38 protein-coding genes and 1 pseudogene (1 of these 39 only partly in view) are annotated in these 41,138 nt (G+C 69.9%); 21 read left to right on the forward strand and 18 right to left on the reverse strand.

The window, feature by feature from the left end; genetic code table 11:
* Together ACX80N_RS16205 and ACX80N_RS16210 are read left to right on the forward strand one after the other, a co-directional pair.
* A protein-coding gene (locus ACX80N_RS16205) for a hypothetical protein (RefSeq protein ID WP_105031324.1) crosses the window boundary here: on the forward strand, nucleotides 1-17 show its 3' end. The gene continues 760 nt to the left of window position 1, outside the view; the window shows 17 of its 777 coding nt (coding positions 761-777); its start codon lies off the left edge, out of view; its stop codon occupies nucleotides 15-17.
* A 12-nt stretch (nucleotides 18-29) separates the two neighbouring features.
* Complete coding sequence (locus ACX80N_RS16210) at nucleotides 30-704, forward strand: class F sortase (protein ID WP_459340185.1); 675 nt, start codon at nucleotides 30-32, stop codon at nucleotides 702-704.
* A 2-nt stretch (nucleotides 705-706) separates the two neighbouring features.
* Here ACX80N_RS16210 and ACX80N_RS16215 read toward each other — a convergent pair whose 3' ends face one another.
* Genes ACX80N_RS16215 through glyA form a run of 6 tightly spaced genes read right to left on the reverse strand, consistent with a single transcriptional unit; the run spans nucleotide 707 to nucleotide 5,736 of the window.
* Nucleotides 707-1,540, reverse strand: coding sequence for an ABC transporter permease (locus ACX80N_RS16215; protein ID WP_459340186.1), 834 nt, complete (start codon nucleotides 1,538-1,540; stop codon nucleotides 707-709).
* A complete protein-coding gene (locus tag ACX80N_RS16220) occupies nucleotides 1,537-2,412 on the reverse strand; it encodes an ABC transporter permease (RefSeq protein ID WP_459340187.1) in 876 nt (291 codons plus the stop codon). Before ACX80N_RS16220 ends, ACX80N_RS16215 begins: the two co-directional genes overlap by 4 nt.
* Nucleotides 2,405-3,346, reverse strand: coding sequence for an ABC transporter ATP-binding protein (locus tag ACX80N_RS16225; protein WP_459340188.1), 942 nt, complete (start codon nucleotides 3,344-3,346; stop codon nucleotides 2,405-2,407). The genes ACX80N_RS16220 and ACX80N_RS16225 overlap by 8 nt, the downstream gene beginning before the upstream one ends.
* A gap of 29 nt (nucleotides 3,347-3,375) precedes the next feature.
* Nucleotides 3,376-4,269 carry a bifunctional methylenetetrahydrofolate dehydrogenase/methenyltetrahydrofolate cyclohydrolase gene (locus tag ACX80N_RS16230; RefSeq protein WP_459340189.1) on the reverse strand — a complete coding sequence of 298 codons (894 nt, stop codon included), beginning with the start codon at nucleotides 4,267-4,269 and terminating at the stop codon, nucleotides 3,376-3,378.
* The gene (locus ACX80N_RS16235) at nucleotides 4,244-4,435 is read right to left on the reverse strand and encodes a hypothetical protein (RefSeq protein WP_105031320.1); all 192 of its coding nucleotides are present in this window, start codon (nucleotides 4,433-4,435) and stop codon (nucleotides 4,244-4,246) included. The genes ACX80N_RS16230 and ACX80N_RS16235 overlap by 26 nt, the downstream gene beginning before the upstream one ends.
* Nucleotides 4,429-5,736: a serine hydroxymethyltransferase gene (gene glyA / locus ACX80N_RS16240; protein ID WP_459340190.1), complete on the reverse strand. Its 1,308-nt coding sequence runs from the start codon at nucleotides 5,734-5,736 to the stop codon at nucleotides 4,429-4,431. The genes ACX80N_RS16235 and glyA overlap by 7 nt, the downstream gene beginning before the upstream one ends.
* 334 nt (nucleotides 5,737-6,070) lie before the next feature.
* On the opposite strand from glyA, the gene ACX80N_RS16245 reads away from it, so the two are divergent.
* The 7 genes from ACX80N_RS16245 to ACX80N_RS16275 all read left to right on the forward strand — a co-directional run bounded on the left by ACX80N_RS16245 (nucleotide 6,071) and on the right by ACX80N_RS16275 (nucleotide 14,769).
* Entirely contained in the window at nucleotides 6,071-7,207 is a 1,137-nt protein-coding gene (locus ACX80N_RS16245) for an FAD-dependent oxidoreductase (protein WP_459340191.1), read from the forward strand.
* On the forward strand, nucleotides 7,208-8,068 hold the full coding sequence (purU, locus tag ACX80N_RS16250) for a formyltetrahydrofolate deformylase (protein ID WP_105031318.1): 861 nt from the start codon (nucleotides 7,208-7,210) through the stop codon (nucleotides 8,066-8,068).
* Nucleotides 8,069-8,150: 82 nt separating this feature from the next.
* Nucleotides 8,151-9,374, forward strand: coding sequence for an ROK family transcriptional regulator (locus ACX80N_RS16255; RefSeq protein WP_459340192.1), 1,224 nt, complete (start codon nucleotides 8,151-8,153; stop codon nucleotides 9,372-9,374).
* 125 nt (nucleotides 9,375-9,499) lie between these two features.
* Nucleotides 9,500-11,038, forward strand: coding sequence for a multiple monosaccharide ABC transporter ATP-binding protein (gene mmsA / locus ACX80N_RS16260; RefSeq protein ID WP_105031316.1), 1,539 nt, complete (start codon nucleotides 9,500-9,502; stop codon nucleotides 11,036-11,038).
* A 24-nt stretch (nucleotides 11,039-11,062) separates the two neighbouring features.
* Nucleotides 11,063-12,364 (forward strand): multiple monosaccharide ABC transporter permease, encoded by a 1,302-nt coding sequence (gene mmsB, locus ACX80N_RS16265; protein ID WP_105031315.1) that lies wholly within the window; start codon nucleotides 11,063-11,065, stop codon nucleotides 12,362-12,364.
* Between the two features lie 74 nt (nucleotides 12,365-12,438).
* The gene (locus tag ACX80N_RS16270) at nucleotides 12,439-13,536 is read left to right on the forward strand and encodes a substrate-binding domain-containing protein (RefSeq protein WP_105031624.1); all 1,098 of its coding nucleotides are present in this window, start codon (nucleotides 12,439-12,441) and stop codon (nucleotides 13,534-13,536) included.
* 153 nt (nucleotides 13,537-13,689) lie between these two features.
* Complete coding sequence (locus ACX80N_RS16275) at nucleotides 13,690-14,769, forward strand: Gfo/Idh/MocA family protein (RefSeq protein ID WP_459340193.1); 1,080 nt, start codon at nucleotides 13,690-13,692, stop codon at nucleotides 14,767-14,769.
* Nucleotides 14,770-14,850: 81 nt separating this feature from the next.
* On the opposite strand, the gene ACX80N_RS16280 is transcribed toward ACX80N_RS16275, so the two are convergent.
* From ACX80N_RS16280 to purH, 4 genes are all read right to left on the reverse strand, one after another.
* Nucleotides 14,851-17,403 carry a chaplin family protein gene (locus tag ACX80N_RS16280; RefSeq protein WP_459340194.1) on the reverse strand — a complete coding sequence of 851 codons (2,553 nt, stop codon included), beginning with the start codon at nucleotides 17,401-17,403 and terminating at the stop codon, nucleotides 14,851-14,853.
* Between the two features lie 87 nt (nucleotides 17,404-17,490).
* Nucleotides 17,491-18,579 (reverse strand): hypothetical protein, encoded by a 1,089-nt coding sequence (locus ACX80N_RS16285; protein WP_459340195.1) that lies wholly within the window; start codon nucleotides 18,577-18,579, stop codon nucleotides 17,491-17,493.
* Between the two features lie 164 nt (nucleotides 18,580-18,743).
* Nucleotides 18,744-20,966 carry an NADP-dependent isocitrate dehydrogenase gene (locus ACX80N_RS16290; RefSeq protein WP_459340196.1) on the reverse strand — a complete coding sequence of 741 codons (2,223 nt, stop codon included), beginning with the start codon at nucleotides 20,964-20,966 and terminating at the stop codon, nucleotides 18,744-18,746.
* Between the two features lie 186 nt (nucleotides 20,967-21,152).
* Nucleotides 21,153-22,751 carry a bifunctional phosphoribosylaminoimidazolecarboxamide formyltransferase/IMP cyclohydrolase gene (gene purH / locus ACX80N_RS16295; protein WP_459340197.1) on the reverse strand — a complete coding sequence of 533 codons (1,599 nt, stop codon included), beginning with the start codon at nucleotides 22,749-22,751 and terminating at the stop codon, nucleotides 21,153-21,155.
* Nucleotides 22,752-22,919: 168 nt separating this feature from the next.
* Here purH and ACX80N_RS16300 point away from each other — a divergent pair, with 168 nt between their 5' ends.
* Complete coding sequence (locus ACX80N_RS16300; protein ID WP_459340198.1) at nucleotides 22,920-24,272, forward strand: MFS transporter; 1,353 nt, start codon at nucleotides 22,920-22,922, stop codon at nucleotides 24,270-24,272.
* Between the two features lie 128 nt (nucleotides 24,273-24,400).
* On the opposite strand, the gene corA is transcribed toward ACX80N_RS16300, so the two are convergent.
* On the reverse strand, nucleotides 24,401-25,465 hold the full coding sequence (gene corA / locus ACX80N_RS16305) for a magnesium/cobalt transporter CorA (protein ID WP_420808210.1): 1,065 nt from the start codon (nucleotides 25,463-25,465) through the stop codon (nucleotides 24,401-24,403).
* Complete coding sequence (purN, locus tag ACX80N_RS16310; RefSeq protein ID WP_459340199.1) at nucleotides 25,419-26,027, reverse strand: phosphoribosylglycinamide formyltransferase; 609 nt, start codon at nucleotides 26,025-26,027, stop codon at nucleotides 25,419-25,421. The genes corA and purN overlap by 47 nt, the downstream gene beginning before the upstream one ends.
* Before the next feature lie 55 nt (nucleotides 26,028-26,082).
* Between purN and ACX80N_RS16315 the strand changes: the two genes are divergently transcribed.
* Nucleotides 26,083-26,520 (forward strand): hypothetical protein, encoded by a 438-nt coding sequence (locus ACX80N_RS16315; RefSeq protein WP_459340200.1) that lies wholly within the window; start codon nucleotides 26,083-26,085, stop codon nucleotides 26,518-26,520.
* A gap of 17 nt (nucleotides 26,521-26,537) precedes the next feature.
* Here the strand turns inward: ACX80N_RS16315 and ACX80N_RS16320 are convergent, their stop codons facing one another.
* Nucleotides 26,538-27,785, reverse strand: coding sequence for a cell division protein PerM (locus tag ACX80N_RS16320; RefSeq protein ID WP_459340201.1), 1,248 nt, complete (start codon nucleotides 27,783-27,785; stop codon nucleotides 26,538-26,540).
* Between the two features lie 80 nt (nucleotides 27,786-27,865).
* Nucleotides 27,866-28,618 carry a sulfite exporter TauE/SafE family protein gene (locus ACX80N_RS16325; RefSeq protein ID WP_105031035.1) on the reverse strand — a complete coding sequence of 251 codons (753 nt, stop codon included), beginning with the start codon at nucleotides 28,616-28,618 and terminating at the stop codon, nucleotides 27,866-27,868.
* A gap of 87 nt (nucleotides 28,619-28,705) precedes the next feature.
* On the opposite strand from ACX80N_RS16325, the gene ACX80N_RS16330 reads away from it, so the two are divergent.
* The 5 genes from ACX80N_RS16330 (at nucleotide 28,706) to ACX80N_RS16350 (ending at nucleotide 34,042) form a co-directional block, all read left to right on the forward strand.
* Nucleotides 28,706-29,341, forward strand: a complete 636-nt coding sequence (locus ACX80N_RS16330; protein ID WP_459340202.1) for a DUF1684 domain-containing protein — start codon at nucleotides 28,706-28,708, stop codon at nucleotides 29,339-29,341.
* Nucleotides 29,342-29,442: 101 nt separating this feature from the next.
* Nucleotides 29,443-30,225 carry a potassium channel family protein gene (locus tag ACX80N_RS16335; protein ID WP_105031037.1) on the forward strand — a complete coding sequence of 261 codons (783 nt, stop codon included), beginning with the start codon at nucleotides 29,443-29,445 and terminating at the stop codon, nucleotides 30,223-30,225.
* Nucleotides 30,226-30,313: 88 nt separating this feature from the next.
* On the forward strand, nucleotides 30,314-31,486 hold the full coding sequence (locus ACX80N_RS16340) for a glycosyltransferase family 4 protein (RefSeq protein WP_459340203.1): 1,173 nt from the start codon (nucleotides 30,314-30,316) through the stop codon (nucleotides 31,484-31,486).
* Between the two features lie 297 nt (nucleotides 31,487-31,783).
* Nucleotides 31,784-33,199, forward strand: a complete 1,416-nt coding sequence (locus ACX80N_RS16345; protein WP_459340216.1) for a stealth family protein — start codon at nucleotides 31,784-31,786, stop codon at nucleotides 33,197-33,199.
* Between the two features lie 42 nt (nucleotides 33,200-33,241).
* The gene (locus ACX80N_RS16350) at nucleotides 33,242-34,042 is read left to right on the forward strand and encodes an MSMEG_6728 family protein (RefSeq protein ID WP_459340204.1); all 801 of its coding nucleotides are present in this window, start codon (nucleotides 33,242-33,244) and stop codon (nucleotides 34,040-34,042) included.
* 21 nt (nucleotides 34,043-34,063) lie between these two features.
* Here the strand turns inward: ACX80N_RS16350 and ACX80N_RS16355 are convergent, their stop codons facing one another.
* Nucleotides 34,064-34,930: a phosphodiesterase gene (locus tag ACX80N_RS16355; protein WP_459340205.1), complete on the reverse strand. Its 867-nt coding sequence runs from the start codon at nucleotides 34,928-34,930 to the stop codon at nucleotides 34,064-34,066.
* A gap of 247 nt (nucleotides 34,931-35,177) precedes the next feature.
* Between ACX80N_RS16355 and ACX80N_RS16360 the strand changes: the two genes are divergently transcribed.
* Both ACX80N_RS16360 and ACX80N_RS16365 read left to right on the forward strand, forming a co-directional pair.
* Nucleotides 35,178-35,588: a DoxX family membrane protein gene (locus ACX80N_RS16360; protein ID WP_105031041.1), complete on the forward strand. Its 411-nt coding sequence runs from the start codon at nucleotides 35,178-35,180 to the stop codon at nucleotides 35,586-35,588.
* A gap of 20 nt (nucleotides 35,589-35,608) precedes the next feature.
* Nucleotides 35,609-36,334, forward strand: coding sequence for an SOS response-associated peptidase (locus tag ACX80N_RS16365; protein ID WP_459340206.1), 726 nt, complete (start codon nucleotides 35,609-35,611; stop codon nucleotides 36,332-36,334).
* A 46-nt stretch (nucleotides 36,335-36,380) separates the two neighbouring features.
* On the opposite strand, the gene ACX80N_RS16370 is transcribed toward ACX80N_RS16365, so the two are convergent.
* A complete protein-coding gene (locus ACX80N_RS16370; RefSeq protein WP_459340207.1) occupies nucleotides 36,381-37,121 on the reverse strand; it encodes an alpha/beta fold hydrolase in 741 nt (246 codons plus the stop codon).
* A 73-nt stretch (nucleotides 37,122-37,194) separates the two neighbouring features.
* On the opposite strand from ACX80N_RS16370, the gene ACX80N_RS16375 reads away from it, so the two are divergent.
* The 3 genes from ACX80N_RS16375 to ACX80N_RS16385 all read left to right on the forward strand — a co-directional run bounded on the left by ACX80N_RS16375 (nucleotide 37,195) and on the right by ACX80N_RS16385 (nucleotide 40,264).
* Complete coding sequence (locus tag ACX80N_RS16375) at nucleotides 37,195-37,893, forward strand: helix-turn-helix transcriptional regulator (RefSeq protein WP_459340208.1); 699 nt, start codon at nucleotides 37,195-37,197, stop codon at nucleotides 37,891-37,893.
* 320 nt (nucleotides 37,894-38,213) lie between these two features.
* Entirely contained in the window at nucleotides 38,214-38,957 is a 744-nt protein-coding gene (locus tag ACX80N_RS16380; RefSeq protein WP_459340209.1) for an MBL fold metallo-hydrolase, read from the forward strand.
* A 50-nt stretch (nucleotides 38,958-39,007) separates the two neighbouring features.
* Nucleotides 39,008-40,264, forward strand: coding sequence for a phospholipase D-like domain-containing protein (locus ACX80N_RS16385; protein ID WP_459340210.1), 1,257 nt, complete (start codon nucleotides 39,008-39,010; stop codon nucleotides 40,262-40,264).
* Here ACX80N_RS16385 and ACX80N_RS16390 read toward each other — a convergent pair.
* Together ACX80N_RS16390 and ACX80N_RS16395 are read right to left on the reverse strand one after the other, a co-directional pair.
* Nucleotides 40,236-40,934 (reverse strand): GntR family transcriptional regulator, encoded by a 699-nt coding sequence (locus tag ACX80N_RS16390; RefSeq protein WP_459340211.1) that lies wholly within the window; start codon nucleotides 40,932-40,934, stop codon nucleotides 40,236-40,238. The two genes, ACX80N_RS16385 and ACX80N_RS16390, sit on opposite strands and share 29 nt — an antisense overlap.
* Nucleotides 40,934-41,138 (reverse strand): annotated as a pseudogene (locus ACX80N_RS16395) (transferase); the annotation flags it as partial. The gene ACX80N_RS16390 and the pseudogene ACX80N_RS16395, both read right to left, overlap by 1 nt.

Genomic DNA, 41,138 nt, shown 5'->3' on the forward strand with positions numbered 1-41,138 from the left:
CAGCAGCGAACGCCTAGTCCTGGTCCCTCGTGACCAGTAAGGCGATCGGCCACCGCTGGGGCTTCACGGCCCCGGCGGTGGCCGCTCTTCTCCTCATCGCCGGGTGCGGTACCGACGCTCCCGGACCAGCTCCGGCATCCCCGGCGGCCAGTAGCCCGGCGAGCACGCCCACGCCGTCCACCGCTTCCCCGGCCCCCGCCGCTCCTCCGGCCCCCGCCGTTTCCCCGGCTGTCGACGCACCCGCGGTGCTTCCAGCCTCCGCGCCGGTGACGCTGGAGATCCCGTCGATCGATGTCCGCACGGACCTGCTGAGCCTCGGCCTGCGCGAGAACCGGAGCCTCAAGGTCCCGCCGGACGGCCCGGGCGCCCCCGCGAGCTGGTACAACCAGTCCCCCACCCCCGGTGACCGCGGCCCCGCGGTGATGCTCGGGCATGTGAACGCCACCGACGGCGGCAAGGGCGTCTTCGCCGACCTCCGTGCCCTGAGGACCGGTGACCGCATCAACGTGATCCGGGAGGACGGGACCACGGCTGTCTTCGAGTTCCAGCGCGGCGAGGCCTACGAGAAGGACGAGTTCCCCACCCTCACGGTGTACGGCAACACGCCGGGCTCGGAGCTGCGCCTCATCACCTGCGACGGCTACAACCCGGACACGGGCGAGTTCGACGACAACTATGTGGTCTACGCGACCCTGGTGGTCTGACGCTACTTCAGGAACAGCGTGCGCAGGCGCAGCGTGGTCAGGAGCATGCCGACCGCGATCATCACGAGGAAGTAGCAGAGGTGGACGATCGTGGCGGGCGTGAACGACGCGACGCTGATCTGGCGCAGCAACTCCACCCCGTGCCACAGGGGCAGTGCCTGGATGAACCACTGGATGCCCTGCGGGTACACGCTGAGCGGGTAGAAGGTGGCCGAGAACAGGAACATCGGCAGCATCACGAAGTTGATCCACTCCATCTGCTGGAACGTCCTCATGAAGCTCGTGATGCCCATCCCGAAGGACGCGAACCCGAAGGCGATCAGCACCGACGCCGGGATGACCAGCAGTGCCACGGGTGTGGTGATCAGCCCCATGAGGGCCATGACCGCGGTGAACCCGGTGGCATACATGGCACCGCGCAGCAGGGCCAGGAAGATCTCCCCGATCGCCACGTCCAAGGGGCCGAGGGAGGTGTACAGCATCCCCTGGTAGAGCTTGGCGAAATTCATCTTGAAGAAGACGTTCCATGTGCTGTCGTACACGGCGCCGTTCATCGCCGAGACGGCGAGCAGCGCGGGCGCGATGTAGGCCGCGTAGCTGATCTCCTGCCCGCCCGGCCCCTCGACCGTGCCCACGAGCGCGCCCAGCCCCACGCCCATGGACACGAGGTAGAGCACCGGCTCGAAGAAGCCCGACACCATGATCAGCCAGTTGCTGCTGCGCGTGGCGAGGAGGCCGCGCGCGATCACGGCCCTGGCGTTGCGCGAGTACAGCGCGGCCAGGGGCCGCGTGGACCCCGAGAGCGCGTAGTCCCGTGCGGTGAGCTGCGTACTCACTTGCCGAGCCTCCTGGTGTAGACGGAGCGCGCCAGGCGCAGGCCGACGACGGCCAGCACCAGCAGGTACAGCACGTGGACGGCGGCGAGCCAGGCGTGCAGGTCCTGGCCGTAGGTGAGGGCGCGGCCGAGTTCGGTCCCGTGCCACAGGGGTGAGATCCAGCCGATCCAGCGGAGGAACACCGGGAGGGTGTCCAGCGGGAAGAAGGTCCCGGAGAAGAGGAACAGCGGCGTCACCAGGAAGCGCATCACGAGGGCGAACTGCCCCCTGTCCTCCTCGATGCTCGCCGCGTAGGCCAACAGCGGCAGACCGAACGCCAGCCCGCTGAGCACCGCGACGGGCACGGCCGCGATGCCCGTGGCCGACGGCGAAGCACCGAAGAGCGCGACGATCAGGAAGTACACGAGGGTCGTGGCCGTCAGACGGACCGTGACCGCCAGGACATGGCCGTTGACGATCTGCCCCGGGGTCAGGGGCGAGGCATGGGGGCCATAGTAGACCCTCCTCCACTTGAACCCGTCCATCACGGGGTAGGTGAACTCGGTGGCGGCCGTCATCATGGTCGCCGAGGCCAGCAGGGCCGGGGCGATGAACGCGAGGTAGCTGACGCCCCCGAACGCTTCGCCGGCGTTCCGGTCCACGAGCGTGGCGAGGCCCACGCCCATGGCGAAGAGGTACATCACCGGGGTCCCGACGCTGGAGGCGAGCAGGGTCCAGCGGTAGCTGGTCATCGAGCGCAGGACGTGTTCGGCGTAGTACCAGGAGCCGAACGCCCGCGCACGGCGCGCCGACACCTCCGGCTTGTGGGCGTGCAGGCGGTACGGCGCGAGGACGGCGGCCTCCTGCGAGCCGTCGGTGGTGCGCTCAGTCAACGAGGCTCCTCCCGGTCAGGCGCAGGAAGACGTCCTCGAGCGAGGACCGGCGCACGAGGGACGTGAGTGGCCGCAGCCCGCGCGCGATCACCTGCTCGAGCGCCGCCTCGCCGTCGTGCGCGTAGATGAGCACGCGGTCCGGCAGCGGCTCGAGCCGCTCGCCGATCCCCTGCAGCTCCGCGGCGACGGTGGTGTTGCGCTCGGACCCGAACCGCAGCTCGAGGACCTCGCGCGTGGAGTGCTCGCGGATGAGCTGCGCCGGCGACCCCTGGGCCATGATCCGGCCCTTGTCGACCACGACGAGCCGGTCGCACAGCTGCTCCGCCTCGTCCATGTAGTGCGTGGTGAGGATCAGGGTCACGCCGGACTCCTTGAGCCGGAACAGGCGGTCCCACAGGATGTGCCGTGCCTGCGGGTCCAGGCCCGTGGTCGGTTCGTCCAGCAGGAGGATCTTCGGCTCGTTGATGAGCGAGCGGGCGATGGTCAGGCGCCGCTTCATGCCACCGGAGAGGGCGTCGACCTTCGCGCCGGCCTTGTCCGTGAGCTGCGCGAACTCCAGCAGCTCGTCGGCCTTCGGCCTGAGGTAGCTCAGGGGGAGCCCGAAGTAGCGTCCGTACACGATCAGGTTGTCGCGCACGCGCAGTTCCTCGTCGAGGTTGTCCTGCTGGGGCACGACGCCGAGGTGCGCGCGCACCTCGGGCCCGTGCTCCTGCGGGTCCAGGCCCATGATGGTGAGCTGTCCGGAGGTGCGCTGGGAGACACCGCCGATCATGCGCATGGTGGTCGACTTGCCCGCGCCGTTGGGGCCGAGCAGGCCGAACGACTCACCTGCCGGGACCTCGAAGGAGATGCCGTCCACGGCCTTGAAGTCGGCGTAGTGCTTGCTGAGCTGGTGCGCGGAGATGACCGGCGGACCGGCGGGAGGTGTAGGCACCCGCTCAGCCTAGGCGACGCCGGACGGTGCTAGACGGAGGCCGCCCGGCGTTCGGCGGCGTCGACGACGTTGGTCAGCAGCATGGCCCGGGTCATGGGGCCCACGCCGCCGGGATTCGGGGAGAGCCAGCCGGCCACCGACGCCGCGGCGGGGTCGACGTCGCCCGTCAGCTTCGCCTTGCCCGTCACCGGGTCCTCGACGCGGCTCACCCCCACGTCGAGCACGATCGCTCCGGGCTTCAGCTGCTCCGCCGGGATCATGTGCGGTATCCCCGCGGCGGCGACGACGACGTCGGCGCGTCCGAGGTGGTCGGCGAGGTCCGCGGTGCCGGTGTGCGCGAGGGTCACGGTCGCGTTGATCTGCTTGCGGGTCAGCAGCAGTCCCAGCGGACGACCCACCGTCACGCCCCGCCCGACGACGAGCACGTCGAGGCCCTTGAGGGCGACGTCGTGCCGCAGCAGGAGTTCCACGATGCCGTGCGGGGTGCAGGGCAGCGGCGACTCCATGGGCGCGTTGACATTGAGCACCAGCCTGCCCAGATTGGTGGGGTGCAGGCCGTCGGCGTCCTTCGCCGGATCGATGCGCTCGAGGATCGCGTTCGTGTCGATATGCGCAGGGAGCGGCAGCTGCACGATGTAGCCGGTCGTCGCGTCGTCGGCGTTCAGCTCGTCGAGGACCGCCTCGAGCTCCTCCTGCGTGATGGTGTCCGGCAGATCCCGCCGCACCGAGGTGATGCCCACCTCGGCGCAGTCGCGGTGCTTGCCGGCCACGTAGGAGGCGCTGCCGGGATCGTCCCCGACGAGGACCGTCCCGAGCCCGGGCGTGACGCCGCGCTCGCGCAGCGCCGACACGCGCTCGGCGAGTTCGGCCTTGATCAGGGCTGCGGTGGCCTTGCCGTCAAGGATGCGGGCTGTCGTGCTCATGTGGATCGTCCTCGTCGTCGTGCGGTAGCGGGTCCAGTTGCTCGAGCAGGAAGGCCTTGCCGCGGTCGCAGCAGCCCGTGAAACAGCACTCCCGAGCGGGGATGTCGAAATCCGTCGACGCCGCGGCCTGCGAGGCCAGGGCGCCGGGCGGGAACGGGCCTACCACTCCTCCTGGCCCGGGTAGAGCGGGAAGTCGGCGGCGAGGGCGGACACCCGGGCGCGGAGGGCCTCGACGTCGGGCGAAGGCTTCAGGGCGGCGGCGATGATCTCGCCGACCTCGGTGAACTCGGCGGCGCCGAACCCCCGCGTCGCGAGCGCCGGGGTACCGATGCGGAGGCCGGAGGTGACCATCGGCGGGCGGGGGTCGAAGGGGACGGCGTTGCGGTTGACCGTGATGCCGACCGAGTGCAGCACGTCCTCGGCCTGCTGGCCGTCGAGGGACGAGTTGCGCAGGTCCACCAGGACGAGGTGTACGTCGGTACCGCCGGTGAGGACCGAGACGCCGTGCTCGGCGACGTCGGACGCGGTGAGGCGCTCGGCGATGATCCGCGCGCCCTCGAGCACGCGGTCCTGGCGTTCCTTGAACTCGGCGGAGCCGGCGATCTTGAAGGCCGTGGCCTTGCCGGCGATGACGTGCATCAGCGGGCCGCCCTGCTGCCCGGGGAAGACGTTCGAGTTGATCTTCTTGGCCCACTCCTGCTTCGCCAGGATCATTCCCGAGCGCGGCCCGGCGAGGGTCTTGTGCACGGTGGAGGTGACGACGTCGGAGTGCGGGACCGGGCTGGGGTGCACGCCGGCGGCCACGAGGCCTGCGAAATGCGCCATGTCGGTCCACAGGAGCGCGCCGACCTCGTCCGCGATGGTCCGGAAGGCAGCGAAGTCGAGCTGGCGCGGATAGGCCGACCACCCGGCGATGATGACCTGGGGCTTCTCGGCGAGGGCCTGCTCGCGGACGCGCTCCATGTCGAGGCGGTGGGTGTCCTCCTCCACGCCATAGGCGGCGACCTCGTAGAGCTTGCCCGAGAAGTTGAGCTTCATGCCGTGGGTCAGGTGCCCGCCGTGGGCGAGGGAAAGGCCCATGATCTTGTCGCCGGGCTTGATCATCGCCGAGAGGGCGGCGGCGTTGGCCTGGGCGCCGGAGTGCGGCTGGACGTTGGCGAACTCCGCCCCGAAGAGCGCCTTGACACGCTCGATCGCGAGGTTCTCCGCCACGTCCACGTGTTCGCACCCGCCGTAGTAGCGGCGTCCGGGATAGCCCTCGGCGTACTTGTTGGTGAGGACGCTGCCCTGGGCCTCGAGGACGGCGCGGGGGGCGAAGTTCTCCGAGGCGATCATCTCGAGGGTGTCCCGCTGCCGGGCGAGCTCGTCGCGGAGGACGGCGGCGATCTCCGGGTCCACCTCGGACAGGGGCGCATTGGTGACGGAATCAGCGGCAGCGTGGGACGGCGCCATGGGCGAGGTGGTCATCTGTTGATCCTTCTCTGGGTCTCGCAAAGGGGTCAGCGTGCGTCGCAGACCGGCGGACCTGTGTCCGTCCGGCCGAAACGTGAAACGTGACCCGCGGCCCAGGCGTGCGATCCGTGGTCTGCACTGGAGACACAGGACCTCCCGGAGGTCCTGGTTCCGCGCCGCTTCCTGGTGGTTGCCCACCCTACGCCAGTCGCGACGCTCCCATGCTAGCTGCACCGCGGGCCGCGTCGCCACCGGGACCGGGACCCGGAATACGGCGCACGGCCGGGCCGTTCCCGATCAGTGGGACGGCGGGCCGACGGACGGCGCCGGACCGGGGAGGCCGGAGACCATGCGCGGGACGGGACAGGACGACGCGGAGCCGCCGGTGCACCGCGTGCGCGTAGTCGTGATCGGCGCCGGCCAGGCGGGGCTGAGCAGTGCCTACCACCTGGTGAGGCGGGGCCTCGCACCGCACCGCGACTTCGTGGTGCTCGACGCCAATCCGGCTCCCGGCGGAGCCTGGCTCCACCGCTGGCCCGCCCTGACCTTCGGGGCCGCCCACGCGCTGCACAGCCTGCCCGGCTTCCCCCTCGCGACGCCGGACCCGGACGAGCCGGCCTCCGACGTCGTGAACCGCTACTACGGTGCGTTCGAGCGCGAGTTCGCCCTGCCCGTCCTCCGCCCCGTCCGCGTGCTCCGCGTGGAGTCCGAGGACACCGGCGGACACGCCGGCCCCCTGCGGGTCACGACGACGGGCGGCACCTGGATCACCGACGTCGTCATCAGCGCGACGGGCACGTGGGACCGCCCGTACTGGCCCTACTACCCGGGCCGCGACGTCTTCGGCGGCCGGCAGTTGCACACGCACGACTTCCGGTCGGCGGCCGAGTTCACGGGCCGGCGCGTGCTCGTGGTGGGCGGTGGGACGTCCGCCGCCCAGTTCCTGCTGCAGCTCTCCGAGGCCGGAGCGACCCCTCTCTGGTCCACACGCCGCCCGCCGGCCTTCACGCGCCGTCCGTTCGACCCCGAATGGGGACGCGAGGTGGAAGCGGAGGTCAGCGCCCGGACGAGCGCGGGACTCCCGCCCGCCAGCGTGGTATCGGTGACCGGGCTGCCCCTCACCCCGCAGTACCGGGCAGGGATCGACGCCGGCGTCCTCGTCTCACGCGGGCCGCTCGCCGGGCTGCGCGAGCACACGGCCGTCTTCGCCGACGGCTCCGAGGAGCCCATCGACGCCGTCCTCTGGGCGACCGGCTTCAGGGCCGCCCTGGACCACCTCGCACCGCTGCGGCTGAGGGAGCCCGGTGGCGGGATCCGGACGGACGGCGTGCAGGTCGCGCGGGAACCCCGGCTCCTGCTGGTGGGTTACGGCGCGTCGGCCTCCACCCTCGGCGCCTCCAGGGCCGGCCGTGCGGCCGCGATGGCAGCCATGGACCGGCTGCGGGACCTCGCACCCCGCCCGGAGGCTACCGGTACGCTGGCTTAGGTGGACTCCCCCGACGCACCCAGCTCATACTCCCTCACGCTGTCCTGCCCCGACAGGCCAGGAATCGTCCATGGCGTCTCCGGTGCCCTGGTCGGCATCGGCGCCAACATCACGGAGTCGCAGCAGTACGGCAGCCCCGACACAGGCACCTTCTTCATGAGGGTCGAACTCACCACCGGGGCCACCCTGCAGGACCTCCGGGCAGCCCTCGAACCCGTCGCCGCCGGGTTCGGCATGCAGTGGTCCATCGCGGAGACCGCCCGGCGCACCCGCACACTGATCATGGTCTCCAAGGCCGCGCACTGCCTCAACGACCTCCTGTTCCAGCACCGGTCGGGCACCCTCGCCATCGACATCCCCGTGATCGTGTCCAACCACCGCGACCTCGAGGGCCTCGCCGCGTTCTACGGCATCGAGTTCCACCACATCCCCGTCACACCCGGGACCAAGCAGGACGCGGAGGAGGCGCTGCGCGCCCTGATGGACGAACACCGCATCGAGCTCGTGGTCCTCGCCCGGTACATGCAGATCCTCAGCGACGGTCTCTGCGAGGACCTGCGCGGGCGCGCCATCAACATCCACCACTCGTTCCTGCCGTCGTTCAAGGGTGCCCGGCCGTACCACCAGGCCCATGCCCGCGGCGTCAAGCTGATCGGCGCCACGGCGCATTACGTCACCGCCGCCCTCGACGAGGGTCCGATCATCGAACAGGAGGTCATCCGCGTGGACCATGCGCGCACGGCCGAGCAGCTGGCGTCGATCGGGCGTGAACTCGAGGGGCGCGCACTGGTGCAGGCGGTGCAGTGGCATGCCGAGCAGCGGGTGCTGCTCGACGGGCGCCGGACCATCGTCTTCAATTGACCGCCATCGGCCCGAGCGGATCGGACCGGACGTCAAGCGTTAACTTCTTGACTACAACGGAACGCTGCGGCACCCTGAGTGCATGCCCGCAGATCCCCCCTCGACGGCGAGGCCACCCCTGAGCGCCGCCCTGCCCAAACCGGGCTCGCAGTCCGCACTGCGGGAGCAGAACCAGCGGCGGGTGATCGCCGCCCTCACGAGCGGCGGACCCCAGACGCAGGCAGCCCTCGCGCGCTCCACCGGACTCTCCACCGCCACGATCTCGAACATCGTGAAGGTCATGACCGCGACCGGCATCGTCAGCACGGCCCCGACCACCAGCTCGGGCCGCCGGGCACTCTCCGTGATCCTCAACGACAAGGGGCAGGTCGCGGCCGGGATCGACATCGGGCGGCGCCATCTCCGCGTGGTCCTGGCCAGCCCGAACTACCGGATCCTGCAGGAGGCGTCCGTCAGCCTGCCCCTCGGGCACAGCGCCGTGGAAGGGCTGCGGGCAGCCTCGGACCTGCTCGATGCCCTGCTCGAGAACGGCGGCATCAGCCGGCGCTCCCTCCTCGGTGCCGGCATCGGCATCCCGGGGCCCATCGACCGTCGCACCGGGACCGTCGTGCAGGGCGCCATCCTGCCCGAGTGGGTGGGCATCAACATGCACGAGACCTTCGGCGAACGGCTGCAGGTGCCGGTCTTCATCGACAACGACGCGAACCTGGGCGCCCTCGCCCAGGTGACCTGGGGACCGCACAGTGCGGTGGAGAACCTGCTGTTCATCAAGGTGGGCTCGGGGATCGGCTCCGGCATGGTCCTGAACGGGTCGCTGTTCTACGGCAACGTGGGCGTCACCGGCGAGCTCGGGCATACCACCATCAACGAGCAGGGCGTGATCTGCCGGTGCGGCAATCGCGGCTGCCTCGAGACGGTGGCCTCCACCTCGACGATGATCGAGCTGCTGGGCCGCGGCGGCACCGAGACCGTTGACGCCGAGCGCATCATCGAGTGGGCCCTGGCCGGCGACACCGCGGCCCTGCGCGTCATCGACGACGCCGGAGCGGCCATCGGACGCGCCCTGGCGCACGTGGCCAACATCATCAACCCGGAGACCATCGTGATCGGGGGGCCGCTGACCAGCCTCGGCGACATCCTCCTCGAGCCCGTGCGGCGCGGCCTGGCCCGCCACGCGGTCCCCATCATCGGCGAGACGACAAGCGTGTGCATGTCATCCCTCGGCGATCGCGCCGAAGCCCTGGGCGCTGCAGCCATCGTGCTGGCACACCCCGGACTCACCCCCGCGCTGGCGAGCTCCGCATAAAGATTTGATCTGTTTTCCGCGTGCATTGCGTTCAACAGTTGACGCCAAGGCGCCCCAGCGTGTTCAATTCTTTCGGGCCGAGGTTGGGCCTGCACCAAGACAACGCCGTCACTGCGGGAGGCTCCATGAACAACCACACCATCCTTGAGATGCGCTCCATCACCAAGGAGTTCCCGGGAGTCAAGGCCCTCTCCGACGTATCCCTCGAGGTCACCGCCGGCGAGATCCACGCCATCTGCGGGGAGAACGGCGCCGGCAAGTCCACCCTCATGAAGGTCCTGTCCGGGTTGTACCCCTACGGCGACTACTCCGGCGAGATCGTCTTCCAGGGCAAGGAGGTCCAGTTCAGGGACATCCGGTCCAGCGAAGCGGCCGGGATCGTCATCATCCACCAGGAGCTCGCACTCATCCCCGAGCTGTCCATCGCCGAGAACATCTTCCTCGGCAACGAGCCCACCCGCTTCGGCGTGATCGACTGGGACTACGTCAACAACACCACGCTGGAACTCATGGCCCGTGTCGGCCTGAACGAGGATCCGACCACCAAGGTCAAGGACATCGGGGTCGGCAAGCAGCAGCTCGTCGAGATCGCCAAGGCCCTCAACAAGTCCGTGAAGCTGCTCATCCTGGACGAGCCCACCGCGGCCCTCAACGAGTCGGACTCCCAGCACCTCCTCGACCTGATGTCGGGCCTGCGTTCCAAGGGCATCTCGTGCATCATGATCTCGCACAAGCTCAACGAGATCGAGCAGATCGCCGACTCCATCACGATCATCCGTGACGGCAAGTCGATCGAGACGCTTCACGTCAAGAACGACGGCGTCGACGAGGACCGCATCATCCGCGGCATGGTGGGCCGCTCCCTCGAGTCACGTTTCCCGGACCACACCCCGTCGATCGGCGAGACCTTCTTCGAGGTCCGCAACTGGACCGTCGGCCATCCCACGGTCTCCGACCGCCTGGTGTGCAAGAACTCGAGCTTCCACGTCCGCCGCGGTGAAATCGTCGGATTCGCCGGCCTCATGGGCGCAGGACGCACCGAACTGGCCCGATCCGTCTTCGGGCGCTCGTACGGCAACTTCAAGTCCGGACAGATCCTCATCAACGGCAAGGAGGTCACGTTGCGCTCGGTGCCCCAGGCGATCGACGCCGGACTCGCCTACGTGACGGAGGACCGCAAGTCGCTCGGGCTCAACCTGCTCGACGACATCAAGACCACCACGGTCTCCGCCGACCTGAAGAGGATCACCCGCGGGCTCGTGGTCGACAGGGACGAGGAGTTCCGGGTCGCCGAGGACTACCGCAAGACGCTGAGGACCAAGACACCGAGCGTCAACGAGGGTGTCGCAAAACTTTCCGGCGGGAACCAGCAGAAGGTGGTCCTGGCCAAGTGGATGTTCACCGACCCCGATCTCCTGATCCTCGACGAACCGACCCGCGGAATCGACGTCGGCGCCAAGTACGAGATCTACGGCATCATCCAGAAGCTCGCCGAGCAGGGGAAGGGCGTCATCGTCATCTCCTCGGAGCTGCCCGAGCTGCTCGGCCTGTCGGACAGGATCTACACGATCTTCGAGGGCGCCATCACGGGCGAACTGACCCGGGACGAAGCGAACCAGGAATCCCTGATGAAACTCATGACCGCCAGCAGGAAATCTGCCTGACCGTAGCATCCAAGGAAGAACACCATGAATTCCCTAAAACAAATCTTCGGCGGGAACACCCGCCAGTTCGGGATGATCTTCGCCCTGGTCGCGCTTGTCGTGTTCTTCCAGTGGCGCACGGGCGGGAAGACGCTCACGTCCGGCAACATGATGAACCTGTTCAACGGCAACTCGTACATCCTGATCCTGGCCATCGGCATGGTGCTCGTGATCATCGCCGGCCACATCGACCTCTCGGTCGGTTCCATCGCCGCGTTCGTCGGTATCGTCGTCGCGATCGCCATGCGCGACTGGGGTATCCCCTGGTACCTGGGCGTCGTGCTCGGCCTGGTGCTCGGCGCGGTGATCGGTATCTGGCAAGGGTTCTGGGTGGCCTACGTCGGGATACCCGCGTTCATCGTCACCCTCGCGGGCATGCTCATCTTCCGGGGCGCCAACCAGGCGGTCGGTGATTCGAACACCGTCCCCGTCCCCGAGGGCTTCCAGTACCTCGGCGCGGGCTACCTGCCCGAGGTCGGCCCGAACATCGGCTACAACAACCTGACCCTGCTCATCGGCTTCGCCCTGGTCGCGTTCGTCATCTACAGCGAGTTCAAGAACCGCCGCAAGCTCGAGAAAATCAATGCGGACCTTCCCCCCATGTGGGTGCCGATCGTCAAGCTCGCACTGCTCTCGGCCGTCATCCTCTACGCGACCTACCTGTTCGCGACGGGCCGTCCCGGGACCTCGTTCCCCATCCCCGGCATCATCCTCGGCATCCTCGTCATCATCTACGCCTTCATCTCCAACAAGACGATCCTCGGACGGCACGTCTACGCGGTCGGTGGCAACCGCCATGCGGCTGAGCTCTCCGGCGTGCAGAGCAAGAAGGTCAACTTCATGGTCATGATGAACATGTCCATCCTCGCCGCTCTCGCCGGCATGATCTTCGTGGGCCGCTCGACCGCCTCCGGACCGTTCGACGGCACCGGGTGGGAACTCGACGCCATCGCCGCGGTGTTCATCGGCGGCGCAGCAGTGACCGGTGGCGTCGGCACCGTGGTCGGTTCCATCATCGGTGGCCTCGTCATGGCCGTCCTCAACAACGGACTGCAGCTGCTCGGCATCGGCGCCGACCTCACGCAGATCATCAAGGGCCTCGTCCTGCTCGTCGCCGTCGCTTTCGACGTCTACAACAAGATCCAGGGCAAGCCGTCCATCATCGGCCTGCTCACCAGGAACCTCGGCGGTGGTGGCGGCACGAAGAAGGCCACTACTGCCGCGCCCCAGCCCGCACCCACCGAGCAGGCTGTCGGGACGAAGGAAGTCATCTCCCACGACGTCTAGGGTCGGCACCGGCCGACCCCGGGCACGAAGCGTCATCCGTCCACAAGAGCAAGAGCAAAAGAAAGAGAATGCACATGCGTAAGTTCGCAAAATCCCTTGCAGCCGTGGCTGCCATATCAGCGCTGGCGCTGACCGGGTGCGGCCGTGAAGAATCCGCTCCCGCGGCCGAGGGCGGCGACGGCGCCGCCGCCGGCTTCGAGACCGGGTCCGCCATCGGCATCGCACTTCCGCAGAAGACCTCCGAGAACTGGGTTCTCGCCGAGACGCTCTTCAACGACGGCCTGACCGAGGCCGGTTACGAGCCGAACGTCCAGTTCGCCAACGGCGGTGTCTCCGAGCAGCAGAACCAGATCAGCTCCATGATCACCAATGGCGTCAAGGTCCTGGTCGTCGGCGCGATCGACGGCGCCCAGCTCGGCACCCAGCTGGCGCAGGCCAAGGAAGCCGGCATCACCGTCATCGCCTATGACCGCCTGCTCACCAACACCGAGAACGTCGACTACTACGTCGCGTACGACAACTTCCAGGTCGGTGAGCTGCAGGGTCAGGCTCTCCTCGACGGCATGAAGGCCGCCAAGCCCGAAGGACCGTACAACATCGAGCTGTTCGCCGGCTCGCCCGACGACGCCAACGCCAAGGTGTTCTTCGACGGTGCGATGAGCATCCTGCAGCCCGAGATCGACAACGGCAACCTCGTCGTCGTCTCGGGTCAGACGAGCTTCGAGCAGGCCGTGACCCAGGGCTGGAAGGCGGAGAACGCCCAGCGCCGCATGGACACCCTGCTCTCGGGCAGCTACGGCTCCACCGAGCTCGACGGCGTCCTCTCCCCCAACGACACGCTCGCCCGCGCCATCCTGACCTCGGTCGCCGGTGCCGGCAAGACCCTCCCGGTCGTGACCGGGCAGGACTCCGAGGTCGAGTCCGTCAAGTCGATCATGGAGGGCAAGCAGTACTCCACGATCAACAAGGACACGCGGGCCCTCGTCGAGCACGCCATCGAGATGGTCGGCAACCTGCAGGCCGGCGAGGAGCCCGAGATCAACGATCCCGACTCCTACGACAACGGCGTGAAGACCGTTCCCGCCTACCTCCTCGAGCCGCAGATCGTGACGAAGGACAACGCCGCGGAAGCCTACGCGAACGATCCCACGCTGTCCGCGCTCACCAAGTAGCACCTGCTCGGACCTCTCCGCAGCATCACGACGAAGTGCCCCGGCCCCGGCCGGGGCACTTCGTCGTTCCCGGCCACATGCGCACCACCGGGCCCGCCTCCCGGTCCTCCCCGGGTGCTGGACGCGGCACGCGCGGACGGCAAGGATAGGTCCATGAACCCACCGAACCGCATCACCGTTCCCCCCTGCGCCGAAGCAGGTGCTCCCAGCCCCGTCGTCGCGACGGGCCGTCCCCTCAAGTGGGGCGTCATCGCCACGGGCGGCATCGCATCGAAGGTCACCCAGGACATCGCGCTCCTCGAGGACGCCATGCTCCATGCGGTGAGCTCGCGCAGCGCTGAGAGCGCCGCAGCATTCGCCGAGAAGTTCGGGTTCGCCACGAGCTACGGCAACGACGGCGGCACAACCGGGTACCAGCGGCTCGTGGCCGACCCCGAGGTCGACGTCGTCTACATCACCACCCCGCACGGACAGCACTACGAGGTGGCCAAGGCGGCCCTCGCCGGGGGGAAGCACGTGCTCTGCGAGAAGCCGTTCACGATCACCGCCGCCGAGGCGGAGGAACTGGCGGCGATCGCGGCCGGGAGCGGCCTGTTCCTCATGGAGGCCGTATGGACGCGGTTCCTCCCCAGTGTCAATCGCGCCTGGGAGATCATCCACTCGGGAGAACTGGGCGACATCCGGTGGGTCCAGGCCGACCTCGGCTTCGCCGCCCCCGACGATCCGAACAGCCGCCTGTGGGACCCGAAGGCCGGCGGCGGGGCCCTGATGGACCTCACGGTGTACCCGCTCACGTGGGCGCTGGGGTCCCTGGGCTTCCCCGATTCCGTATCCGCCGTGGGAACCCTCAATGATGACGGCGTGGACCTGCAGGCCGCCCTGACCCTCAGCTATGGCAGTGGGGCGTACGCGCAGTTGTCGTCGTCGTTCATCGCCTCGTGCCCCGGCCAGGCGACCGTCTGTGGGTCTAAGGGCTGGCTGAAGACCGGCGGCGGGAACCTCCACAACCCGAAGGAACTGACCGTCAAGGCCGGTCAGGCAGAAGCCCGGGTGGAGCAGTTCGAGCAGGTGGGCGCTGGGTACACATACGAGCTGCGCGAGGTGACGCGCTGCATCCAGCAGGGACTGACCGAGAGTCCCACGATGCCGGTCGGCGACACAGTGAAGACCATGCGCCTGCTCGACGGCGTCCGGGCACAGATCGGCCTGCGGTACGAGAACGACGCCGCCTGACCCACCGCGGCAGGACGAAGGACGAGCCCTCGCAGCGTGTGCTGCGGGGGCTCGTCCTTTTTCGTGTCGCGTCAGCCGGCGCTAGGCACGCGCCTTCTGGCGGCGAGCAGCTAGCAGGCCGCCCGCTCCAGCGAGGAGCAGGAGCGAGCTGAGCAGAAGGAGCTGCTGCTCAGCGAACCCCGTGGAGGCCAGGGCCTTTGGTGCAGCGGTGGTGGCTGCTGCATCGGCAGCCGCGGTGACCTTCACGCCACTGCTCGCCACGGAGAGCGTGCCAGGCGCGGTGGCAGGGCCGGTGACCGAGACGAGGTCGGCGCCCGTGACGTCCGGCGTTTCCATCGAAGCACCGTCATTTGTTCCGCCGTTGTCGGTGCCGCTGTCGTTCGTCCCGCCGTTGTTCGTCCCACCGTTGTTCGTCCCGCCGTCGTTCGTGGCGTCGCCCTTGTCTCCGTCGGCAGGAGCGTCGGTGCCTCCGTTGTCGCCGGTGGCAGGGACCTCAGGGGTGGTCGGGGTGGTCGGGGTCGTCGGGGTCGTCGGGGTCGTCGGGGTCGTCGGGGTCGTCGGGTTGGTCGGGTTGGTCGGGATCGTCGGGTTGGTCGGTGCCTCTGCGCCTGATTCGCAGTTGGTGCTGCGGTCACCGATGAGGGTGACACCGTTGCAGCCGACGTTGACCGGGACGACGATCTCGGGCGAGATCACATTGTTATCGAGGATGCCGTCAAGCAGGCCACCGTTCGTCGAGTCGGTAGTGCCACCGGTGTTACCGCCGGTGTTGCCGGAGTTGCCGCCCGTCGTGCCGCCGGTCGAACCGGTCGTGCAATCCGAAACACTGTCACCGAGGAGGGCGACCCCGTTGCAGCCGACGTTGACCGGGACGATGATCTCGGGCGAGATCACGTTGTTATCGAGGATGCCGTCGAGCAGGCCGCCGTTCGTCGAGTCGGTAGTGCCACCGGTGTTACCGGTCGTCCCACCGGTGCTGCCGGTCGAGCCGGTCGTGCAATCCGAAGCGCTGTCACCGAGGAGGGTGACACCGTTGCAGCCGACGTTGACCGGGACGACGATCTCGGGCGAGATCACGTTGTTGTCCAGGATGCCGTCCAGCAGGCCGCCGTTCGTCGAGTCGGTAGTGCCACCGGTGGTGCCACCCGTCGTGCCGCCGGTCGAACCGGTTGAGCCGGTTGAACCGGTCGTGCAATCCGAAGCACTGTCACCGAGGATGGCGACCCCGTTGCAGCCGACGTTGACCGGAACCACGACCTCGGGCGAGATCACGTTGTTGCCCAGGATGCCGTCCAGCAGCCCGCCCTGAGCGGGTGCAGGAGCCGGTGCAGGAGCCGTGCCGCCGGTCGAACCGGTCGAACCGGAGCCGCCGGTCGAGGACGAATCCCCGATCACCGACACCGAGTTACCGGACACATTCACCGGAACGAGCACCTCGGGCGAGACCACATTCCCGTTGAGCAGACCGCTGTCGAGCAGCCCGCCCTGAGCGGGTGCAGGAGCCGGTGCAGGAGCCGTGCCGCCGGTCGAACCGGTCGAACCGGTCGTGCAATCTGAGGCACTGTCACCGATGATGGTGACACCGTTGCAGCCGACGTTGACCGGCACCACGGCCTCGGGCGAGACCACATTCCCGTTGAGCAGACCGCCATCGAGCAGCCCGCCCTGGGCCGGCGCAGGAGCCGGTGCGGGAGCGGGTGCAGGAGCTGTGCCGCCGGTCGAACCGGTCGAACCGGTCGAACCGGACCCGCCGGTCGAGGACGAATCCCCGATCACCGACACCGAGTTACCGGACACATTCACCGGCACCACGGCCTCGGGCGAGACCACATTCCCGTTGAGCAGACCGCCATCCAGCAGCCCGCCCTGGGCCGGTGCAGGAGCCGGTGCAGGAGCCGTGCCGCCGGTCGAACCGGTCGCCCCGGACCCGCCAGTCGAGGACGAATCCCCGATCACGGACACCGAGTTACCGGACACATTCACCGGAACGAGCACCTCGGGCGAGACCACATTCCCATTGAGCAAACCGCCATCGAGCAGCCCGCCCTGGGCCGGCGCGGGAGCCGGTGCAGGAGCCGTGCCGCCGGTCGAGCCGGTCGAACCGGTCGAACCGGACCCGCCGGTGGAGGACGAATCCCCGATCACCGACACCGAGTTACCGGACACATTCACCGGCACCACGGCCTCGGGCGAGACCACATTCGCGATGAGCAGACCGCCATCCAACAGCCCGCCCTGGGCCGGCGCGGGAGCCGGTGCAGGAGCCGGTACAAGAGCTGTGCCGCCGGTCGAACCGGTCGCACCGGACCCGCCGGCGGAAGACGAATCCCCGATCACCGACACCGAGTTACCTGACACATTCACCGGAACGAGCACCTCGGGCGAGACGACATTCCCGTTGAGCAGACCGCCATCCAACAGCCCGCCGTCGAGCGACACCACGGTCTCCTCGATGATCGAACTGCTCGTGGTACCGGACGCCAGGGGTGCGGTGATGATGGTTCCGAGACCCGATTCGAGCTCGATTTCGGCTGCTGCCGACAGGTCCGCGGCTGATGCCGACCCTGCTCCGAGGGCCACGACGCCCCCGGCTAGAAGGACCCCGTAGAGCCCTCGCTGAACGCATGTACGCATGATGTTCTCCTGTAGATCGAAGTGGTGTGGAGGTGCCCTAGGCACCGCAAGCCCTCAGCCGCGCGCAGGAGCGCGGCGGGGCCACCACTAGTCAGGAGACGAGCCGGGATCGAAGCTGGGAGCTGCCGGAAGACCTGCCGCCGCAGCGCGGGCGGCCTGGTCCACGAGAGGGACGAAGAGGAGAAGGGCCGCTGCGCCGAGTGCGGCGAGCGGCGCTGCGGCCCCGCCACTGGTCATGGACGCGAGGGCCGACGACGAGGATGCGAAGGGCGCAGCGGGGAGTCCCGGCGCCTCGGGAGCGAGCTGCGCAAGTGCCGCCGCAGCGGACGGCGCGAAGGCGTCGAAGAACGAATCGGCGGACGCACTCATCAGCGTCACGGCCTCGACCCCAGAACCACGGCCGGCCTCGGACACCCCGCCGAGCGAGGGCACCATGGCATCCTGCGCAGGAACGGCGTCAGCGACGGCGTCCGAAAGGTCGGAGGCGTCGGCGTCGGACCGCACTGCGGGCTGGTCGGAATCCCCTGCCGAGGAAGCGGTGGGCGCCACCTCGACGCCGGGAGCGGCGTCGACCACGGTCGCCGGAACCGGCACGGCCACAGGAACAACCACCTCAGGAGCAGCGGCTTCCGGAGCGACGAGCTCCGGAAGGGGGGCGACGCCGTCGACCACGGGATCAACGACGGCCGTCACGGGCTCCACGACCTCGAGCACGGGCGCCACGACCTCGAGCACAGGCGCCGTGACGACGCCCGCGGCTCCATCGACGACGTCGACGATCGGTGCCGTCACTCCTGTGACGGTCCCCTCGGGCACGACTGAGCGGACGATCGGCACCTGCGCGACCAGTCCGTCGACCGCGGAGGTCACCGGGACGAGAACCGTTCCAGCCGGCTGCGCCACGAGCTGGGGCACCTGGGCCACCAGCTCCGGAACGACGGGGAGCTGGAGGGACCGGGGCGCGACCGACGCCGACGAAGCGGGGAGGATCGCGGCCGGAAGCGGATCGGCGACGGCAGCCACCGCGGACACCGCGGGTGCGCTCACTGAGCTGACGATGCCCACCGCCGAATCGAGAAGACCGGCCTCACGGGGTGTTTCCGCGGCTGAGGCGCCTGTCGCGCCCAGCGCCATCCAGCCGAGGGCGCCGGCACCGGCGAGGAAGGAAAGGCGCACTGAAGTGGCGAGAGACCGATGCATTGGCATCTTCATCGCGAAACCACCCCCAGGCTGAGACCTGGGGCAACCATAATCCGGCGCGAGCGCGGATGTAAAGAGCAATCCTTAAATGGAGGAACCGGTGTACCGCCGCGGCGGTACACCGGTTCCTCCATGCGGTGCTAGACGGCGAGGATCGCGAGGACCTCGGAGAGCTTCGCGGAGGGCCGCATCACCTGCGTCACCTTGGCGACGTCGGGGTGGAAATAGCCCCCGATGTCCGCGGGTGAACCCTGCACGGCGAGCAGCTCGGACACGATGGTGTCCTCGTTGCCCGTCAGGGCCTCCGCAACCCGGGCGAAGGCGGCGGCGAGCTCGGCGTCCTGCTCCTGCTTGGCCAGCTCCTCCGCCCAGTAGCGGGCGAGGAAGTAGTGGCTGCCACGGTTGTCGATCTCACCCACGCGGCGGCTGGGCGACTTGTTCTCGAGGAGGAACGTCCCGGTGGCGCGATCGAGCGTGGTGGCGAGGATCTGCGCCCGGGCGTTGCCGGTCGACGTCGCCAGGTGCTCGAAGCTGACCGCGAGGGCGAGGAATTCACCCAGGCTGTCCCACCGGAGGTGGTTCTCCTTGACCAGCTGCTGCACGTGCTTCGGCGCGGACCCGCCGGCACCGGTCTCGAAGAGCCCGCCACCGTTCATCAGCGGGACCACCGAGAGCATCTTGGCGCTCGTGCCAAGTTCGAGGATCGGGAAGAGATCGGTCAGGTAGTCGCGCAGTACGTTGCCGGTCACCGAGATGGTGTCGGCGCCCTCGCGGATGCGCCTGAGCGTGAAGGCCGTGGCATCGACGGGCGTCATGATCTCGAGCTCGACATCGTCCGTGGCATTCTCGGCCAGGTACGTCTTGACCTTCGCGATCAGGTGCGCGTCGTGGGCGCGGCTCTCGTCGAGCCAGAAGACGGCGGGCGTTGCCGAGGCGCGGGCACGCGTGACCGCGAGCTTCACCCAGTCGGTGATGGCGGCGTCCTTGGTCTGGCATGCGCGCCAGATGTCGCCCGGCGCGACGTCGTGCTCGATCAGCACGGTGCCGTCGGCGTCGACCACCTGCACCTTGCCCTCGGTCTGGATCTCGAAGGTCTTGTCGTGGCTGCCGTACTCCTCGGCCGCCTGGGCCATCAGGCCGACGTTCGGGACGGTACCCATGGTGGTCGGGTCGAAGGCGCCGTTGGCGCGGCAGTCATCGAGGACCACCTGGTAGATGCCGGCGTAGCTGCTGTCCGGGATGACGGCGAGCGTGTCGGCTTCCTTGCCGTCCGGTCCCCACATGTGGCCGGAGGAGCGGATCATTGCAGGCATCGACGCGTCCACGATGACGTCGCTCGGGACGTGCAGGTTGGTGATGCCCTTGTCGGAATCGACCATGGCGATCGCCGGACCGTCCTCCATGCCCTTGGCGATGGCCGCCTGGACGCCCTCGCGGACGTCCTCGGACAGCTTGTCCAGGCCGCCGAGGATCGATGCGAGGCCGTTGTTCGGGCTCAGGCCCGCGGCGGTGAGCTGCTCGCCGTAGGTCTCGAAGAGCTCGGGCAGGAACGCCCGCACCACGTGGCCGAAGATGATCGGGTCGGAGACCTTCATCATGGTGGCCTTGAGGTGCGCGGAGAAGAGCACGCCCTCCTCCTTGGCACGGGCCACCTGCGCCTTCAGGAACGCGTTCAGCGCGTCGGCGCGCATCACGGTGCCGTCGACGACCTCGCCCGCGAGGACGGGGATCGATTCCTTGAGCATGGTGACGGAGCCGTCGGCCCCGACCTGCTGGATGGTGACGGTCCCGTCCGCCGGGATGACGACGGACTGCTCGTTCGAGCGGAAGTCGTCGCTCGTCATGTGCGCCACGTTCGTCTTCGACCCAGGCGTCCATGCACCCATGCTGTGCGGGTTCTGGCGTGCGTAGTTCTTGACCGAGGCCGGTGCGCGGCGGTCCGAGTTGCCCTCGCGGAGGACGGGGTTCACCGCGCTGCCCTTGACCTTGTCGTACCGGGCGCGGATCTCCTTCTCCGTGTCCGTGGACGGGTGGTCGGGGTAGTCCGGGAGGGCATAGCCCTGGGCCTGGAGCTCGGCGACGGCCGCCTTGAGCTGCGGGATGGATGCGCTGATGTTGGGCAGCTTGATGATGTTCGCTTCCGGCGTCTTCGCCAGGGCGCCGAGTTCCGCGAGGGCGTCGGCCATCTGCTGGTCCTCGGTCAGGTGGTCGCCGAACAGGGCGATGATGCGCCCCGACAGCGAGATGTCCCGAACCTCCACCTCGACGCCCGCCGTGGACGCGAACGCCTCGATGATCGGCAGGAACGAGTAGGTGGCCAGCATCGGCGCTTCGTCGGTATGGGTGTAGATGATCTTGGCCATGGGTGGCGTCTCCCTGGTGCTCTGCGGTGGTCTATTGGGGGTTGCCCATCGGCTCCAACATACCGAGGTCTCAGGTCTTCGCCTAACGGCGGACACCGGAGGAACAACGGCGTTGACGGGCGGCGTGCCCCGAGGGCCGCGGGCTCCGACGGCGGTGCGGCTCCGGGTGCCGCCCCCGGCGCTGCCTCAGTGGAAGAAGTGCCGCGCGCCCGTCAGGTACAGGGTCACGCCGGCGGCGTTCGCGGCGTCGATGACCTCCTGGTCGCGCACCGACCCGCCCGGCTGGACGACGGCGCGCACACCGGCGTCGAGCAGGATCTGCAGTCCGTCGGCGAAGGGGAAGAAGGCGTCCGACGCCGCGACGGACCCGCGGGCCCGCTCGGTGTCGGCGAGCGTGTTGGCCCGCTCCACGGCGAGGCGGCACGAGTCCACGCGGTTGACCTGGCCCATGCCCACGCCCACCGACGCACCGTCCTTCGCCAGGAGGATCGCGTTCGACTTCGCGGCCCGGCAGGCCGTCCAGGCGAACCGGAGGTCAGCGAGCGTGGCGTCGTCGGCGGCGTCGCCCGCGGCGAGTGTCCAGCCCGCCGGGTCGTCCCCGTCGGCGTCGAGCGTGTCCGCGACCTGCATGAGCACTCCCCCGGACACCTGGCGGAGCTCCACCGGGTTCCGCCCGTAGCCCTCGGGGAGGGCCAGGAGCCGGATGTTCTTCTTCTGCGAGAGGATCTCCACCGCCTCGGCGGAGAACGACGGCGCGATCACCACCTCCGTGAAGATGTCCTTCACGGTCCCCGCCATGCGGGCGGTGACCTCGCGGTTCGCGGCGATCACCCCGCCGAAGGCGGAGACGGGGTCGCAGGCATGGGCCTTGGCGTGGGCGTCGGCGATCGGGTCCTCGGCGTCGGCCGATCCGACGGCGACGCCGCACGGGTTGGCGTGCTTGATGATCGCGACGGCGGGCTCGTCGAAGTCGAAGGCCGCGCGGAGGGCGGCATCGGCGTCGACGAAGTTGTTGTAGCTCATGGCCTTGCCGTGGAGCTGGTCCGCCTGGGCTATGCCCGGCGTGGCGCTCTTGTCCACGTAGAGGGCCGCCTGCTGGTGCGGGTTCTCGCCGTAGCGGAGCACCTCGGAGCGCTCGAGCGCGAGGCCCGCGTACCCGGGCCAGGAGAAGTCGTCGTCGGTGTCGAACTGCTCGGCGGTCCAGGAGGCGACGGCGGCGTCGTACGCGGCGGTGTGCGCGAAGGCGAGCGCGGCGAGGCGTCGTCGTGCGGTGAGGTCGAATCCGCCCTCGGCCGCAGCCGTGACGACGTCCCCGTAGCGGGCCGGATCGACGACGACGGCGACCGACGGGTGGTTCTTGGCGGCGGACCGGACCATCGCGGGGCCACCGATGTCGATCTGCTCGACGACGGCGTCCGGCTCCGCACCGGAACGAACCGTCTCGACGAACGGGTAGAGGTTCACGACCACGAGGTCGAAGGCCTCGATGTCGAGTTCGGCCAGCTGGTCCACGTGCTCCTGGCGGCGGCGGTCGGCGAGGATGCCGGCGTGGACCTTCGGGTGCAGGGTCTTCACGCGTCCGTCGAGGGTCTCCTGGAAGCCGGTCACCTCGGAGACCTCGGTGACGGGGACGCCGGTGGCGGCGATGCGCTGCGCCGTCGACCCGGTGGAGACGATCGAGACGCCCGCGCTGTGCAGGCCCTGCGCCAACTCCTCCAGCCCGGTCTTGTCGAACACCGAGATCAGTGCTCGGCGGAGGGGGACACGGTCGAGGTGGGGGCTCACGCAGTTCTCCGTCGGTTCAGGGGTGGGGTTGCGCACCAGTCTATAGGGGCGGGACGCGGCACCCCTCGGCGGGCGACGACGGGCGACGACGGACACCTGCCGCGGGGACCTGCCGGGGTGCCTGCCGTAAAGTTCTCCCAGTACCCGGCCCCCTTCCACGAAGGCATCATGAGCATCGACACGCAACTCCCCACCGGCGACCAGGTGGTGCAGGACCTCCCCTGGCGCTGGAAGGTGCAGGGGAAGATCTTCCTCATCGGCGGCCTCGGCTTCATGTTCGACGCCTGGGACGTCACCCTCAACGCGTACCTGATCCCCCTCCTGATCGACGACTGGAGCCTCTCCTCCGGCCAGGCAGCATGGGTCGCGACGTCGAACCTGATCGGCATGGCCGTCGGGGCGTTCGCCTGGGGCTCGGTGGCGGACATCATCGGCCGCAAGCGGGCGTTCACCCTCACCCTGCTCGTCTTCTCGCTCTTCACGGTGCTGGGGGCGTTCTCCCCCGACATCGTCTGGTTCTGCGTGTTCCGGTTCCTCGCCGGCTTCGGACTGGGCGGGTGCATCCCCGTGGATTACGCCCTCGTCGGCGAGTTCACCCCCCGCCGCCAGCGCGGCCGCGTACTCACGGCGATGGACGCCTGGTGGCCCGTCGGCGCGTTCCTGTGCGGGGTGGTCACGACGGCGATCGTGGCGCAGACCGGCAGTTGGCGCTTGACGATGCTCGTCATGGTGCTCCCGGCGCTCCTCGTGTTCTGGGTGCGGCGCGGTGTCCCCGAGTCGCCGCTCTACCTCGTGCAGCGCGGACGCCGGGAGGAGGCGCGTGCGGTCATCGACAGCCTGGTGGAGCGCACCGGCGCCACGCGGCGGCAGTGGCGCCTGCCGGTCCCCGAAGAGACCCCGCGCCTGTCCCTCGGCAGCATCTCGGGGCAGCTCACAGGGCTGTGGCGCTACAACTGGCGGATCACGCTGACCGCGTGGAGCCTCTTCCTCACCATCCTGCTCGTGTACTACGGCGCACTGACGTGGATGCCGCGCATCCTCATCGCCTCCGGCTACGGGCAGTCGGTCGCGTTCATCACCACCACGTTCATGACCGGCGTCGGCTTCCTCGGCGTGATCGCCGCCGCCCTGCTCGTGGAGCGCGTGGGCCGCAAGTGGCTCCTCGCGATCACGGGGCCAGGGTCCGCCGTGCTCCTCGTGGTCTTCGCCCTGACCCTGGACCTTCCCGCGGTCGCCACGGCCTGGCTGCTGGGCTTCGGCTTCGTGGTGCAGGTGGCCATCCCCGTGCTCTACACGTACGTCTCCGAGCTGTACCCCACGGAGCTCCGGGGTAGCGGCTTCGGCTGGGCGTCGACCATCTCCCGGGTGGGCGCGGGCCTGGTGCCGCTCATCTTCGGCACCCTGCTGTGGCCCCTCCTCGGCCTGCCGCTCACCTTCGCCCTCACGGGCGGACTCGTGGTCCTCGCCGTCGTCTTCATGGCCTTCAACGCACCCGAGACGAGGAACGCCCGGCTGCACTGACGGTGGGGGGTCCCGTGACGTCCGCCTTCGACCATCGGACGCGTGGATCGCCTCGCGCCGGGCTCGGGCCGAGCGTCCGCACGCCACGGCGGCCGGTGTACCCCGGCCGCCGTCGTGTCGGGCGCGCCCTACAGCCAGCCCTTGCGCTTGAACGCCAGGTACAGACCGAACCCCATGCCGACCATGAGGAACAGGGCGAACGGGTACCCGAGGTGCCAGTGCAGCTCCGGCATGGCGTCGAAGTTCATGCCGTAGATCGAGGCGATCAGGGTCGGTGCGAAGAGGATCGCCGCCCAGGAGGAGATGCGCTTGACCTCCTCGCCCTGCGTCAGCGATGTCTCGGTGAGCCGCGTCATCTCCTCGTTCTGCCGCTGTGCCACGAGCGTCGCGTGCACCGTCAGGGCGTTCTCCAGCAGGGTGCGGAACGTATTGACGCGCTCGACGACGCGGATCACGTGGTCCTGCACGTCGCGGAGGTTCCGGGACAGCTCGGGATCCATCCGGTACTTCTCGGAGCCGCGCAGGAGGTCGTCCATCATGGCTTCCAGGGGGTGCGTGGCGCGCTGGAACTCGATGACCTCGCGGTGCAGTTCGTAGATCCGCCGCGAGACGTCGGGGGCGCCGCTGAACAGCTCGTCCTCGATCTCGTCGATGTCGTTCTCGAGGCCCCGCACCACGGGACCGTACTCGTCCACCACCTGGTCCAGCAGGGCGTAGAGCACGGCCTGCGGCCCGGTGCAGAGCAGCGCGGGGTCTGCCTCGAGCCTGCGCCGTACGATCCCGAGGTCGGGCGACTCCGCGTGCCGGATGGTCACCACGAAGTCGTGCCCGATGAAGATGTGGACCTCGCCGAACTCCACCTTCTCCTCGACGTCGACATAGCGGGCGGGCCGCAGCACCACGAAGAGGGTGTCTCCGTACCGCTCGAGCTTCGCGCGCTGGTGCCCGTTCGTGGCGTCCTCGACGGCGAGGGGGTGCAGCCCGAACTCCGTCTCGACGGCGCCGAGCTCCGCGTGGTCGGGCCGGTACAGGCCGATCCAGCCCATACCGCCGCTCTCACGCATGAGTTCGAACGTCCGGTCCAGGTTCTCGGGGTTGATGCGCTTCTTGCCGTCGACATAGACGGCGTTCGCCACGAGGGGCACGTCAGGCACCCGCCCGTGTGCCGTCGGCCCTGGACCCGGTGCCGGCATCCGCCGACGCGAGCCCCGCGAGGGTCTCGATCAGCAGCCGGCGTTCCTCGACCTTGATGCGTTCGTGCAGGGTCTCCTCGGTGTCTCCGGGCAGGACGACGACCGGGGCCTGGGCGAGGATGGGCCCGGTGTCCACGCCGGCGTCGGCGATCATCACGGTGCAGCCGGTGACCTTCACGCCGTGGGCCAGGGCGTCGCGGACGCCGTGGGCGCCGGGGAAGCTCGGCAGCAGCGCCGGATGGGTGTTGAGGTAGCGGCCGGGGAAGCGGTCGAGGAAGTGCTGGTCGACGATGCGCATGAAGCCGGAGGACACCACCCAGTCCGGCTCGTGGGCGGCGACGGCGTCGGTCAGCGCTGCGTTCCACACGGCCCGGTCCGGGTACTGCCGGAAGTCCACCTCGAAGGTGGGAATGCCGGCCTCGGCCGCGCGCCGCACCCCTCCGGTGCCGGGGCGGTCCGCACCGACGGCGGCGATGGTCAGGGGCAGGGTGCCGTCGGCGACGGCGTCCATGACGGCCTGGAGGTTGGACCCGGTCCCGGACACGAGTACTACGATGCGCATGAATCCACCTTAGGTCGCTCCTCGCCTAGGGTTGAACCATGCCGAAGGAGAAGCGATGAGCCAGCAGGGCGCCGGACGGGGTGGGCCGGCCACCGCCGGGACCGGGCGGAACGGGCCGGATGACACCGCCGCGCGGGCCGCCTCGGCGCGTACGTGGCTGCGCCTGTTCCTGCTGGGGCTGCTCTTCGCCCTGCTGACGAGCAGCCTGGTGCTGCCGTGGAAGGTGCTCACGCTCGTGCTGGGGCTCCTCGCGCTGGCGGCCGGCGTCGTCGCGCTCGTGAAGGCGATCGGCGCGAAGCTCCCCCGGCTCGTGCTGCTCGCCACCGCACTGGGCCTCGCGGCGACGCTCTTCCTCGTGACGGGCACCGCCGCGTCGGTGCTGCTCTGGGGCGTCACCCGGACCTACGAGGACTGCATGTCCCGCGCCCTGACCCTGCAGGCGCAGGGCGAGTGCGAGGAGGGGCTCCGGCAGCTGGAGGGACTGGGCGGCTGATCCGGTCGGGCCGCTGCTCAGCGGCGGCGCGGCTCCCGCTCGATCAGCGGTCCGACGGCGTGCCCGAGGAGTGCCCCTACGGCTACCTCGGCGGCCAGCCACAGCCCCACCGCGAGTGGGTCCGGCCCGAGGTCGGTGAACCGGCCCAGGCCCAGCGAGGCACGCGAGACGAGGGCGACGGCGGCGCCGGCGAGACCCGCGGTGATGCCGATCAGCCCCGCGAGCGCGAGCGTCGACGCCGTCGAGGTGAGCCACCGCCGCGGGCTGTGCAGGACGAGCCACTCGTCGAAGTGGTTCTCCCCCTCGCGGAAGAACCACCAGCCGGCGAGGAGCCCGGCGAGGACGGGGATGGCCAGCGCGGCGTAGCCGTACTCGAGCGTGCCGGCTGGCAGGGCACCGAGGAGGGGCAGGGCGGGCAGGGGGCCCACGGTGCTGGCCAGCGGAGTCAGGGAACTGCCCGTGCCGAGCGCGAAACCGGCGCCCGTGGACCAGGCCATGGTCCAGACCGCGAGATTGGGCAGGAATCCGAGCTGGAGCAGGGTCACCACGGAGGCACCGGCGATCCCGCCGTCGATCCGCTCGTAGATCGCACTGATGCCGGCCCAGTTGAGCCCGATCGCCACGGCGAGCAGCGCGGCCGAGAGGCACAGGGCCACCATCACGGCGAGGAAGCCCGAGCGGAGGATCGACCACGCGTAGGACCCAGCCCAGCGGGAGTGCTGGCTCGTACGGCCCACCCAGGCGGCGAAGTCCACCCCGACCAGGCGGCTCCAGGCCCCTGCCTCCCGGTAGGCGCCGGTGATGAGCCCGATGCCGGCCGAGACCGGGGGGATCAGCGCCCCCGCCACGAGGGGCGCCGCGGTATCGGGGCCCGCGGAGAGGTAGGCGACGGCCGCGCCGATCAGCGCGTAGGTGAGCAGGGCTCCGAGCAGGGCCTGCCACAGCTGGTCGGTGTAGGAGGCGCGCGCGAGGCGCCTGCCCGCACGCCACGCGAGCAGCAGCGGGACGAGGATCAGCCCGAGCGGGATCCCGTGCAGCAGGCCCGTGCCGTGCGCCACCGGGACCCCGTGCATGACGAGCCACCCCTGACCGGCGAGCCGGGCCGCCGATTCCGGCGAGCCGTCCGCGAAGCCGCCTGTGAGCCAGACCGCCGCGACCGGCAGGACCACGAGCAGCGCCGAGATCAGGGCGGCCTGGCCGAGTTCGAACACCCCCTGCAGCCACAGGGGCATGGGAAGGGCACGGGGTTTGGTGGGGAGTTTCATCCCTTCCATGGTGCCACCGGCGGCGGCCGCGGGAACCGAGCGACGCGGACGCGCGGGCCGTCGGTGTGCCGTGGCGCGCGTCACCCCAGGAGGTCGAGCACACCCTTCACGACGGCGAACGTCGCGCCGACGAACGCGATCACGATGACGAACAGCCGCGCCTGGTCGTCGCGGACAAACCGGCCGAGCTTCTCACCCGCGTAGATGCCGGCGACGATGGCCAGCCCGATCGCGATCCACATCCATGGCGCGAGGACCGGGGCCTGGGACGGGTCGAGGAGCAGCTTGGCCACCAGCGTCACGAGACCGATGCAGACGAAGAACGGCTGGAGGGTCGCGGCGAACGGGCGTTGCGGCCAGCGGGACAGTACGGCGTACGCGCTGACCGCCGGGCCGCCCACCCCTGCCATGGAATTGGTGAGACCCGCGGTGAAGCCCGCGATCACCTTCGGCGGGTTGCCACGCACCACGACGTCGGACCGCTGGAGCACGAGGGAGACGGTCAGGGCCACGAGGACGATGCCGCCGACCGTCACCGACAGGGGCGCTGACGGCACCACCACGGCGAGGAAGGATCCGGGGATGGAGCCGAAGACCGAGGGCACCACGAGCCAGCGGAACGCGCTCCAGTCGATGTCCTTCCACACGCGGCCCACGATGATGGCCGAGGACACCACGCCGCAGATGTTCACGAGCAGCACGCCGGCGTGGGGGCCGAGGATGATCACGAGGAACGGCGCGATCAGCAGCGCGAACCCGAGGCCCGCGATACGCTGCGCGACGGCCCCCACGAGGATGGAGGCCAGCACGATGCAGAAGATGCCGAGGGTCACCCCGCTACAGTACGCCGGGGCAACCAGCGCGTCCTGCCCGTCCTGCCCGTCCTGCGGGAGGACGCGCGCCGGAGGTAGCCTGACTCCATGACGGCCCTCACCACCGCCCTAGCCACGGCTGACTGGCGCCGGCGCGTCTTCGGCCTCTACGACGACGTGCGCGGGTCCGCCGCCGCGGAGTCGCCCGAAGCCGCCCACGGTCTGTGGCGGCGCGGCCGCGACGAACTCTTCCGCACCCACCCCGCGTCGGCGCTCGCCGACCGCGCGAAGGCGTCCTTCCCCGGACTCGCCGTCGCCCCCTACGATCCGGCCTTCCGCTTCGAGGCGCTGCTGGACGACGACGGCGCGGGCCAGGTGATGGATGTCGAGACCGGGACCGACGGCGTCGTGCCGTTCCGGCGCCTGGGCACCCTCGCGCTGCCGGGACTCGGGAAGCTCGCGCTGTGGAAGCTCGCCTCCTACGGCGGCGGCCTCTTCCTGCCGCTGAGGGACGGCTCGGCGGGAACACCGGGCGGCACCTACGGCGGCGGCCGCTACGTCCTGGACACCGTCAAGGGTGCGCACCTCGGCGAGGGGCGCGCGCCCGGCAGCCTCGTGGTGGATCTCAACTTCGCGTACAACCCGTCCTGCGCCTACGACGAGGCGTGGGCGTGCCCCCTGCCCGGGCCCGACAACCGGCTCGCCGGCGACGTCCCCGTGGGCGAGCTCTACCGCGAGTACTGAGCGGTCGGGCATGCGGCCTGCGCCGACGCGCGATAGTACGTAGGCTTATGAAATCCGGGGCCCGCCGGACCAGGAAGCCTACGGAAGATACGGACGTGCCGATGGAGCCCATGGAGCCGACGAAGCAGGCGCAGTGGCGCCGCCGCTCCGAGATACCGCTCATGGTCGCCGCCGTCGTGTACCTCGCGGCGTACTCGGTCCAGGTCACGAGCGAACCCGATCCGATGACGGCCCGGCTCCTCGAGGCCGTCATCTGGGCCGTGTGGGCGCTCTTCCTCCTCGACTACCTCGTGAGCCTGGTGCTGGCGCCGGCCCGGGGCCGCTGGTTCGTCCGGCACCTGCACGAACTCGTCATCCTCCTGCTGCCCATGCTGCGCCCGCTCCGGCTGCTGCGGCTCATCCCCCTGCTGCGCGTCCTCAACCGGTCCGGCGGGGACGCCCTGCGCGGGCACATCGTCCTCTACGTAATCTCGGCCATGACGGTGCTCGGCTATGCCGGGGCGCTCGCAGTGCTCGACGTCGAACAGGACGCCCCGGACGCCACCATCCTCACCCTCCCGGACGCCCTCTGGTGGGCCCTGACCACCGTCACCTCGGTGGGCTACGGCGACTACTACCCCGTCACCGCAGCCGGACGGCTCGTGGCGGCCGGCCTCATGCTCGGCGGGATCGGGGTGCTCAGCGCGGTCACGGCGGCGTTCGCCTCCTGGCTCGTGGAGAACGTGGCGACGGCGCGTGCGGCGGAGGAGCAGGCGGCCGGGGCGGGATCGGAGAGTCAGGTCCAGGACCAGCTGAGGAGCGTCAGCCTGCAGATCGACACCCTGACCCGGCAGCTCGCCCACGGTTCCCACAGCGGACAGGGCGGGCACAGCGGGCAGGAGTAGCCGCGGCCGGCAGCGAGTTCTCCCGCCGTTCACCCGGGTGCCATGCGGTGGTGGCCCGCTCTCCGCCTCCGCGCGCGACGGTTGAGGGGTGAGGATCGCCGTAGTCGCAGAATCTTTCCTGCCCCACATGAACGGGGTCACCCACTCGCTGCTCAAGGTGCTCGCGCATCTGCGCAGCCGCGGGGATGAGGTGCTGGTGATCGCGCCGTCGTCGTCCTGGCTCGACGACGAGGCGCCCGCCTCGGTGGAGGGCTTCCCCGTCCACTGCCTGCCGTCCATGCCGCTCTCCGGCTACTCCTCCGTGCGCCTGGCCGCGGGGACCGTGGCCCGCGTGCGCCGGATCCTCGCGGAGTTCGAACCCGACGTCGTCCACATCGCCTCCCCGTTCGTGCTCGGCTGGCGGGCCGTGCAGGCCTCCGCCCAGCTCGGTGTCCCCACGGTGTCCGTCTACCAGACGGAGGTGCCCGCGTACGCCTCCCGCTACGGGTTCCCCTGGCTGGAGTCCCTGCTGTGGCAGCGCGTGGAGAACATCCACGACGCCTCGACGCTCACGCTGGTTCCCTCCTCCTTCGCCCTGGCGCAGCTGCGCTCCCACGGCATCCAGCGGCTCAACCTGTGGCGTCGGGGCGTGGACACGTCACGCTTCTCCCCCACCCGGTACGACGGGGGCTGGCGGGCCACCGTCGCGGAGCCCGGCGAGCGCATCATCGGCTACGTGGGCCGCCTGGCGGCGGAGAAGCAGGTCGAGGACCTCGCCGTCCTCGATGCCCTCCCGGGGACGCGGCTCGTGATCATCGGCTCGGGCCCGCAGAAGGAGAGCCTGCGCACACGGTTGCCCCGGGCGCACTTCGCGGGCTTCCAGACCGGGCTGGACCTCGCGCGCATGGTCGCGACGTTCGACGTCTTCGTGCATCCGGGCGAGTCCGAGACGTTCTGCCAGACCATCCAGGAGGCCATGGCCTCCGGGGTCCCCGTGGTCGCCGTCGGCCGGGGCGGGCCCCTGGACCTCGTGGACTCCTCGCGGACGGGATGGCTCTACGAGCCCGGCGACCTCGAGGGACTGCGTGCAGCCGTCGCGGACCTGGCCGGCGACGACGCCAAGCGCCGCGCGTTCGGCCGCGCCGCCCATGCCTCGGTGCAGGGGCGCACCTGGCCGGTGCTGTGCGAGCAGCTCGTCGCCTACTACGCGAAGGCCATCGCGGTACAGGCGCGCCGGGCCGAGGTGGCCTCGGGCGTGCGTCAGGTCCCGCCGCAATCCTGAACCGACCGGCCAGGGCTCTGGACCGCGGCACCGGAAGGCGGTAGGGTGCGCGATCGCACCTGTGCCGCCCGGCAGGCCCTATCATGGGAGCAATCCCACCCACCTCCGGAGGTTCCGATTACAGACACGGCTGCCCAACACGACGTCTACTTCGGCGCGCCGGAGCCGGAGAACGAGGCCGAGATCCTCGAGTCGGCGTCCCGGGCGGCGGTAGCCCGGTTCGACGGCCGCTCCGACATCACCACGGTCAAGCGGCGCTTCACCCTCATCAACCAGGACCGCACCCCGCATCAGGCCATGGTGGAGGACCTGCTCTTCATCCGCGAGGCCCTCGATCGTGCGGGCATCGAGTTCCTCCTGGTGCGCGGCAACGACGAGCGGCCCGTCATCGCCGTCGACCTCGCCGACCGCGGCAGGTTGCGCGCCGCGCTCGTCGAGGCCTGCCGTGACGAGCCCTTCTACTCCCGGACGGTCGACACCAAGCGCCGCACCACACTCCTGGTCGGCGACGGCGAGCTCTCCAAGAGCAGGAACGCGCGTATCTTCCGCCTGTTCCGCCCGCGCATCGAACCCCTCGGGGGTCTGGCCTACGGTCCGTCCGCCGGCGTGCAGATCGAGCTCTGGACCCTCGGCGAGACGGCGATCGAACTGCCCGTCGAGAACTCCCTGACGCGCCGCACCCTGCCTGCCGCCGAGGTGGTGCGTGGCGAGGTCAAGCGCCACGGCCTCGTCTGGCCCACCATCGACAACATGTTCGCGGACCACGCGACGGACATCGACTTCGAGATCGACCTCGTCTTCTCCTGGGTGGACGGCAGCAGCCCCGAGTTCCAGGCGGCCCGGGCGGCCCGCATGCAGGGCGTCGTCGTGGGTGAGGGTGACGACCACGAGGCCCGCTTCCGCCAGATCGACGAGCTCAAGTACGCGCTGCGCTCGGTCTACATGTTCGCGCCGTGGGTGCGCCGCATCTTCATCGCCACCGACTCCGACCGGCCCGCCTGGCTCGCCGAGCACCCCTCCGTGACGCTCGTGCGCTCGGAGGAGCACTTCAGGGACCCCTCCGTCCTGCCGACGCACAACTCGCAGGCCGTCGAGTCCCAGCTGCAGCACATCCCGGGCCTGTCCGAGTACTTCCTCTACTCCAACGACGACATGTTCTTCGGGCGCCCCGTGGCACCCGACATGTTCTTCTCCCCCGGCGGGATCACCAAGTTCATCCAGGCGGACACGCGTATCGGGCTCGGCGAGAACGACGCCGAGCGCAGCGGGTTCGAGAACGCGGCCCGCGTCAACCGGCGCCTGCTGCACGAGCGCTTCGGCCGCATCACCACGAGGCACCTCGAACACACCGCCGCTCCCCTGCGCAAGAGCGTCCTGCACGAGATGGAGGCGGAGTTCGCCGCGGAGTTCCAGGCCACCGCGGCATCGCGCTTCCGTGCGAAGGACAACATCTCCGTCACCAACTCGCTCTACCACTACTACGCGCTGCTGACCGGTCGGGCCGTGACGCAGGAGATGGCCCGCGTGAAGTACGTGGACACCACCATGCGCTCGGGGCTCAAGAGTCTCAACAAGATGCTCGACAAGCGCAACCAGGACTTCTTCTGCCTCAACGACGGCAGCTTCCCCGAGGTCCCGGCGGACGAGCGGGCGCGGCTCGTGACGGACTTCCTCGAGAAGTACTTCCCGGTCAAGGCTCCCTGGGAGGTTTAGGGCGCCCCGTGGCGCGTCGGCGCCGCGTGCAAGACTGGCGCCATGCAGACCTTCCTGCCGTACCCCGACTTCGCGGCCAGTGCCCGCGTGCTCGACCAGGCGCGGCTGGGCAAGCAGCGCGTCGAGACCCTGCAGGCCCTGCGCGCCCTCGTGATTCCCGACTACGGGTGGCGGCAGCACCCGGCCATCCGGATGTGGATGGGCTACGTCCCGGCCCTGACCGTGTACGGCCTGGCGATGGTCTCCGAGTGGGTGTCACGCGGCCACGCCGACTCGACGCATCGGCAGATCCTGGAGTTCGCCCCGCACGTGCTCGATGACCCGGACGTGCCCATGCCGCCGTGGCTGGGGAAGCCCGAGTTCCATGTGAGCCACCGGTCCAACCTGATCCAGAAGGCGCCGGAGATCTACCGCAGCAGGTTCCCCGGAACCCCCGAGGACCTCCCCTACTACTGGCCGGAACCCGAGCAGGAGCGGATCCCCACGGAGCCGACGGGTCGGCGCCTGTGGGTGTGGCGGGCCGCGTCCCACCCTCCCGCGGGGGACGCGGTGCTGCTCATGCCGCCCGAGCCGCCCGGTGGCAAGGCGGCACCGAAGTGGGAGCGGCAGCTCCACGTGTTCGAGGAGGCCGTGGCCGACGGCGACGCCGTGGCGATCGCCGATCCCGACGGCGAGCACTTCCGTACCGGCCGGGTGGGCCCCGTCCTCATGCACGAGGACGGGCTGATGCGGCCGGCGGACCTGCACGGCTGGCTGCGCAGATCCGACTTCGATCCGCCCGCGCTGCTGCAGGACCCCCGGACGCTGTTCAGCGTGGGCCTGCCGGACGCCCTGACCGCCTGAGCCTGCCGGGACCTTCCCCTGTCAGGCGGATGCGAGCGCTCGCGCGTGACGCCCGTCCGCGATCGTCACCCCCGAGGCCTCGAGCCGGCGCCGGGTCTCCTCGCGCGGCACCACCTCGCCCACGGACGCGTGGCGGCCCGCCGGCACCACCGAGTGCACGATCGTCTCCTCGTACACGTGCACGAGGTTGTAGGACTGCGCGCCGTCCCGTCCCCGGGCGCCGCCGTCGTACAGCAGGTCCTGCGTGTAGCAGGTGGCGCTCGCCACCGAGACCGGCACGCCGGCGAACATCGCCGTCGTCGAGTAGTGCAGGTGCCCGGCGAGGATGGTGCGGACGTCGGAGCCGCGGACGACGTCGGCGAGCGAGCGCTGGTCGCGCAGCTCCACGAGCACCGCGAGGTCCTGGACGCTGGGCACGGGCGGGTGGTGCAGGGCGAGGATGGTCCCGTGGGGAGCCGGGACGCTCAGCTCGCGGGCGAGCCAGTGGAGCTGCCCGGGCGTGAACTCCCCGTGATGATGGCCCGGCACGGTGGAATCCAGGGTGATGATCCTCAGCCCGTCCACGAAGTGCACGGCGTCGACCGGCGCCTGGGGTCCGTCCGCGGCAGGGTCGTCGAGCAGGCCGGCCCGGAAGGCGGCGCGGTCGTCGTGGTTGCCCATGGCCCAGATGACCTCGGCGCCCAGCCGGGCGGCGGCCGGGTCGACGATCGCCCGGAGCTTCGCGTACGCCCCGGGCTCCCCCTTGTCGGCGAGGTCGCCGGTGAAGACGATAGCCTGCGGCCGCGCACCGGAGGCCTCGAGATCGTCGAACACCTCACGGAGCCGCTGTTCGCTGTCCACGGCGCCGTACAGCGGACCGTCGCCGGCGAGGAGGTGGGTGTCGCTCATGTGCAGGATGAAGTGCTGCGGCCGAGGGTGTTCTGCTGTCCGGGGGACCATGGAACCTACTCCGATAGCTGATGGGACTTCGCTGGCGTGCCCCCATCCAATCAGGGGCTCCTGCGGACTTCGTGAACGCGCCACGGCACGTCGAGAAACATTGAGGAAACAGGCCCGCCGGCGGAGGGGCTGGCGGGGCGGCACCACGCGCCGTAGGCTCACAGGCGACGACGTTCCCCCACCGAAAGGCACGACCATGGGATTCCGCCTCAGTCACATCCCCCTCCGCCTCGCCACGGGGGCGTTCATCCTCAACTCCGGTCTGGGGAAGACCGCCCTGGACGAGGGCTCGGCGGCCTACCTGCAGGCGATGGCCTCCAGGGCCTTCCCGCAGATCAGCCAGCTCGAGCCGCAGCAGTTCGGCAAGGCCCTGGCGGCCTGCGAGATCACCCTCGGCTCGGCCCTGCTGGCACCCTTCGTCCCGAGCAGGGTCGCCGCCCTCGGCCTCCTCGCGTTCTCGGCGGGGATGATGACCATGTACCTGCGGACCCCGGAGCTCACCATGGAGGACGGCATCCGCCCCACCCAGGACGGCGTGGCCACCGCGAAGGACAGCTGGATGCTGGGGATCGCCCTGTCGCTCCTGCTCGACCGCAAGAAGAAGTAGGAGCCGGAGGACCCTGCCCCATGTGCGGACGCTTCGTCATCGCCGGCAACAAGGCTGACCTCATCGACGCCTTCGAGGTGGACGAGTCCGTCGAGGACGAGGTGGAACCCTCGTGGAACGTGGCTCCCACCAGCACCGTGCAGATCGTCGTCGAGCGGGTGGACCCGGAGACCGGGGAGCTGACGCGGCGGCTCGAGCTCGCCCGCTGGGGCCTCATCCCGTCGTGGGCGAAGTCGGCGTCGGTCGGCGCCCGCATGATCAACGCCCGAAGCGAGACCGTGCTGGAGAAGCCGTCCTTCCGGGCCGCCGCCCTCAAGCGCCGCGCGATCGTCCCTGCTGACGGGTACTACGAGTGGCGGAAGAACGCGGACGGGTCCAAGACCCCCATCTACCTGCACGGCCCCGACGGCTCGCACCTGGGCTTCGCCGGGCTGTACGAGTTCTGGCGCGACCCCTCGACGGCGTCCGGCGAGAACCCGCAGGGATCCTGGGTGGTCAGCTGCACCATCATCACGCGGACGGCGAGCGACGCCCTCGGGGAGATCCATGACCGCACGCCCGTGATCGTGCCACCGGACCTGCGCGGGGACTGGCTCGATCCGCGGAACGACACCCGCCCGGTCGTCCAAGGACTGCTCGACGCCATCCCCGACCCGGAGCTGGTCCCGCGCCTGGTCGGTAGCCGCGTGGGCTCGGTGCGCAACGACGGACCGGACCTCATCGAGCCCCTGCCGGAGCACGCCTAGGTGTCCTGGCCGGATCCGGCTGCTCCCTTCCGGTCGTCCCTGCAGTTCAATCGGTTCGAGAAGCCGCTGACCGGATGGCCTCGGCGAGGTCGCGGGGGCGGCTCCACATCGGCCAGTGCCCCGTCGGGAGGTCGATGACGTCGAGGTGCTCGAGATGCGCGACTTCGGCGAACACGGCATGGCCTGCATGGGCCAGCTCCAGCACCTGCGCGCTCGGGATCGAGCAGCACACCAGGGTGGTCCGGACCTTACGGCGGGCATCGTTCGTGAGCTCGACGGGCTGACGGAGCACGGGGCCGGGCTCAGGGACGGCCCGGGCGCGGAAACGCTCGAGAACCTCTGCGCTCAGGCCCTCGAGACTCGCCTGCTGGGCGAGGACGTCGAAGGGTGGCAGCGGGAACTCCTCCGATCCCTCGGGGAGGCCCGGTGCGACGACGCTTCCCGTCGCCACAGGGCCGGAGTCGATCCAGACCACCCGATCCACAAGCTCGGGGTGCCGGTCGAGGACGAGGCTGACGGGTGCATTCGCCCCACTGTGAGCGACGAGAGTCGCGGTCCGACCCTCCGGGACTCCGAGTCGGGCGAGGACGTCCAGGACCGCTGCGGCTTGATCGTCGAGAGTCCGCGCCGCACGCTCAGGATCGTTTCCGTCGAGACCAGGGAGCGTCATCGCGATTGTCCGGGAGCGGTCGGTTCCGAGGTGTTCGAGGACTTCATCCCATGCCCAGGCACCCAGCCAGTGGCCGGCGATGAGAAGAATGGTCGGGCTGCTCGTCGTGGTTGTCATGTCACCACCTTCCTGGGCGCTGCGGGCAGCTGTGTGTCACCATTCATGTCATGAATTCGATGCGTGCTGAACGGTGAAGCGAGCAGAACGGCTCCATGCCCTGTCCGAGATGCTGCGCCGCAGCGGCTCCCGGGGCTCCTCCGCCGAGCGGCTGGCCAGGGAGTTCGGCGTGTCCGTGCGCACGGTCAAGAGAGACCTCGCCGCGCTCGAGAACAGCGGCGCGCCTATTTGGTCGCGGCCCGGTCCTGGCGGTGGCTACGGCTTGGCCGCGGGCGCGTCCCTGCCGCCCGTGAGCCTGTCCCCGGCGCAGGCCGTCGCGCTCCTGGCGGCGGTGTCGGCTGCACCCGATGCACCCTATGGCGATCTGGCAGCAGCTGGGATCCGGAAGATCCTGGACGTCCTCGATCCCAGGACCCGTGCACGAGCCGATGAGCTGGCCGGCCGCGTCTGGGTCGACGCGCTCCCGTCCACGTCGCGCGTGATCAGGTCGGCACTGGAGGAGGCGATGGCCGAGCAGCGGGTGATCCGCATCCGCTACACATCGGGAGACGGGGTCACGACCACCCGCGACGTCGAACCCGTGCTGTTCGCCTCCAGGAACGGCCAGTGGTACCTCGTCGGGTGGTGCCGACTGCGCGATGCGATCCGATGGTTCGCCGTGTCGCGGATCGAGCGAGCCGGCGTCACCAGGACGGCATGCGGCGGCCATACCGTCCACGAGGTCGGAGAACCCCCGGTGAATGCCAGGCCCGTGCACGGTCGGGACGAGTGAGTACCTCGATCAACCTCTCCGTTCGTCGCCCCTGGGCCTCGGGCTACTCCGTGTAGCCGTATGGGGCGCGCGGGGCGGGCGGCGACTCCGCGCACGTACGGCGCTGCTGCTCCTGCTGGTTCACGCCCATCGAGGATCCGTGCCTTCCGGGGACCGCCGGCGCCTCCCGGAGGGGTACGCCGTCGATCCCTGTCCCCGTGACCGTCCACCGTAACGGTGCCCGATGCCGATGGGAAGCCGCCGGGAGGTACGCCCGGCCCCTTGTCCCGGCGCACTCCGGGTGCCTAGGGTCGGTGCAGGTCACGAGCGCAGGGAGAGGCATGATCAGGACGGACATCGCCCCGGGGATCCACTTCATCGAACACGCCAGGACCAACGTCTACCTCGTCGAGGACGACGACGGCCTGCTGCTGGTGGACACGGGCCTGCCCCGGTCCAAGACCCTGCTGCTCGAGGCGCTCAGCCGGATCGGCCGGTCCGTGCAGGACATCCGCGCCGTGATCCTCACGCACGGGCACTTCGACCACGTGGGCACCGCCGAGCACCTGCGCTCGCGCTACGGCATCCCCGTGTACTGCCACCCCGACGACGCCTTCATCGCGGCGCACCCCTACCGCTACGAGCGGGAACGGACCCCCTTCGTCTACCCGCTGCGCCACGCGCGGTCCGTCCCGGGCCTGCTGCACATGGCCGTCGCCGGCGCCGTCGCCGTCAAGGGTGTGGAGGACACGCTCCCGCTGACGCCCGAGGCCGCCGCGGCCCTGCCCGGCGCACCCCTGCTGGTCCCGACGCCGGGCCACACCAAGGGCCACTGCGGCCTGCACTTCCCGGACCGCGATGCCGTGATCAGCGGCGACGCCCTCGTGACGCGCGACCCCTACACGGGCCACCCCGGACCGCAGGTCGTGGCGATGGCCGCGACCGCCGACTTCGACACGGCCCTGCGCTCGCTCGAGGCGCTGCGCTCCACCGCCGCGGGCACGGTCCTGCCGGGGCACGGTTTCCCCTGGCTCGCCGGCGTGGACTCAGCGGTGGCCCAGGCCGCCGAGGTGGGCCGCCACTAGGACCAGCACGGGTCGCCGGCCGGGTGCACACGGGGCGATACGCTGGGCTCATGAGCTGGAGCAAGCGTCGGACCGTCATGGGATTCGCCCGCGTCACGGTGAAGCGGGCGGTGATCTCCGTGGTCGCGGCGCAGGCCGTGGTGATCGGCGGGCTCGTGGGCGTGGACACCTACCAGAAGCGCCGGCGCACCCGGCGTCCCGGCTTCCCCCAGCCGGGGACCTTCTCCACCAGGATCGGCACCACGGACACCACGGTGTACACGTTCGGTGAGGACCTCTTCGAGGCGATGATCGCCGCCATCGACGGCGCCCGGCACCAGGTGCTGCTCGAGACGTACATCTGGAAGGGCGACGACGTCGGTGCACGGTTCCGCGATGCGGTGAACCGGGCCGCCGAGCGGGGCGTGAAGGTCTTCGTCATCTACGACGGCTTCGCGAACCTCGTGGTCAACCCGTTCTTCTACTCCTTCCACCCCCTCGTCAACGTCTACCGCTTCCCCGTCCTCCGCCCCTCGATCATCTTCACCAACATCCGCGGCACGGGCTTCGACCACCGCAAGGTACTCGTGGTCGACGACGAGGTGGGCTTCGTGGGCGGGTACAACATCGGCTCGCTCTACGCGACGAAGTGGCGTGACACGCACCTCGAGCTCCGCGGCCCGTCGGTCTGGGAGCTCCGCGAGGCGTTCGTCAGCCTCTGGAACCTGCGCAGCTTCCCGCGCCGGCCGGAGCTGCCCGACCTCAGCGCGTCGTTCTGGGAACCCCGCATCCGCGCGGTCAACAACATCCCGGCCAACCTGGTGTTCCCCATCCGGGGCGTGTACCTCGATGCGATCAATCGTGCCCAGAAGCACATCTTCATCACCACCGCGTACTTCATCCCCGACCGGCAGATCCACGAGGCCCTGCTGCGGGCGAGCCGCCGGGGTGTGGACGTCCGCGTGATCCTCCCCGAGGACTCCAACCATGTGGTCTCCGACTGGCTGTCCCGCGGGTTTTACTCCTCGCTGATCGGCGCCGGCGTGCAGATCCTGCTGTACCAGAACTCGATGATCCACGCGAAGACCGCGACGATCGACGGCGAGTGGAGCACGGTGGGCACGGCCAACATCGACCGTCTGAGCCTCACCGGCAACTACGAGATCAACTTCGAGATCTTCGACCGCGACCTCGCGGCCACGATGGAGAGGATCTTCGAGGTGGACTCCTCCAACAGCCGCGTGCTGACCCGGGAGGAATGGGACAGCCGACACCTCGTGGCCCGCGCCAGCGAGGCGATCATCGCGCCGCTGCGTCCGTTCCTGTAGGGCCCGGGGTGAAGCGCTCGAGGTAGCCACGCTGCGAGGAGAGCACGTGCCCGGCCATCAGGCGCTCGGCCTCGGCCTCGTCCCCGGCGTCGATCGCCCCGAGGATCAGGCGGTGCTCGCCCCACGAGTGCCTGCCGCGGCTGTCCACGTCGGCCGCGTAGAGCCACTCGATCTTGCCGGAGATCTGCCGCAGCAGGGCTGCGAGGGACGCGCTGCCGCTGAGCGACGCGACGCCCAGATGGAAGCGGTTGTTCAGCTCGGGCAGGTCCGCGAGGGCGTCCGCCGCTACGGCGCGATCGCCGTCGTCCAGGACGCCGGCCAGGGTCCTGCGCGCCTCCCACCACCCGCGTCCGGGCGGCTGGCCGGCGGAGTGCGTCGCCGCCCGCCGGGCCGCGCGGCGGGCGATGGTGGCCTCGATGATGCCGCGGACGGCGAAGAGGTCCTCGGCGTCGTCGAGCGGGATCTCCGCCACGGTGGAGCCGGCGTAGGGCCTGGACTCGACGAACCCCTCCGCCTCCAGCGCACGCAGCGCCTCCCGCACCGGCACGCGCGAGACACCGTACGCGGTGGACAGCGCCGCCTCCGTCACGCGGGCGCCGGGCCGCAGGGCACCGAGGATGATGTCCCGCCGGATGGCGTCGAGGACGCGCTGCGGCGCCGGGTCAGCCATCAGCGTCCCGCAGCATAGCCCTGTGCTCCTCGCGGGTTGGCGGCCGCGGAGAGCACGCCGGTCCCGTGGTCCTTCGTCACCGAGGACAGCCTTCCGAGCGACCAGTCCCCCGCGCGCGTGACGACATGGCCCCGGCGTTCGAGCTCCGCGATGACGTCCTCGCCGAGCCGGTCCTCCACCACGGCGCCCCCGGGCTCCCAGGTG

It is taken from the genome of Arthrobacter sp. MDT2-16, from assembly GCF_054510925.1.

Coding starts and splice junctions, on each gene's coding strand:
- ACX80N_RS16230 (WP_459340189.1), bottom strand. CDS start 4,269: ATGAGCACGACAGCCCGCATCCTTGACGGCAAGGCCACCGCAGCCCTG.
- glyA (WP_459340190.1), bottom strand. CDS start 5,736: ATGACCACCTCGCCCATGGCGCCGTCCCACGCTGCCGCTGATTCCGTC.
- ACX80N_RS16245 (WP_459340191.1), top strand. CDS start 6,071: ATGCGCGGGACGGGACAGGACGACGCGGAGCCGCCGGTGCACCGCGTG.
- ACX80N_RS16255 (WP_459340192.1), top strand. CDS start 8,151: ATGCCCGCAGATCCCCCCTCGACGGCGAGGCCACCCCTGAGCGCCGCC.
- mmsA (WP_105031316.1), top strand. CDS start 9,500: ATGAACAACCACACCATCCTTGAGATGCGCTCCATCACCAAGGAGTTC.
- mmsB (WP_105031315.1), top strand. CDS start 11,063: ATGAATTCCCTAAAACAAATCTTCGGCGGGAACACCCGCCAGTTCGGG.
- ACX80N_RS16270 (WP_105031624.1), top strand. CDS start 12,439: ATGCGTAAGTTCGCAAAATCCCTTGCAGCCGTGGCTGCCATATCAGCG.
- ACX80N_RS16275 (WP_459340193.1), top strand. CDS start 13,690: ATGAACCCACCGAACCGCATCACCGTTCCCCCCTGCGCCGAAGCAGGT.
- ACX80N_RS16280 (WP_459340194.1), bottom strand. CDS start 17,403: ATGCGTACATGCGTTCAGCGAGGGCTCTACGGGGTCCTTCTAGCCGGG.
- ACX80N_RS16290 (WP_459340196.1), bottom strand. CDS start 20,966: ATGGCCAAGATCATCTACACCCATACCGACGAAGCGCCGATGCTGGCC.
- ACX80N_RS16300 (WP_459340198.1), top strand. CDS start 22,920: ATGAGCATCGACACGCAACTCCCCACCGGCGACCAGGTGGTGCAGGAC.
- corA (WP_420808210.1), bottom strand. CDS start 25,465: ATGCCGGCACCGGGTCCAGGGCCGACGGCACACGGGCGGGTGCCTGAC.
- purN (WP_459340199.1), bottom strand. CDS start 26,027: ATGCGCATCGTAGTACTCGTGTCCGGGACCGGGTCCAACCTCCAGGCC.
- ACX80N_RS16315 (WP_459340200.1), top strand. CDS start 26,083: ATGAGCCAGCAGGGCGCCGGACGGGGTGGGCCGGCCACCGCCGGGACC.
- ACX80N_RS16320 (WP_459340201.1), bottom strand. CDS start 27,785: ATGAAACTCCCCACCAAACCCCGTGCCCTTCCCATGCCCCTGTGGCTG.
- ACX80N_RS16330 (WP_459340202.1), top strand. CDS start 28,706: ATGACGGCCCTCACCACCGCCCTAGCCACGGCTGACTGGCGCCGGCGC.
- ACX80N_RS16335 (WP_105031037.1), top strand. CDS start 29,443: ATGGAGCCCATGGAGCCGACGAAGCAGGCGCAGTGGCGCCGCCGCTCC.
- ACX80N_RS16345 (WP_459340216.1), top strand. CDS start 31,784: ATGGTGGAGGACCTGCTCTTCATCCGCGAGGCCCTCGATCGTGCGGGC.
- ACX80N_RS16350 (WP_459340204.1), top strand. CDS start 33,242: ATGCAGACCTTCCTGCCGTACCCCGACTTCGCGGCCAGTGCCCGCGTG.
- ACX80N_RS16355 (WP_459340205.1), bottom strand. CDS start 34,930: ATGAGCGACACCCACCTCCTCGCCGGCGACGGTCCGCTGTACGGCGCC.
- ACX80N_RS16360 (WP_105031041.1), top strand. CDS start 35,178: ATGGGATTCCGCCTCAGTCACATCCCCCTCCGCCTCGCCACGGGGGCG.
- ACX80N_RS16365 (WP_459340206.1), top strand. CDS start 35,609: ATGTGCGGACGCTTCGTCATCGCCGGCAACAAGGCTGACCTCATCGAC.
- ACX80N_RS16370 (WP_459340207.1), bottom strand. CDS start 37,121: ATGACAACCACGACGAGCAGCCCGACCATTCTTCTCATCGCCGGCCAC.
- ACX80N_RS16380 (WP_459340209.1), top strand. CDS start 38,214: ATGATCAGGACGGACATCGCCCCGGGGATCCACTTCATCGAACACGCC.
- ACX80N_RS16385 (WP_459340210.1), top strand. CDS start 39,008: ATGAGCTGGAGCAAGCGTCGGACCGTCATGGGATTCGCCCGCGTCACG.
- ACX80N_RS16390 (WP_459340211.1), bottom strand. CDS start 40,934: ATGGCTGACCCGGCGCCGCAGCGCGTCCTCGACGCCATCCGGCGGGAC.